Genomic DNA, 46,628 nt, shown 5'->3' with positions numbered 1-46,628 from the left:
ATGAAGAAGAAAATCAAGAACAAATAACTTTAATTGATGAAAATCATGAAGAAGAAAATCAAGAACAAATAACTTTAATTGATGAAAATCATGAAGAAGAAAATCAAGGACAAATAACTTTAATTGATGAAAATCATGAAGAAGAAAATCAAGAACAAATAACTTTAATTGATGAAAATCATGAAGAAGAAAATCAAGAACAAATTAGGCTTGAATCTTTAAAAACTTTAGAAAATTTAGAAGAAACAAATTGTGAATCAAATTACTTAAAAATTTCTAATAATAATGAAGTCTTTAATACTAAACAAGATTCTAATCAAGTAAATCAATATATTGAAACCCCAAAATTACCACTACCTAATATTAAAAATTTAAGAAAATGGATTAATAAAGATAAAAAAGCTAGTTAGTTTTTTACATCATACCTGGCATACCCATTCCACCCATGCCACCCATACCTGGCATACCCATTCCACCCATACCTGGCATACCCATTCCACCCATACCTGGCATACCCATTCCACCCATACCTGGCATACCCCCCATGCCTCCCATTGGATCTCCACCTGGTCCTCCTGGGGCTGCGGCTTCAGGCTCTGGAATGTCAGCAATCGCAACTTCTGTTGTGAGGAGCATAGCTGCAATAGATACTGAATCTTGAAGAGCTAATCTTATTACTTTGGTTGGATCTAATATTCCTGAATCTTTTAAATCCTCATATTTTCCTGAATTAGCATTGAAGCCTTTGTTAAGTCTTTTAATTTCAGCGACAACTACATCACCATTAAAACCAGCATTTTTTGCTATTTGTTTAGTAGGTTCCAAAAGGGCTTCTTTGACTATATTTATCCCTGTTCTTAAATCATCGGAAGATGTTTGACTTAAATTTAAAAGGTCATCTGATATTTCAATTAAAGTTTGTCCACCTCCAGAAACTACACCCTCTTCAATAGCAGCTTTCGTAGCATTAAGAGAATCTTCGATTCTTAACTTTTTGTATTTCATTTCTGTTTCTGTTGCAGCTCCAACTTTGATAAGTGCTACTCCTCCAGCTAGTTTTGCTATCCTTTCGTTGATTTTGTCCTGATCATACTCTGAGTCTGTTATATCAACTTCTCTCTTTAATTTTTCTACTCGCGCTTTAACCAAATCTTTAGTGTCTTCGAAGGCAACAATTGTAGTTTTGTCCTTCGTGATAGTTATTTTTTTTGCTTTGCCTAAATCATTAATCGATACTTTATCAAGTGTCATCGATTTATCTTCACTAATTAACTTAGCTCCAGTAAGAATAGCAATATCTTCAAGGGCGGCTTTTCTTCTCTCGCCAAATAACGGAGCTCTTACGGAAGCTACGTTTAACACTCCACTATTCTTATTCAAAACCAAGGTGGTTAAAGCCTCTCCTTCGATATCTTCAGCAAGAATTAGAAAAGGTGAGCCTGATTTCTGAATTTCTTCAAGTATTGGAACCAGATCAACTAAAGTTGAAATTTTTTGATCAGTTATTAATATTTTAGGATTTTCAAGTTCACAAACTTGTCTTTCTTGGTCTGTTACGAAATATGGAGAACTATAGCCTCTATCAAAAGACATCCCTTCAGTTATATCTAATTCTGTATCTAGTGATTGAGATTCCTCAACAGTTATTACGCCATCCGAAGTGACAATATCCATTGCCTTCGAAATTATAGATCCAATTTCTTCATCACCTCCAGCACTAACTGTTGCAACTTTTTGAATATCAGAACCACTTAATGAAATACTTTTGGAACTTAATTTTTCTAGAACAAAAGCCAGGCCTACCTCCATACCTTTTTTTAACTCCGTAGGACTGGCACCAGAAGCAATATTTTTTAATCCCTCTTGAACCATCTTCTGAGTCAAAATGGTGGCTGTTGTTGTTCCATCTCCTGCACTCTCTTTTGTCTTGGATGCAACTTGCTCTATTAATTTCGCACCCAAATTAGAAATAGGGTTCTCAATCTCAATCTCTTTAGCAACTGTGGACCCATCTCTAACTATATCTGGTGAACCAAATTTTCTATCTATTACTACGTTTTTTGCCTTTGGCCCAATAGTAACCTTTACCGCATTAGCTACGAAATTTACACCTTTTTCTAGCGCTTCTCTTGATTCATTAGAAAAACTTAACTGTTTAGCCATGTTTACTCGATCTTTAGTCTTATTCTAATCTCCCATATAATCATTTTTAAGGGATATTTAATTAAGTGGGGAAAGCCGAATTTCTTTTAATTAGTCATACAAATTAACTCAAATAAGAGTATCTTTAAGTTATGGAAGAAACAAATAATCTTATTTTTACTCTTACCGCAATCCTCGCGATTGCTATGACACTGATATACTTTCCTTTAAGATTTTTCTTGACATTAACTGCTAGAAGTCGAAGACTAAGACTTTTACAAAAAATTAGAAGGTTGAGAGATGAATTAGGCCAGCCTTATGAAAGTACATAAACTAAATACTCATACCCCCGTCTATACTGATTGTTTGCCCTGTAATGTAACTTCCTGCATCACTTGAAACTAAGAATGACACTAAGTTTGCAATTTGAGTACAACTTCCTAATTTCCCTAAAGGAATAACTTTTAGAATCTCTTCAGTATTAAGTTTTTCAGTCATCTCTGTTTCTATAAAGCCTGGAGCTATTGCATTAACGTTTATACCTCTTGAGGCAAATTCTTTAGCGCAAGTTTTGGTAAATCCAATAACCCCAGCTTTGGCTGCAGAATAATTTGCTTGACCAGGATTACCAATTATTCCAACAACAGATGAAATATTTACGATGCTACCACTTCTTTTTTTCATCATAAATTTTGAAGCATATTTTGTACAAAGAAAAACTCCTTTTAAGTTTGTATTTAGTACATCATCCCATTGTTCCGATTTCATTCTCATCAATAGTCCATCTCTAGTAATTCCAGCATTGTTAATGAGGATATCAATGGTGCCATTAATTTTGATTATTTCTTCAAAAGCTGAACTGACAGAATCTTCTTTTGAAACATCAAATTTTAATTTATGAGCTTTACCTCCCGAATTTTTTATTGAATTTACAACTTCTTCAGCTTTTTCATCAGAAGAAGAGTAATTAATAAAAACTTCTGCTCCTAATCGGCTTAGTTCTAAAGCAATTTCTTTACCAATTCCTCTGCTAGCTCCAGTGATTAAAGCAACTTTGCCTGATAATGAATCTGTATTGGACATTATGAAATTTTATAATTTTCAATCGTAGTACTATTTGTGTAAAGATATTGCTTTTATTTATAATTGTCTAGAAAATATTAAGACCTTCTATTGTGCACTTTTTAATACCAGCTGCAGGGAGCGGTAGCAGAATGAAAGCTGGAAAAAATAAATTACTTATTGATTTAGAGGGAGAGTCTTTGATTTATTGGACACTTAAATCTGTATTTTCTGCAAGCTCAACAAATTGGGTTGGAATAATTGGTCAACCGAAAGATAAAAATTTATTATTAAATTCAGCAAAGGATTTTGCCCATAAAGTTCATTGGATTAATGGTGGTGACACCAGACAACAGTCAGTTTTTAATGGTTTAGAAGCGTTACCAAAAGATGCTGAAAAAGTTTTAATACATGATGGTGCTAGATGTCTAATTAATCCTGAATTGATAGACCTTTGTGCAAAGGAATTAGATGAAAATGAAGCTGTAATTTTGGCTACTAAGGTAACTGACACTATAAAGATTGTTGATAATGAAGGTTTTATTAAAGAAACACCAGATAGAAATTATTTATGGGCAGCGCAAACTCCTCAGGGCTTTTTAGTAGATAGATTAAAAAAAGCTCATAAGATGGCAATTGATAAAAACTGGAAAGTCACAGATGATGCCTCTCTATTCGAAATGCTTAATTGGAAAGTGAAGATTATTGAAGGAACTTATTCAAATATAAAAATTACATCCCCTATAGATTTGAAAATAGCAAAACTTTTTGTGAAGAACCCCTAGTTAAAAAGGTTTATCGATACTAAGAATGCCATCATCACCATTTAAGGTGGCTTCGTATCCTAAAGGAATGCAAGCATTTCCCGATATGTGGCCTATTGGGAGGTCAAAAAGAATAGGGAAATCAAACTCTTGGAGTCTTTCAATAATGCAGTTTTTTAGTAAATCTTTCCATTCAAGGTCGCAGGAATCATTAGAAAAACTTCCGAATCCAATACCAGCAATTTCAGAAAGTGTTTTAGTCATTCTGAGGTAAGTCAACATGCGATCAATTTTATATATATCTTCATTAATATCTTCAAAAATTATTATTTTTCCTTTGCAATCAGGAAAGTGATTAGTACCAACTAAAAAAGTAGCAATAGTTAAGTTAGAAACGATAATTTCTCCTTTAGCTTTTCCAGCTCTTAAAGGAATTCCTCTTATGTCCTCAACATATCCCTCAAAAAGTAAATTTCTTAATCTCTCAAGACTCCACTCTGGCTCATTGAAAAGGCCAGTAACCATTGGCCCATGAATAGAACCTATAAATCCTTGAGAATATTTAGATAGTAATAAAGAACATGTATCTGAGAATCCAAGCATTAAGCCATGCTGCCAAGAAGGTTCTTTTTCTAAAAGTCTTGCTGAACCCCAGCCTCCTTTTGCAAAAATGATTAGCTTACTATTTTGTGCTTTTTCCAGTTCTTCAAATCTAGTTAGATCATCACCTGCAAAATAACCAAATTTTTTTGATAGAGAATTATTTTCATTAATTTCCAAGCCCCAGTTTTTTAAGATTTCTATGCCTTTTTGAAAATTTTCGTCTTCATCAATAAAGGAGCCTGGAGCTAAAATATCTATTAGATCCCCTTTTTTTAATCTAAAAACCATATTTAGAATTTATGAGGCAATAATAATTGCTAATAAAAGGACTCCTCCATAAATTGATTGATTTTTGAAGTGATTCCCAATATTTTTTATTGATTGCTTTTCCTCAGGAAATACTTTTAGTATATCTCTCTGCATTAAGATTAACGTTGTAAGCCAAATTGGCCAAAAAATAAAATCCATTTGATTAATAAATCCGCATAATGCGAGAAAACAAGAAGTTAAAAAATAACAAATTTGAATAGTTATTCTTGTTTTGTTCTGGAGGTTAACAGCGGAACTATTTATTCCAATTTTGATATCATATTTTTTATCTGCTAAAGCATAAATAGTGTCAAAGCCAAAAGTCCAAAAAATAGTAGCTAGCCAGCAAAATAATAAAACAATACTATTTAAATTGCCTTCATTTGCGGCCCAGGGAATTAAGACAGCAAAACCCCAGCATATGGATAAGATTAATTGAGGATATTTAAACCATCTTTTGGCAGAAGGATAAATTAAAATAATAGGTAAAGCTAAAAAAGCGAGTGAAATGGAAAGAATTCTTCCAGGCTGAGGTAGTGACAAAGTTAAAAAGAAGCTACATAAAATTAAAAAGAAAAGAATTGAATAAGCTGTTTTAAGACCGATTTTATTTGCAGCTAGCGGTCTATTTTTTGTCCTAATAACTCTTTGATCAATTTTTTTGTCCCAAATATCATTAACCACGCAGCCTAATCCACTTACTAGTAGTCCTCCCAGTATTATTCTTAGCAACATTAAAAATGTTGGATTAGCATCTGGGGTTAAATATAAACTCCATCCAGCAGGAATAAGTAAGATTATTCTTCCAGTCGGCTTATTCCACCTTAATAATTCAAAAAAAGTAATTAATTTAATTTGTCGATTTTTATTTTGCATATGAACTATTGTATATTTCATAACTTTAAATAATCTTACTAGGATTAAATGATTTCTATTATTTAATAATCATTCTTGGGTATATTTATTAATGGATTAAAGATATCTGCATCTTATAAAAAGAAATGATACTGAAACAAGATTTAAGATATTTTCAAGAAAAACAAATTTTATTAGCTTCTATAGATATTGGAACTAACTCTACACATATCTTGGTAGCAGAAATTAATCTAGAATTAAAATCATTTTCAATAAAATTCACTGATAAATCAACCACTCGTCTTGGAGAAAGAGATGAGGAGGGTAATCTTACTGAAGAATCAATCCAAAGAACATTAGTTACTCTTAAGCGATTTAAGGAATATTGTAAAAGTAATGGAGTAAAACAAATAGTAACAGCAGCAACAAGTGCAGTTAGGGAAGCTCCAAACGGTCAAGATTTTATTAGAAGAGTTCTTGATGAAACTGATATTCAAATAGAAATGATAAGTGGTTCTGAGGAAGCCAGATTAATTTACCTTGGTGTTCTTTCTGGCATGGCTTTTGAAGATCAGTCTTTTGTAATCATAGATATTGGAGGAGGATCTACAGAATTAATACTTGCTGATAAAAAAGATGCTATAGCTCTTACCAGTTCGAGAATTGGTGCGGTAAGACTTAAAAATGATTTTTTAAATAAAGAGTCTATAAATTCAGAAAGATCTAGTTTTCTAACAACTTTTATTAAAGGATCTTTAGAACCATCTGTTCGAAAAATAAAGAGTAGATCTAAGGGAGATAAGACTTTATCTATGATTGCAACCAGTGGCACTGCAACCTCATTAGGAAATTTGATTTCAGATGATTTGGGAGAATCTAAACAAAAGTTGCATGGTTATAAATTTAAAAGGGAAAATTTACAAAATGTATTGGAAAAACTAATTAAATTGCCATTTTCGGAAATCAAGAAAATACCTTCATTAAGTGAGAGAAGAGCAGAAATAATTGTTCCAGGAGCATTGATATTAAACACCGCAATGGAGATGTTGAACTTTAATGAATTAACTATAAGTGAGAGGGCGCTCAGAGAGGGTTTAGTTGTTGATTGGATGCTTCGTAAAGGGATAATAAAAAACGAGTTAAATATTCAAAGCAATATTAGAAAAACAACCATAGTTCATCAGGCCAGAAAGTTTGGCGTAGATAGTACAAGAGCTGAGAAAGTTATCGATATTGCCTTTCAAATCTACGATCAGACTAAAAATATCTTTCATAGCGATAATGACCCTAAAGCCAAAGAACTTCTTTGGGCAGCCTCTAATCTTTATAATTGTGGGAAATACGTAAATATTAGTTCCTACCACAAACACTCTTGGTACTTAATAAAAAATTGTGAGTTGTTAGGATATTCTGAAGCAGAAACAAATATTATTGCTTCTATCGCCAGATACCATAGGAAGAATCTACCAAAGAAAAGACATGAGTCTTGGCAAAATTTAATATCCAAAGAGGATAAAACATTAGTGCTTGAAATGTCATTGATTTTGAGATTAGCAGCATCACTAGACCAAAGGCCTGAAAAGGTAATCTCCTCTATTAAGGTAAAATTTCTTAAAAATATTATTACGTTTGAACTTGTACCATTAAATAAAAATCATGAGCTTCTCCTTGAAAAATGGAACTTAGGATTATGCTCTAATGCAATAAAACAACTAAAGAATTTGGATTTAAAAGTTATTTAGTTCTTTTTTATAAGTTCTTGTTTTAGGAGCTGATTCTGAAAAGACTCTGATAATAAATTAAAAATTAAGGTAGAGGCGATTAGTCCAAGGAGGCCTGAAATTAAAATAAATATTCCGAAACCTATTGGATTCAGTTTCTTAGATTGTTTAGATTTATCATTCTTTGTAGGAACTGCCTCAACTATTTCTTCAATTTTTACTTCTCCCCTCTCTGTATTTAGTTCATCCATTATAAATTTTGTATCAAGTTTCAACTTCTGTGAAATCCTGCGAATCATTGCTTTGATAAATACTTTTTCAGGTAGTTTTTCTTCATTGCCTTCCTCTATGGCTTTAAGTTGGTGAGCCCCAATTTTTAAATCAGAAGCCAATTCTTCAATAGATTGATCTCTACTTAACCTTGCTTCTTTAATAAAATTTCCAATTCTCATTAAAGAGGAATTTTCTTTTTTATTATTTTCTTCTGTAAAAGATTTTATTTCTTCCAAAACAATTAAATTTTTTACTAATTATAGTTATTAATATTTTTCTATCAACTTTAATATTATTTATTTCTAAAGAGATGTCTATAAGATGGATTATAGAGATTAGACCTATTTTGAGAATTACTAATTGCTGGGCTAATTATGTAAATAGTTGTTCTAATTAATTTTTTATCAATAGAGAATTTTTCCATATCTTTTAATTCTATTAATGATGTCCAACCATCATCCCAAGATACTCTGAATCCAACAATCACTTTAGTCTCTGGGGGATAAAACTGTAGCAAAGTTTCTTGAGATTTTTTTACATGCCTAGCACTTAGATAAAGACATAGAGAGGAATTGTGTTTAGCAAGATCTTTTAAAGATTCTTTCTCAGGCATGCATGTTCGCCCTCCCGCTCTAGTTAAAATTATTGTTTGGGTTATGTCAGGTACAGTCAGTTCTGCCTCATGATAAGCTGCAGCTATTTGAAAAGCACTAACTCCAGGAATCACTTCGATTTCAATTTTTTCTTTTTTTAAAATTTCGATTTGTTCTTTAATTGCTCCAAAAAGACAAGGGTCTCCATCATGCAACCTTACAACAGTTTTGCCTGCATGAAATTTTTTTATCATAACTAAGGTGATTTGCTCTAACGTTAGTGAACTCGTTTTTATTTTTTCAGTTCCTTCTTTAGAAAAATCTAAAATCTTTTCAGGAATTAGAGAATCAGTCCAAATAATGACATCTGCAGATTTTATCTTTTTTAATGCTTTTAATGTTAATAACTCTGGATCACCTGGACCAACTCCAATAAAGCATATTTTTTTATCCATTCTTTCTATTTTTAATATTATTTGTTCTTAATCTTAAAAAAAATATCCCAATTAATCCAGAAGAAAATAAAAAAATACTTACAAATTGTGCCATTCTTATCCCGCCACTACAGAAAGGTGGAAGTCCACCAATACATAGAGGGTCAGTTCTTAAACCTTCAATCCAGAATCTTCCAAAGCTATAACTTATCAAATAAAGACAGCTAATAAAGCCAGGTCTGACAAAATCTGTTTTGTTTTGTTTATTAAAAATAAAAATGAGGAGTATAAAAATTAAAAGATTCCACAATGACTCATAAAGAAATGTAGGATGAAAAAATTTGTAATTAATAAATTCTAAAGGCCTATTTTGGATAGGAATAAATAATTTCCAAGGCAAATTTGTTGGGACCCCAAATGCCTCATTATTGAAAAAATTCCCCCATCTTCCTATAGATTGTCCAAGAATAATTGAGGGAATTAATATATCTAAAAAGGTTTTTAAATGAATGTTTTTTGACTTGCAGAAATAGATAATAGATAATAATCCTCCAATAAGACCTCCATGTATGGCTATACCTCCCTCCCAAACTGCTAGAAAAGATGGTATTTGAAACGTGTTATTGAATAGCTCTAAATAAGTAAAAAATTTATCCCCACTATATTGTCTCCACTCAAAAATTACGTAATAAGCTCTTGCTCCAATTATTGAAGAAATTGTTAATGATGGTAGTATCTCATTTATATACTCTGGGTTAAGATTCCTTGATGAAGCAAGTTTTTTAGAAATAAATATGCCTATTAAAACTGAAATAGAAATAAGAAAACCATACCACTTAATAGTTAAAAAACCTAAATTTAAAAAATTTTCCCCTGGAGATTGTATAAAAGCTTGAAATGTAAGCATTTAAAAGAAAGTTAAATACCCTCTGCTGCTTGAACTTTTTCTACCTGTTTTTTCTTTAATACTAGAAGTATTTGAGTTAAACCTACACCAATAAAAAATGCAATTAATCCAATAACTCTGTAAGGACTCTGAAGTACAACTTCAGCATCTAGTTGCCCAAAGCCGCCAACGTTCGGATCATTTGTAAGAGGGTCCCCTGCATTAATTTTGTCCTGTGCTTTTACTATAAGTTGAGGACCAACAGGTACAGCCTCAGTAGTGATTTCACCATTCTCTTTTTCTATATTGATTTGATAGCTCCCATCCTCAATAGTGTCTATTGAATTAATAGTACCAGTGGTGGTTGATGTAAATAATACATTATTGCTTTTATCTCCAGTTGGATAAACTTGACCTCTACCCCTATTACCTCCGATATGTAATGAGTATTTCCCATAGTGATATTCTTTGTTTGTGGAAGGATCAGGGGAAAGTACAGGGAAAACTATTTCTTTATTAGTATCGCCAGGTAAAGGACCAACAATGATGATATTGTCTTTCTCTTCACTGTAATTAGTGAAATATACGCCTTCTGTTTCTTCTTTAATTTCTTCACTCCATCTTTCCTGAGGAGCAAGTTTGAAGCCATCAGGCAGCATAACAACAGCACCAACTTGTAAAGGAACTTCAGAACCATCCGCTCCAATCTCTTTTAAGTCATTTTTGTAAGGTATTTTGACAACAGCTTTGAAAACGCTATCAGCACCAACGGATTGTGGTACCTCTGCAATAGTGGGCATTTGAGCTAGATGACAATTCGCACAGACTATCTTTCCTGTAGCTTCTCTTGGGGATTCATAGTTTTGCTGAGCCCAAAATGGATAAGCAAAAGTGGTCTTAGGATAAAATATAATGCTCGAAATGAAGAGGAAAGTACAGATAAATAAAGTTGTTCTTTTCATGATTTGTCTCTTAAGATTATTCATTTTTTTTATGCCCACCAAGGATTTTCATTAGTTCTAAAGTCAGTTTCTGACCACTGTTTGACAAGTACAGCATCATCTTCAATATCAACATGAGCTAGCGCTAAAGATAAAGGAGCGGGACCTCTTACTACTTTCCCGTTGGTATCATACTGACTGCCATGGCAAGGGCATATAAATTTATTAGCACCACTATCCCAAGGGACAACACAACCTAAATGAGTACAAATTGCATTTAAACCAAAATCTCCTATCCCCCCACTTTCATTAACAATTAAATAAGTTGGATCTCCTTTAAGACCTTGTACTAAGCTTCTGTCTCCTGATTGATGGGTCGCCAACCAACCTGTCTTAGTAATTGGATTTCCTAATTCATCTTTAGCAGAAGTTCCACCACCACCACCACCTGCTCTAAGAGGCATGAAATAATTTGCTACGGGGTAAAGGGCTCCTAAAGCTACACCAGTTGCAGTACCAAATGTAAGAAGATTCATAAATTGCCTTCGACCCATTGAAGGAACATCATTGGAACTTAATTGAGTCATTCGCTACTTGGTTCTGTTATTTATTAGTTATTATGGATCAAATTGTACAATTTCTGTTGCAAATAGATAGGACTTTTAATAATTTAAAGTAAAAGTTTTGGAAGTATTTTAATTGTTTCAAATGAAACCATTACTAGTAGATGAAGTTATTCATTATTTGATTCATCGCTGGGGTAAGAAATATGACTTTAGACTCTTTAAAAGAGGAAAATATGTCTATTTCCAGATGATGTGGGGATTCCTTGGACAGGAATCATTTCCTTTAAATGAAGTTGAATATGAAAAATCCATAGCTGATAAAATCGAGATTTTAAATAGATGTGGATATTCAGAGGAAGTAAGAGAATGGCTAAAAAAAGTCAATGCTAGACCAAGGTTGGGAAGAGCTGTCAGCTTGCAATTAATTATCAATGAGAAGATGAAAGAGTTTTTGATTTAAGATTTTCTGATAAGTAAGTTAATCCAGTACCCACAAAAAATAAAAATATAATAGATATGGATAGCAATGACATTGTTAATGGGTCTGTAGAAGGGGTAATCACTGCAGATAAAATTGCTGAGGAAATCACAACTATTCTCCAGTTCGAAATCATTTTCTGTGTAGTAATTATTCCAAGTGAACCAAGAATAAATTGTAATACTGGCAATTGAAAAGCTATTGCAGTGCTAGACATTAGTAAAAGAACAAAATCAAAATATCGTTCTATTGACCACGTTGGTTCAACAATGTCAGCACCGAAAGTAATAAAGAAATTTATGGCTGCGGGAACTAATATCCACCATGAAAAAATTAATCCTAAAAAAAATAGAAGACCTGAGCCAAAAACTGCTGGCAAGATAAGGCTTTTTTCTTGTTTTGTTAATCCTGGGGAAATAAATAATATTATTTGATAAAAAATATAAGGTATAGAAACTATTAATCCGCTATAACCTGCAACTTTAATGGCGACAAACAAAAACTCTCCCGGAGCAAGTTGCAGTAAATGTATATCACCAGCTGGAATTTCTAAAAAAGAAATTAATGGCTTTATTATTAAAAAACTGAAAAATATTGAAATAAGTATTGAGAAAATTGAGTTAAGTATTCTTTGACGAAGCTCCTCTAAGTGATCACTAAAGGTCATCGAATCGGATGATTTATTTTCACTATGAACTGCACCTTTCATTATTGTTTAATAAAATTTTTAAGATAAGGGTTTAAAAATAGTTTCTCCACAGTCCAATTTTATTTTTTGGTGTATTTAATTATTTGCTTAACTTTGGATTAGTTGGATCTGGTAATAAGAAAGGAGGGGCATCATTTAAAGAGGATTCGCCGTAAGTTTCATATTCTCTGTACCCCCCCATTTTCCCATTTGTTTTCATTAGAGCGCTTACGAAGGCAAGTAATAAGAAAACGGTCGGGGCTCCAATAATTAATGCAGCACCAAATAAATATCCAACAATAAATTCTGGAAAACTATGATTTCCTAAAAATTCATGAGTACCCAAAAGAAAATCAAGCATTTAGATTTAAAAATTTTTTTTATTATAAACTAAATTAATGTTTTAAGATTTTTTTTAATGTAATCTTCTCCTCTTGTAGGATTTCCCCACATAATCTCTACATTTTTAAAGGAAACGCATCCAGGTCCTCCTTTTTTTATTTTTTGTAAATCTTTAATCTTTACTAAGTTAATAGGAACTTTAAAGTTTCTTTTTGCCTTACTAAATAAAGCAGCCAAGTCGGCAGCTATTTGAAGATCTTGTTCAGATGCTGCTCGCGATGAGGACTTTAAAACTACGTGACTTCCTGGGGATTCCTGAGCATGAAACCATAGATCGCCTTTCTTTGAGAACTTAAAACTTATTAAATCATTTTGCCTCATATTTCTACCTACCTGAAGCTTCAATCCTGTGGGAGTGTTAACTTGTATTGGGGAGGATCGTTTCTCAGATTTACTTTTCTTATCTTCTCTTTGCCTATTGAGATTAATATTAAACTCGTTACAAAGTTCTTCCAGAATTTCTTCTAGGATTTTGATCTTCATAGAAAGTTCTTCATGAGATAAAGAATTAAGATTTTCTAGAAGCATAGTGAATTCATCTAATCTATCTATATTGGTCTTGTAAATATTTAGTCTTTCTTTTATTAACTCTCTAGATCTTTTTAGCTTTTTTGACTTTTTATATAGTTTTTGTCCTCTAATAATATCTTGTTTTGTAATTTCATTTTTAGTAAATATTTTGTCAGCCTTTTCTTTATAAACCTCGTAGTTTTCTGACTTTGACAGGAGATCATATTGAACATTTAAATTCTTTTTCTCAATATTCATTTGTTTGAAAATTTTTCCATCAATTTTCTTTACTAACAATTCAAGTTTTTTTTGCTTTAAATGAAAATCATAATAATTTTCTAAACCGGTGCATAAATCTATTTTATTTTCACACTTAATTTCTTTATCTAAAAACCAAACGGAATAATAAAATTTATTAAATAGTGAAAAATTAAAGTTATTGTTTTTAAACCTATTTATCCAGATCTTCCAACTTTTAAAGATCTCCTTTAAGTTCGCTTCGCTGATGAAATCAATATTTTTCCCCATTATTTCTGAATCGTTAGTATTACTAAAGATCTCTAATTGTTTCGTTAATATAGGACTTACTCCTTGGTAAGAATTTATTAAACAGTATTTCAAAGACTCTGGTACTGTCGAAATTGATTCTTTCCATGATTGAAAAGACTCGTTTTCTCTAGGTTCTTTTTTGAGATTAATTGGTGGGTCAGAATAAATATATCCTGTTGAAATTGTTCTAAAACTAGATTGGCTTGAGTTAATTTGTTTCCCTACTGCGATTATTTTGTATTTATTATCCAAATAAAAAATATTACTATGTTTTCCCATTAACTCAAAAATTAAATACTTGCTAATTTCATCTCCAGGTTTTTTTGCAAAGCCAAATTTTATTACTCTTTCGAAATCATCTTGATTAATCGAAATTAATGCCATGTATTTTAATCCGTATCTTATTTGTTTAGAGAGTGTGCTTTCTCTCCCAATCTTTTCTGGCTTATTTATCTTTAGTATTCTGGGAGAGTCCCCATTCCATGAAACTTCCAACCAAGTTTGAGAATCAACTCCTCTGAAACATAATTGAATTGTATTAGGTTCAGGTTGTTGGGCAGTTTCAAACTTTGTAGGTAAAATATTCTTTGATAAATAATGCAAGACAGATCTAATCGATGTAATATCCATTATCTGAGGTACACTTTTTTGCATTATTTCTTTTTAATTCACAAGGTTTTTATTTTACTGTAAAAAATTTAATATGAAAAATCAAAAAAAACTCATTATCATTACTGGACCTAGTGGAGTAGGTAAAGGAACTGTCGTCAAAGAAATATTAAGTAAAGATAAAAATATTTGGCTCTCAATATCTGCAACTACAAGAGAACCAAGAAAGGGAGAGAATGAGGGGAAAAATTATTACTTTCTGAATCAAGAAAAGTTTAAAGAAATGATTAAACAAAACCTTTTTCTTGAATGGGCACAATTTGCTGGAAACTATTATGGAACTCCTTTATCTTCAGTTAATGAGAGAATTAAAAAGGGATTTACAGTATTACTTGAGATTGAAGTGGAGGGTGCAAAACAAATAAAAGAAAAGTTCCCGGATTCTCTTTCAATATTTTTACTACCTCCTAATAAAGCTGAGTTAGAGAGAAGGATAAGAAATAGGGGTACAGAAAAAGAAGAGGCAATTAAAAAAAGACTCTTAAGGGCTAATTATGAGATTTCAGCATCAAATCAATTTGATTTTGAATTAACAAATCACAATGTTGATGAAACAGCGAATAGAATAATCAAGCTAATCAAATAAGGACTATTTTGATTCTTATCAGCTCATTGGATGGAATAATAAATCTGGGAAGAACCTATTAAATTCAATAATTATTCCAGCTGTTAGAGTTAGCCAAATTGCTGCAACTACTGGTGCAGATCTAACAAATTTTGTGCTTAAAATTTTGAACATTTGTTTGTAAGAAAGTTTTTAAAGATTTTTAGCGTGGGCCATTAAGTGTAATATTATTATCCTTCTCCCTTAAATCACCATTTTTCCCCTGCTTATTAGCAAGAAGAGGCCATTGCGCACCTTTCATAAGACATTTTCTAGCTAAGTCTAGATCAATAATAATCTCAAGATCTGCTGGATTCTTAGTCTTTTTTGATTCAATTAGATATTCTCTGCCTGACCAACCTATGATTCCAGCAATGTAAATAAACAATACACCAGGAATAAGTAAATCGCCTTCATGCCCTCTATTTAAAAAAGCTCCCCAAGGCTCAAGAGGAGGTCCAATAATTAAATGTGGAAGGCCATCATCTCCACAGGATGCTTTGCCATACCTTTCAAATCTTGCGATATCTTTTTGAGTAGTAGCAGAACTTGCTCTCTCCATGAATTTGGGATTTTCAGAGCATTTTGTGAGGGCTGATGCAGTATATTCTGTGCTTGCTCTGTCGCGGTTTAAAGCTGGCCCATTGGCTGCTAAAACAGTGGGAGTAATTCCTAGAAACAGAAAAACTGCGGTAATGATTGAAAAAAAGAATTTCATAAGTTGCAATCTTTAATTCCTTATAGTGTGTTAAGTAAGAAATTAATATTAAAATAGAACAAGTTGAATCAAATATGCGTAAAGTTTTAGCTATTGAAACAAGTTGTGATGAGACATCTGTCTCTATAGTCTCTAATATTGGCGATACTTTTAAAATTCATTCAAACATTATTGCATCTCAAATTAAAGATCACTCAAAATGGGGAGGAGTTGTTCCAGAACTTGCAGCTAGAAAGCACTTAGAGTTATTACCTTTTGTTTTGGAAAAGGCATTAAAAGAATCAAAATTTAAAATTGAAGAAGTTGATTTTATTGCATCAACGGTAGCTCCTGGATTAGTTGGGTGTTTACGAGTTGGCTCTATAACTGCAAGAGCACTTTGTAGTTTACATTCAAAACCATTCATGGGAGTTCATCATTTGGAGGGACATTTATCTTCAATATTATTTTCAGAAAACTATCCAAAGAAATCTTTTCTTACGTTACTTGTTAGTGGAGGACATACTGAATTGATTAAGGTTGATGAGAGAAGGCGAATGCAAAAACTGGGAAAGAGTTTTGATGATGCCGCTGGAGAGGCTTTTGATAAAGTTGGAAGATTACTAGGTCTTAGTTATCCAGGTGGACCTGCAATTGAAAAGATTGCTAAAAATGGAGACCCTCTGAAATTTAATTTACCAAAATGCAGGATTTCAGATAAAAAGGGTGGATTTCTTAAATATGATTTCTCTTTTAGTGGTCTAAAAACTGCTGTATTAAGATTGGTTGAGAAGATAAATCTTGATGGTAATTCCTTGCCAGTTCATGATATTGCGGCAAGTTTTGAGAGAGTTGTGGCGGAGGTATTAGTAGAGAGAACTATAAAATGTGCAAAAGATCATAGCTTGGATAATGTTGTTGTAGTTGGGGGTGTGGCAGCCAATAATACATTAAGAAAAATGATGATTAGTGAAGCTAGTAAAAAATCTATTAAAGTTCATTTAGCTCCCCTTAATCTTTGTACAGATAATGCGGCGATGATTGGAGCAGCGGCCTTGTTCAGGATTAAATTTAAGGAACATTTGAGTTCTCTTAAATTAGGTGTCTCGGGAAGACTCTCAATTGAACAAGCAAATACCCTTTACGAAGAAAATCCTCCTTTCTAACTCCAATGAACAAACAACCTAAAATCGAAATTAAAGAAACAAAAAACTTAGTTGATAAAAAGGAACTTAATTTATGGAAAAGAGGTTTTACACCTCAAGCTGAAATATGGAATGGAAGGATGGCAACTATCGGTATAGGAATAATTTTTGTTATTGTCGCCCTACTAAGCCAATTTTCTTAATAGAAATCAAATTAATTTTTCTTGAAAGTGGTTTTGAGTGATTTTAAAAAATTAGTGTTGTTCAGCTGATTAAATAAGTTAAAAAGTATTGTATTTCATGGACTTGCGATAAGATTATTGATTTAATCAAAATAATTAATATTTTTATTATTTATAAGTTTATATGACGCCTGAAAGGCTGGGGTTACTTTGGGGAATAACTGTATTCGCAGGTGCTTGTGCACGATTATTTTCGTCTTTTACAGGATTCCCAAGTGTTGTTATTTTATTGCTTTCTGGATTATTCATCGGAAGATCAGGCTTAGGACTTGTTGAGCCTTTAGATCTTGGACAAGGGCTTGAAACTATTGTAGGTCTTTTAGTTTGCTTAGTTTTATTCGAAGGGGGACTAAATTTAAAACTGCCTGAGGGGAATATAAGAAATACTGTTTTGAAAATTTCATTAGTAAGACTTTTTATTTCATTATCAGCTGGAATTTTTATTGCTCATTGGCTGGCAGGACTTTCATGGCAAGTCGCAGGAATATATAGTGCCATAGTTCTCGCTACTGGTCCAACAGTGGTCTCTCCATTAGTTGAACAAATACAATTAGCTTCTCCTCTTTCGGACGTTTTAAAAGCTGAAGGGTTGTTACTTGAACCAATTGGAGCAGTACTAGCATTATTGCTTTTAGAATTATCTTTAGGGGACCTGCGTGGGATTAACGATGTCTTTATTGCATTAATGCAAAGATTAGGTGGCGGAGTCTTAATCGGGTTAAGTGCAGGATGGTTACTATCAGAAATTTTAAAAAAAATAAAAAATGAAGCCTCATTTGGTATAGAGCTTCAAGTCACCCTTGGATTTATTTTTCTTGTGTATGGAATTTGTGAATATTTTTTGCCAGAATCAGGATTGCCTGCTTCTGTCGCGGCAGGTTTTATTGTAGGTAAAAGAGAAGTAATAGATAAGGAGAGATTGGATAATCTAATAGGTGAACTAGCTCAATTAGCAATAACAGTTCTTTTCCCTCTTTTGGCAGCTGATGTTTCTTGGGGTGAATTAAGTCCTTTAGGTTGGGGAGGGGTTGTTTGCGTTTTTATGTTGATGGTGATTGTTCGTCCTATCTCTATCTGGATAGCAACAATGGGAAGAGAATTAGACTTAAAAGAAAAAGTATTTTTAGCTTGGTTAGCACCAAGAGGAATTGTTACCGCTGCGGTAGCCTCTCTTTTTTCTATCAGATTAGAACAGGCTGGTATCCTCGGAGCTGGACGTCTTCAAGGCTTAGTGTTTCTTACTATATTAATGACAGTAGGAATCCAAGGACTTTCTGCTAAACCTTTGGCTAATCGGTTTGAATTGGGTAAAAAAAATAATTTAGATTGATTTAAGACATCTTTCAATCCGCAATATATCACTTTTACTCTCTGAGAAAAGTTCCCAACTTTGTATTAAATCTGGCCCACTGAGGGAACCAAAAAAAGCTACTCTTAATGACTTCATTAAAATCCCTTTTTTAATATTATGAATTTTTGAGATCTCGTTTATTATTTCTTTGGCTTCCTCTTTATCTAGTGTTGCCGTATTTTGCTTAATTAAATAATTTAAAATTAGTTTAAGAGATGTCTTGCTATGGTTGTTTTCGAGAAAATCTTGACCTTCTTTTTGAATTGGAGGTAATAAGAAAAATGGTTTTGATTCATCAATGGCGTCTTTTAAAAGGGTCATGGAGTCTTTAATCAAAATTACTAATTTAATAGCCCATTCTTCAGATGGCGGCTCCCAACCCATATTATCCCAGCATCTCCTTATGATCTCACTTAACTTAACTGATTCCATATTTTTTATGTATTGAGAATTAATCCAGTTGAGTTTCTCCCAACTGAATTTAGCTCCAGCTTTATTTACATCAGATAAGTCAAAGATTTTAGATATCTCATCCAGTGAAAGTATTTCACTCTCTGCAGATTTTGGTGACCAACCTAGAAAGGCCATGTAGTTTGCTAAGGCCTCAGGTAAATATCCCATATCTCTAAATTCGTCGATTGAAGTAACGCAATCTCTCTTAGATAATTTTTTCCCTTCACTATTTAGTATTAGTGGAGTATGTGAAAACGTTGGCAGTTTAAAATCTAAGGCTTTATAAATCAATATTTGTTTCGCAGTGTTAGAAATGTGGTCTTCTCCCCTTACTACATGAGTGATATTCATGAAATTATCATCAACTACAACTGCAAGATTATACAAAGGATCTCCAATTTCATATCCAATAGCCCTTCTTGATAAAACTAAATCACCTCCCAAGTCCTTACCTTGCCATTTGATTTTACCTCTTATCTGATCTTCCCATGAGATTTGTATTTTTTCCTCAATCTTGAACCTTATTACGGAAGTCCTTCCTTGGGATATAAATGTTTCTATTTTTTCTTTTGAAAGATTTCTGTGTCTATTATCGTGCTTTGGAGGTAATCCTTTCTTTTTTTGTTCCTCCCTTAATTCGGAAATTTCATTTTCTGTAGTAAAGCATCTATATGCAGTTCCACACTCTAATAGCTTTTTGATGTATTTTTTGTGAATAGAAATTCTGTCACTTTGCTTTATAGGTTCTTCATCCCATTTAAGTCCAAGCCACTTCAAGCCCTCTAATATGTTTTTTGTGTATTCAGATTTTGATCGAAGAAAATCTGTATCTTCTATTCTGATAAGAAACTTTCCACCTATTTTTTGTGCATACAACCAGTTGAATAATGCTGTTCGAGCTGTCCCAATATGTAATAAACCTGTTGGACTAGGGGCTAATCTTAAACGTTTTTCCAAATTTTTTTTAGAAAAAACGGGACCGACGGGATTCGAACCCGCAACTTCCGCCGTGACAGGGCGGTGCTCTAACCAGTTGAACTACGGTCCCATAGTTTTGTTCTAATTTTACTTAGAACTTCATTCTTAAAATTATCAGATCATAATACTTAAATAATGTTGTTGTAATAAAAAAAATTTATTAATTTGAGGATTTACAGAAATAGTTAACTTTGGGGCAGCCTTAAAACACTATTTATTTTTGAGGTCTAAATCCAGCAGGTTCTATCAACCTAACTTGGTTGCCTCTTGCAGTAAATTCTCTGCCTTGGTCACTTTGTACGACAACTCTTCCACCAGACTTCACTCTGATGACTCTTGCACGAACCCATCCTAAAGCTGCTGATTCTAGGACTTTAACTACGTCCCCGGGTTGAAGATCTAACTCCATCTTATGAAAAAAAATGATTTACATAATGTTGATCAAACGCGTCGTGGAGGACTTGAACCCCCGACATCAGGTTTTGGAGACCTGCGTTCTACCAACTGAACTAACGACGCTTTTAAGTGATTATAGGCGCCTTTGTGACCAATAAGTCGATTAATTTACAACTTTATCGATCAAAGCGTTGTTTTACGCGAGTAGCTTTTCCTACTCTATCTCTTAGATAGAATAATTTAGCTCTTCTTACTTTACCTCTACGTTCAACTTTTAGAGAGGCAACCTGTGGACTATGTAGCATAAATACTCTTTCGACGCCTATACCCTGGAAAATTCTTCTGACTGTAATAGTTTGGTTCATCCCTCCATGTCTTTTTGCTATGACAACACCTTCATAAGGTTGGACTCTTTCTTTATTACCTTCTGTAATTTTTACACCAACTTTAACAGTGTCCCCAACATAAATTTCAGGTAATTCTTTTTTTAATTGTTCATTCTCAAATTCTTCAATAAGATTGGAAATGTTTATAGTTTTTGTAGTTTTAGAAACCAAGTCTTTTTCTTTTTTTTCAACTCCCACATCGATTGATCCGTCAGTTTTAATGTTGGTTTCTAATTCATTTTCTTGTTTCTCTTTGGCCATTTTGAACATTTTTACCTTACAAGTTTTATATCTTAACCTTTTGACTCACCTTTAGTAACCTTTTTGGTAAATGAAATTGTTTTTGAAAACATTTGGAATCCCGTTATAAGCATCCATAAAACCCCAAGCGAATTTAATAAGACATATATTAATTCTCCATTATCTCCAAGCCATGCGCCCTCATGGAGCGACATTAACCAGTGAACTTGGTCTCTAGAGTAGCCTAATAAATCTTTTGAAACCCTATAGAGAAGCCTGTAATTGAAGATAAAAATAATGGAAGAAAAACCCAAGGAGCCAAAGCCTTATGAAATTGCCTAGAATTAAATAAAAAATTCATTCCTGTTTTCCATTGTTATTGATAGATTTAAGATAGCCAAGACTCTAATGGCTATTTTGATGATATTTATCTATTTTTATTATTTATTCCAATGAAACATTTTGCAGATCTTTTATTAAATAAAAATAATTCCAAAACTAATGATCAAGTTCCTTTTATCCAAAGAAGCAGAGGAATTGAAATAAAATCTGCACGTGAAATAAATTTGATGAAAAAATCTAGCAGGATAGTAGCAACAGTTTTGAGGGAAATTAATGACTTAATTGAACCGGGAATGAGCACAAAAGATTTAGATGATTTTGCAGAAAAGAGGATAAAAAGTTTTGGAGCTGTTCCAAGTTTTAAGGGCTACCATGGTTTCCCCTCTAGTATTTGTTCTAGTATTAATAATGAAGTGGTTCACGGTATACCAAATAAAAATAAAATAATCGAAAATGGTGATTTAGTAAAAATTGATACTGGAGCGTATTTAGATGGCTTCCATGGGGATAGTTGTATATCAATTTGTGTAGGAGAAGTTAGTTCTAAGACTCAAAATCTTAGTGATGTAGCTTATAAAGCTTTGTATGCGGGACTCTCGAAAATCAAGGCAGGGAATACACTTCTCGATGTGGCTGGTGAAATTGAAGATATTGTTTTAAAAAATGGCTTTAGTGTTGTTGAAGACTATACAGGTCATGGAGTTGGAAGAAATCTTCACGAAGAACCATCGGTATTTAATTTTCGGACAAAAGAATTGCCCAACGTCGTCCTTCGTGAAGGAATGACATTAGCTGTGGAACCTATTGTTAACGAAGGGACTAAATTTTGTAAAACATTAAATGATAGATGGACCGTAATAACAAAAGATGGAAAATTATCAGCACAATGGGAGCATACAATAGTTGTTTTAAAAGATGGTATTGAAATATTGACAGATAGAGATTTCTAGACGCTAAGATTTGTATTTATAGATAATTTGGCAATACAAAAAATTAAAAAATTCCTTCAGTGGGAAAACTAAGTAAGTTAAAGGGTTTGGACTAACTATTATTAAGTAACTTTTTGAATTAGCTAAATCATAAATCTTTTTAGACACAAATTTGGGACTCATAATTCCAATAGGATTCAGTTCTGATTTAAAAGGCCCTAAGATGATTTTTTTTATAATTAATTTTTCCTTAGTATCTTTGTCCAGAAGATTTTTTTTGAAGGAAACTAGTTGACCAATAAGGGATTTACTAATCTCATATGACGGATTTAGTGCTGGTAATATTTCTGCTTCAGATGTGTTTATCCAAATCTCTTTTTTTGTTAATGAATCATTTGTTCGGGCAATATCTTCAAATAAATTTATAAACTTGAATTTGCTTAATGCATTTATTTCGATTGAATTTTCATAATTAATATTTTCCCTGCTTAGATTATAAATGCCGTGGTTCAAAATTAAAATATCTATCTTCTTTAAATGCTTTTTTAATTTTGATTCTTTCCCACATTCCCATTTAATCCATTCATTAGGAGATTCAAGATTCACTTCAGTATCAGTTTCACTATGAGTAAATCCAATCACTTTATATCCTTTATGACGAAATAATTTCGTTAGTTCTTTCCCTAGCGAGCCGGAAGCTCCAGTAATTCCAATAGTTGTCTCTTTTTTTATTGAATTTATCATTTTGTCTGAATTTGATGAATTACCGAAGAAATAAAATAAATTTACCAAAAAAAATATTTATTTATTTAATTAAAACTCATAAATAAATATTTGTTTAGTTCTAAAAAAAATATTATCTTGAACCTATGGATAAATAATTTTACTTAATTATGAGCAATATATTGTTAATTGGTTCATGTGAGCCATTTAGTGGTAAGTCTGCATTGGTGCTTGGAATAGCAAAAAGGCTTTTACAGGAGAAAAAACAAGTACGTATTGGTAAACCATTGGCAACATGTATCGAACTTACTAATCTACCTTCAATGTCTTATGAAGGGTTAATAGATGATGATGTTAAGTTTATAGGATCTACACTAAATATCGAAGAAGAGAATTTAATTTCTTCAGTAGGATTATTGGATAATATATCAGCTGAAAAAAGAATATCTAATAAAGATTTACTTCCTGGCAAAGGTTTTGATCAAATTGAGGGATTGGTTAATGATGATTTTAAAGGATTGAATATTCTAGAAGCGGCTGGAAGTCTTCATGAAGGGATGATTTATGGTTTAAGTCTCCCGCAACTAGCTGAGAGTTTAAATGCGAAAGTCTTAATTGTGAATTTATGGGAAGATTGCAAAAGCGTAGATGCATTACTTAATGCGAAAAAGCAATTAGGAGAGCATTTGGCTGGAGTGGTATTAAATGCAGTTCAGCCTCAAGAAGTCGAAAAAGTAAAAAATGAAATAATACCCTCCCTTAAAGAATTGAATATTGAAGTATTTGGAGTTATGCCTAAATCACCACTTCTAAGAAGCGTCACCGTTGGTGAGCTTGTAAGAAGATTAGATGCCCAAGTAATTTGTTGTCCTGAAAAAGATCAATTACTTGTTGAAACATTAAGTATTGGTGCAATGGGTGTGAATTCTGCAATGGAATTTTTCAGAAGAAGACGAAATATGGCTGTAGTTACCGGAGCTGACAGAACTGATATTCAACTTGCGGCTTTGGAAGCTTCAACTCAATGTCTTATTTTAACTGGATTGGGGGACCCTCTGTCACAATTGATTCATAGAGCGGAGGAATTAGAGGTCCCAATTTTAAAAGTAGAATTAGATACTCTTGCTTCCGTAGAAATTATTGAGCAAGCTTTTGGTCATGTCAGAATACATGAATCAATTAAAGCTTCTTATGCTGTTCAATTAGTTCAGGAGCATGTAAATCTAAAAAGAATTCTAGAAAGCATAGATTTTCCCTGCAATTTTTCAGATAAATGCTAATTTCAAATATAGGAACTATTTTATTTTGAGTCGCTCTTTAGATTTGCCAGAAACCGAAGGCGTTGATGCCTTAGCTCAAGAATTAGCAAAACTCCAAGATAATGGAAAAAGGAGGATCGCCTTTCTGGGTAGTAGACATGTCCCAGTCGTTGATATTCACTTGATTGAGTTGATAGCAAGGTCTTTAGCTGAAGAGGGACATAATATTCTTACATCTGGATCACAAGGAGTGAATGCTGCGGTTATTCGAGCTGTTTTAGATATCAATCCATCATTATTGACTGTTTTATTACCACAAAGCCTTGACAGGCAAATACCTGAAATCAAGGATCAACTTGAAAGGGTTATGCATTTGGTTGAAAAAAGTGAAAATGATGAATTGCCTTTACCACTTGCAAGCAGCCTTTGTAATCAAGAAATTATTGCTAGGTGTGATCAATTAATATGTTTCGCCTTTCATGATAGTGAAACTTTGCTAAATAGTTGTAGATGTGCTGAAGAAATGGGGAAAGTGGTTAGTTTGTTGTTTTTTGATTAAATTAATCTATTTACCCTTTTAAATCTAATTTATGCTAAAAATGATCTTGCGTTTAAAAATTTACAATGGCAGAAAGTTTTTCATTTGACGTCGTTTCTGATTTTGATAGACAGGAATTAGTTAATACTTTGGATCAAGTAAAAAGGGAAATTTCTCAGCGTTACGATCTTAAAGGAACAATTACGACAGTTGATTTAGATAAAGAAAATATTTTTATAACTACTAATAGTGAACTAACCTTAAATGCTGTAAATGATATAATTAGACAAAAAGCAATAAAAAGAGAATTATCTTTAAAAATTTTTGATTACGGTGAAATTGAAATAGTTAGTGGTAATAAAGTAAAACAGACAATCCTTTTAAAGCAAGGTATTAAACAAGAAATAGCAAAAAAAATCAGTAAAAATATTAGAGATCAAATAAAAAAAATTAATGTCAGTATCAATGGAGAAACTCTCAGAGTCTCTAGTAAGAGCAAAAATGATCTTCAGTTAGCAATTACACTTCTTAGTGACTTGGAAGAGTCTTTTAACATTCCTCTCAAGGCTAATAACTTTAGATAAGATCTTCAATAAGGCTTTTTTAACAATATGACAGATTATCCGGAATCTCTTATTAAAAAATTGTGCATAAAGGTAAAAAATTATCCCCGTTTCTCAAAGGGAGAAATTGAGAAATTTTGTTGGATGGCAGTTCATGAGCATAAGCATGGTGTTTTGCCATCTGAATATGATATTAGAGAAATAGATGAGGACCTTTATTTACAACTTTTGGATAAATTTAGATCTAACATTTAATAAAAACAATATTTATATTCCTTTTTTAATTATTAAAAAATTATTTTAATTAAATACCTTATTAATGCACTAATTAGTTTGATTAAATATGATTAATTAAAAGAAAAAATTTAATGTCAACATCTTTTAAAAATGTCACACCAGCTGGTCCTGGAGGGACTGCAACACTCTTGATTGTATTGTCTTTTACAGGCTTTCTTTTACTTACTCAGGCCCTCTTTGTGGTACCTTCTGGACAAGTTGCAGTGGTTACAACATTAGGTAAGGTAAGTGGCCCCTCTAGAAGAGCTGGTTTAAACTTTAAACTTCCATTTATTCAGTCTGTTTATCCATTTGATATTAAAACTCAAGTTCAACCTGAAAAATTCGAAACTTTAACCAAGGACCTTCAGGTTATTAGAGCTACAGCTACTGTCAAGTATTCTGTGAAGCCTAATGAAGCTGGAAGAATTTTTGCTACTATAGCCAGCAGAAATAGTGATGTTTATCAAAAAATTGTTCAGCCCTCACTACTTAAAGCTCTCAAATCTGTTTTCTCTCAATATGAGCTAGAGACAATAGCTACAGAATTTGCAGTCATTTCTGAAAAAGTAGGCGATACTGTTGCTCAAGAACTAAATTCTTTCGATTATGTAGATGTCAAAAGTTTAGATCTGACTGGATTAGAGATTGCTGAAGAATATAGAGCTGCTATTGAACAAAAACAAATAGCTGGTCAACAATTATTGAGAGCAAAAACTGAAGTAGAAATTGCGGAACAAGAAGCTCTTAGATACGAAACCCTAAATAGAAGTCTTGACGATCAAGTGCTTTTTAAATTATTTCTAGATAAATGGGATGGAAGTACTCAGGTTGTTCCCGGACTGCCAGGATCAGAAGGAGGAAGTCCCCCAGTAATTGTTGGTGGTAAAAGATAATTTTAATTAATTAACTTTTTATATATCTTTTTCTAAAAATAATAATAATAAAGTACTAACTTTTAATTGCATTAAATGATTGATCAAACGCTTCGATAGTTTTATCAATTTCCTCTTCGCTGTGAGCTAGTGAAGTGAATCCAGCCTCAAAAGGGCTTGGGGCTAAGTAAATCCCTCGTTGTAGCATCTCTCTATGCAACTTACCAAAAAGTTCAGCATCATTTGTTTTTGCTTCATCAAAGTTCCTAACTGGTCCATCACACAAGAAAAATCCAAACATAGCGCTCACACTTCCGCCATTAATAGCGATACCATTATTTTCTGCAGACTGAATTATTCCTTCAATTAATCTTGAGGTAAGTCCATCTAGTTTCTCGTAACTACCTTCTTGTTTGAGCAGCTCAAGAGTTTTTATTCCAGCAGTCATTGCAAGTGGGTTCCCACTCAATGTACCTGCCTGGTATACAGGACCAGAAGGAGCAATCATTGACATAATTTCTTTCTTACCTCCATAAGCTCCAACAGGTAAGCCTCCTCCAATAACTTTCCCGAGTGTAGTTAAATCAGGAGTAACTCCAAATTTTTCTTGGGCGCCTCCATAACTAATTCTGAAGCCAGTCATGACTTCATCAAAAACTAATAAGGATCCATTCTCAGTGGTTAATTCTCTCAATCCCTCTAAAAATCCGGGCTCAGGAGTAATAAATCCAGCATTACCAACAATAGGCTCAAGAATAACCCCAGAAATGGCGTCAGGATTCTCAGAAAATAATTTCTTTACCGCTTCAAGATCATTGTATGGTGCTGTAAGTGTGTTTGCGGTTGTTGATCGTGGAACACCTGGTGAATCTGGTAATCCCAAAGTAGCTACACCAGATCCGGCTTTCACCAAAAACATATCTGCATGACCGTGATAGCAACCATCAAATTTAATGACTTTATCTCTCCCAGTGAATGCTCTCATAAGCCTTAAAACAGCCATGCAAGCTTCAGTCCCACTATTAACAAATCTAACCATTTCTGCCGATGGAACAGCATCTATTACCATTTCAGCAAGTTTGTTTTCTAAAACGCATGGAGCTCCAAAGCTTGTACCTTTCTCAATTGCTTCTTGCAATGCGGTTGTAACTTCAGGGTGGGCGTGTCCACAAATAGCCGGCCCCCAGCTCCCTATATAGTCAATGTATCTATTTCCATCTATATCCCAAGCGAAGGGCCCTTTGACTCTATCGAAAACTATTGGCTGTCCGCCGACAGATTTAAAAGCTCTAACAGGAGAACTCACTCCACCAGGCATTAATTTTTGGGCAGCAGAAAAAACTTCTTCTGATTGGGTGTAATTTAATATGTCAGTCACAGTTTAAATAAATAAAGCTTTGAGAAAAATTTAATCATGTCCTAATTTAAAAATAGGTAAAATTTTATTCAGAATGAAATTCTACATTATGATATTTTTATTGCGATAGTTTGGATTGTAAATTCTTATTATTAAGGAATTATAGTGCAAATCTCTATCACTCTTTAATAACTCTTTATTGATAAGCTTTTTCAGGCCTAAAAGAATTCATATTTGATTTATTTATATTTCGAAAAAATTATCCTCATCTTCAAAAAAATCTGCATTTATGTCATTTAAGTCCAAATCAATCATTACTGGAGCATGATCACTTGGGCGTAAATTTGATCTAGGGGAGCTGTCTATCACACAGCTTTTAAGTTTTGATGATAGTTCTTTACTGATGTAGATATGGTCTATTCTCCAACCTTTATTTAATTCATATGCGTTATTACGGTAATCCCACCAACTCCAATTACCAGTATTTTGTTCAAAAACCCTAAAAGAATCTATTAATCTTCCTTTTAGAACATTATTTAGTGCATTTCTCTCTGCCTCAGATGCCATTATGGCTCCTTCATATTTTTGGGGATCATGAATATCTATGTTGGATGGAGCAACATTAAAATCACCCATCAAACAAATTGCTTCTCCACTTTTTACTTGCTCATCCAAAAAAGAAGCTAAACAACTCAACCAATTAATTTTGTATTCGAACTTATCGGATTCTAGATTAGATCCATTTGGCACATAGACATTTATGATTTTAATACCATTAATATCAGCAGAAATTAATCTTTTTTGATCTTGAAAAATTTCAATATTTTGATCATAGTCTTTGCAACCGTAAAACCCTTTTTTTATATTTTCAGCCTTTATTCTTGAAATGATAGCAACACCATTATATGACTTTTGTCCGTATACCTCCACTGAATATCCTAATTTTTCGAAAGGTCCAATAGGGAAACTATCATCAATCACTTTTGTTTCCTGCAAACATAGAATATCTGGATTGACTTGATTAATCCAATCTAATATTTGTGAAAGTCTAGTTCTTATAGAGTTAACATTCCAAGTTGCTATTAACAAATTTCTACTAAATTATGTAAAATTAAACTAGCAAAGATTTTTGGCATTAAAGAATTTTGAAATTTAATAAAATGAAAATTTATTTTCTTAAAAATTTTTCTCAACCAATATCTTTAGTTGTTTTTTTGATGTCCTTAATTTCCTTAAAAAGTGATTTCCTAAATGCTGAAAATTTTTTTGAGGAATCACAGGTAGAAAGCTCAACCAAATCAGAAGAGGATAGTTCAGTTATTCCAACTAATCCATTTGAAATTGTTGAAATGATTAGGAGATATAATAGTTTGAATGATGCGACGAACCCCTCTGATGCAATAGATGATGCTTTAAAGTCTTTTAATAGTTTGGAGGAAAATTAAGAAATACAAGACTATAAACTATTATTTTAAAAAATTTTAATATGTTAAAAAATCCCATCCCAAAAGTTACTAATCAATTGCAGTACAGAGCAATTGGTATTATTTATGGTAAATTTAATCCCCAAGATACTCAGCAATTAAATAGAGGCTTTTTAACTGATAATAAAGGTGAAAAAATTGAAACTGTAGTTTTAGGAAAAGCATTATCTCTTTTGAAAAAGCATATTGACTTAAAGAAAAGTTATTATTGGATTGTATATCCAAAGAATAAAAGTACTCAAAACTTGCATTTACAGGTTGTAGGCATCTGGGATCCTTATCAACTTAATCATTTCCCAAATGATTCTTCAAAAACAAATTTTTCGAAATTACTAGAGGAATTAGAATTAATAGATAATTATTTCTCTGTTAGAGGAGAATTGGTTTTTGTAAACGCTCAAAAGAAAGAGTTTGTTATAAAAATCTATTCTTCTTCAAAGCAAAAGATAAAAAATAAAAATTTTAAATTAGTCATAAAAGGTGAGCTTTCTCTTGAACTCCTTAATAGTTTTATAAGCTTAGATGTGATTAGAGATGGAAATTCTTTAAAATTACTCAAATACGAAGTGATTGAAAAAAATCTTTCTAAAAATAATTAGAATAAAAAGTTGATTTTCATCGCAATTTTTACCATTAAAGAAATCTAAGATTTATGGAAGATATTTTAATTGAATGTTCTCCAGGGATCTCAGGAGATATGTTGTTAGGAGCTTTTTATGACTTAGGTGTGCCTAAAAAAATAATTGAAAAACCACTTATTGATCTTGGATTAAAGGACCTATACAATCTGGAGTTTAAAGAATCTAAAAGTTGTTCAATCCGTGGGATTAAGGCAAAAGTTGAGAATATTGATTCCTGTCCAATTAATAGGGATTGGAGAAGTATAAAAAAACTTATTTTAAATGGACACTTGGAAGATAATTTACAACAAATCATTTATGAAGTATTTGAATCTTTGGCAAGTGCAGAAGGAAAAGTTCATGGCATCAAACCTGATCATGTTCATTTTCATGAAATTGGGGCTATCGATTCATTAGTGGATATTATTGGAGTATGCGCCGCATTAAATTTCTTAAATCCTAAAAGGATTTATTGCAATGAACCAATGTTGGGAAAAGGTTTTGTTCAAACTGAACACGGAAAATTATCTGTTCCCCCTCCTGCTGTAATAGAGCTCATAAGAAAAAAGAATATTAGAGTTTTATCATGCTTTGACTCAATAGAAGGGGAGCTATCTACACCTACGGGAATTGCTTTACTTTCTAATTTAGTTAACTATCTGCAACCCCCTTCAAAATATTCTATTAATTCTTACGGAGTAGGCATTGGTAATCTAAAATTCCCATTCCCTAATTTGGTTAGAGTGTATAAAATTACTTCATTTGAAGATTCTTCTATTATTCAACAAATTAATCCAAAGTTTGAAGAGATATCTGTTCAAGAGGCATGGATTGATGACCAAACACCTGAAGATATATCTAATTTTGTAGAGAAACTAAGAATCGAAGGCGCCTACGACGTTTCTTATCAAGCTATCAATATGAAAAAAAATAGAATTGGATTTTCTATTCAAGCAATCTTGCCAATAGAAAAAAAAGAAAACTTCAGGCGATTATGGTTTGATTATTCCAATACTATTGGAGTTCGTGAAAGGACCCAATCTAGGTGGATATTACTTAGGAGAAGAGGAGAATGTTCAACGACTTTTGGAAATATAAAAGTTAAACAGACTTTAAAACCAGATGGATCGATAAGTATGAAACCAGAAAATGACGAAGTTTTGAGATTAAAACTAAAGCATAAAATATCAACTGACGAAATAAGAAAAATAATAAAAGAGTCAAGTAAAAACTTTAAAGCATTTGAAAACTGGAAATGAGATTTAATATAATTATTCAAGCATATTGGCAATTTCTTAAAAAAATTAATTTTGGTGGTTTAAAGAGTATTTTCTTTATTTCAAGCTTGTTATATTTTTGCATCTATTTTTTTTATAATATCGATCAAATTTCTTTTGATATCAATTTAGAAAAAAATGGAATTAATCTATCTTTATCATTTTTATTTTGTGTTTTAAGTATTTACCTCAATGCTTATGCATGGAAATATATAGTTAAATGGTTCGGGTTAGAATTTAAAAGTAATAATCTAGTTTCTTTTTATGTTTTAACCAATATTCTTAAATATGTTCCAGGAGGGATTTGGCATTTTGTTGAAAGATTTAATTTTATAAAAAAGATAAGTAATTCTCAGATTGCTTTGTATTCGACAATTATAGAACCTTACTTTATGTTGAGTGGAGCTTTTCTGTTGGCATCCCTTGGAGTAATTTTTTCACCATTTTACTTTTTCTTAATTTTACCTTTAGTGTTTTTAAATAGAAAATTAATTTATCTCGTATTAAAGAGATTAGGTTCTCTTAAGGGAAAAGTATTTGAGGTTTTGAGACTTGTAAATTCAAAGGATCAATTTGAAAAGAGAATAAATATAATTTCTTTTTTCCCTATCAAAGCATTATTAATTGAAATTGGTTTTGTTTTATCAAAATTTATTGGGTTTTATATTTGCCTAAATACTTTTTATACAAGTTCTACTCTCAATATCATTTTTTTATTAGTAGTCTTCTCTTTGTCATGGTCTTTAGGTTTGGTTGTCCCAACAGCTCCAGGGGGAGTTGGCATTTTTGAAGCCTGCTTCCTTTTTTTTGTTGGCAGAAATATTCCACAAAATACAATTTTTGTTAGCTTAATTTATTTTAGAGCTATATCTTCCTCAGCAGATTTGTTGATAAGCTTCCCTTTTTTAATTAGAAAACTGTTTAAAAGAATTTAGTTTTTCTTTTCTAAACTTGGTATCAAGTTAATCGATGCAATAAGGCCTAAAGTCATGATAAGAATTGCTGGTAATATTGCCTCTACCATTCTTTCATCTCCAGCATATTGATATATTCTCACAGATAATGTATCGAAATCGAATGGTCTTAAGATAAATGTTAATGGTAATTCTTTTATCGTATCTACAAAAACTAAAAGAGATCCTACAAATATTGGTCCTTTAAGTAGAGGTAGATGAATTCTTTTGAAGATTCCTAGCCAGTTCTCTCCTAGTCCAAGCGCAGCTTCATCAAGACTAGGAGATATTCTCTCAAGACTTGAATCAATAGAACCCTTAGAAATAGTTAAAAATCGGACAATATAACCCCAAACTAGTAAGCAAATAGCAATGAAAGTGAATTTTGAAGAAGAAATGCTGATCAAAGATAAAGCCAATACAGTTCCTGGGATTGCGTAACCTATACCCGCCAGATTTGTAACTAATCCTAACAAAAAGCTTTTATTTGGGCGCCTAGCCAAGGAAATTATTAAGGAGAATAGCATTGTTATTAATGAAGTAAAAAGGGCTAGACTAATAGTCCTTAATGATAGGTTAAGTAATTCTAAAGATAAGCCTTTTTGAATTTGATCGATATTTAGAAGAACCCAAAAACATGGAATTCCAAAAGAGAAAATTGGAGGAAATAAGGCTATGGTTATTGCTAAAAGAGCTCTAATTCTTTTTAATTTCCATCCTTGAGAATCTTGTGAGGCAGGATTTTCACTCCATCTCCTGGATTTTCTTCTTGAGAATTTTTCAAAAATAATTAAAGTAAAAATCATTAACAAGGCTATCAAAGATAATCCAATAGCACTTTTTGGATTACCCTCAATTATCCAATTTTCGGCTATGCCGGTAGAAATACTTGGAATATTTAATAATGCAAATGTACCTAACTCATTCATTACTTCCATACACATTAAACTTATTCCTGTTATTAGTGCTGGTAAAGCCATTGGAAAAGCAATTTTAAAGAAGCTCCTCCATGGCCCAACTCCTAATCCTCTACTAGCATTGATTTGATTAACTCCAAATTTATTAAAACTTTCGTTAGCAAGAATGAATACATATGGATAAGTAGAAATTGAAAGTATTAAAACCCCCCACCATAAACCAGTTACTTGATACCCAAAAATACTTCCTAAGTCCTGCAGAACAGCTGTTATTAAATAGGCTGGAGCAGCTAGTGGAACTAACTGACAAATACGGAGAACTTTTCTGAACTTAAAATCACAATTTGAAAGTAACCATCCATTCAAGGTTCCTAATCCTCCTCCAAATAAACTTGTGAGTGTTAAAACTTTTAAGGTGCCGAGTACCTCTTCTCCTCCTGCAATACCTAATGAAAAATTCCCACCAAAAACATATTGAACTCCTTCAAGAAGAAAATTGGAAATTGGAATGATTATTAAGAGTGCAACAATAAACGATGTGATATAAAAAAGTTTTAATTCCGTTATTGCTTTTTTAAATCCTTTAATAAGTATTTTCAAAAATTAATTAAATCCTACTATGTACTTTAATCTGAATTAAATCTACATGATGAAAGTTGATTCTTAATAGTTTGATGATCTAAGTTTTTCCCTATTAAGACTATCTTGTTAGATTTTTCTTTTGTCCATTTTTCATCATCTAGAGAAAACCTTTTCCCAGAAAGGTGAAAAAGGTGTTTTCTTTCACTTTCCATAAACCATAATATTCCTTTTGCTCTAAATACATTTTGCGATATTTGATTATCTAAGAAATATTGAAACTTCCTTAATGAAAATGGTTCAAATGTCTCATAAGAAACTGATGTAAATCCTTCGATATTATTCAAATCGTGTGAATGAGAAGAGTGATCGTGAGAATGAGAAGAGTGATCGTGTGAATTATCTTCTACATTTTTTTTATCCTTCTCGAATTGAAAAGTATCTGTCTCAAATAGACCTACGCTCATTATTGTTTGTAATCCAACTTCACTATTAATTGATCTCAAGATCCTTGGTTCTTTTTTTATGTTATTTATAAACTCTTCTACTCTCATTAATTGTTCTTCATTGACTAAATCACATTTATTTAGAAGGAGGATATCTCCGTATAAAATTTGAGAATAGGCGACACTTTTTTTATTGATTTCAAAATCAAAGTTTTCTCCATCAATAACAGTGATGATTGAATCTAATCTTACTTTTTCTCTAAGATCACCAGCAGCAAATGTCATTGCTACTGGTAATGGATCTGCTAGCCCAGTTGTCTCAACAATTAAGTAGTCTATTTGTCCAGATCTTTCTAAAACTTTGGATACTGTATTTAACAATTCGCCATTTATAGAGCAACATATACAGCCATTATTTAATTCGATCATATCTTCTGAACCCTCTATTATTAAATCATTATCTATTCCGATCTCTCCAAATTCATTAACTAAAACAGCTGTTTTGAGACCAACTTGATTTTTTAAAATATGATTTAAAAGTGTGGTTTTCCCAGAACCTAAAAATCCACTAATAATCGTAACTGGTAATAACTTTTTGGACATTTGGACGAATTCTTTAATGAAAAAACTTTGAAATTTTATTTATCGAAAATTTTATTAATTTCTGAAGCTACTGTTTGATCCAGATTTGTAATACCTCCCATATCATGTGTATTTAATTTAATTATTACTTTTGAATAAACATTTTCCCAATTAGGGTGATGATTGTGTTTCTCACAAATTAAAGCAATTTTAGTCATAAAAGAGAAGGCTTCAATAAAATTAGCGAAATTAAATTCTCTTTGGATTCGTCCAGACTTAATTTCCCAGCCAGGTATTTTTACAACTAATTCTTTTAATTCTCCATCTTGTAAAAGGTAAGGTTCCATTAAAAAATTAATCTGACTTTATTAAATTATATTTATTTTGCTTTTTCTCACCAATTATATGAATTTTTATAATTCTTTCTTTTTGACCAAATCTATGTTCCCATAAATAAACTGCTTGCCATTTGCCAAGCAAAATTTTACCTTCTTTAAAACTCAAAGATAAACAAGTGTTTGTTAAGGATGTTTTAATATGTGCAGGCATATCGTCAGATCCTTCTTGATAATGTTGATAGTAAATTTCTTCTCTATTTTTTGATAAGTTTAAGTAAGAATCAAATGGAACTATAGATTGCATGTATTTTTTTAAGTCAACTAATACATTTGGATCTGCATTCTCATTAATAGTTAAACTGCAACTGGTATGAAGTGAAGTTAAATTCAAAATTCCGGAATGAAAATTATTTTTTTCAATAAATAAATTTAAATCATGTGTGATATCAATAAAACCCTCTCCATGGGTTAAAAATTCTAATTCTGAAAATATTTGTTCCATATAAGTCATAACTTAATTATTCAATATTCTATTATGGATAAAAAATGTGTGTATTTTGCAGACATTAAAATTTTTATCTTAAAATATACTTAATTAAAATCTAAATTTTTGGCTGAAACTCAATGGGATAAGCTAGGGGCTTATCTTAAAGAAACTCAAATATTAGGATCAATCCAAAATACACTTTATTGGGATCAGAATACTGGGATGCCAAAGAAAGGGGCTTCCTGGCGGTCTGAACAACTTACTTATATTGCCAAAGTATTACATAAAAGGAATTCTTCTGAAGAATTTTCTAATTTAATACAAGCTGCTAAAAATGAATTAGTAGATACGAAAAAAAATTCAGAAAATCAACTTTTTATTAAAGATAAAGAAAGAAATATAAACCTTTTAATGAAGGAATTTAATAGAGAAAGAAATTTAGATCCTAAATTAGTTGAGTCTTTAGCAAAGGCAAAGTCTAAGGGGTATGAAAGCTGGCAAGAAGCTAAGAAAAAATCGGATTTTAAAATTTTTCTTCCTTTTTTTGAAGAATTAGTCAAATTGCGGATTGAAGAGGCAAAACAAATATCTGATCAATATTCTCCATGGGAGACTCTAGCTCAACCCTTTGAGCCTGAATTAACTTTGAATTGGTTGAATAAAATGTTTAAACCATTGAAAGAAACTATCCCAGACTTAATTAGAGGAATAAACCAGTTAAAAAAAAATAATTGGGATTTAAGTCCAGAATCCCAACAGAATTTATGTTCTAAATTACTAGATGAGTTTGGTAGAGATAAAGATCTCGTGGTTGTTGGTAAATCTCCACATCCTTTCTCAATCACACTAGGACCTAATGACTATAGGATTACTACAAGAATTGTTAAAGGTGAACCATTATCAAGCTTTTTAGCAACTGCACATGAGTGGGGACATTCAATTTATGAGCAGGGACTTCCATCTCAAAGCCATCAATGGTTCGCTTGGCCTTTAGGTCAAGCAACCTCTATGGGGATTCATGAAAGTCAATCTTTATTTTGGGAAAATAGAATAGTTAAATCCAAATCTTTTTCAAAAAAATTTTTTAAAAATTTTGTTTCGGCCGGATGTTCTCTAAATAATTATGCTGAACTTTGGAAGTCTATTAATCATTTGCAAGCAGGATTAAATAGGGTTGAGGCAGATGAATTAACCTATGGTTTACATATTTTAATTAGAACCGAACTTGAAATAGATTTGATTGAAGGAGGCTTGCCAGTAAAGGATATTCCATACGAATGGAATAAAAGATATGATCAACTTTTAGGAATAAAACCATCTAATGATTCGGAGGGCTGCCTTCAAGATGTTCACTGGAGTGAAGGAGCGTTTGGATACTTTCCTTCATACCTGTTAGGACATCTTATAAGTGCACAAATATCTACTCAAATGGAGAGAGACATTGGTTTGATTGACAATTTAATTGCGAATGGAGAATATCAAAAAATCATCTTTTGGTTAACAAATAACATACATAAATATGGAAGATCATTTAACTCTATGGAATTGGTAAGGACTGTCACTAATGAAGAACTATCACCTCAATATTTTATTAACCATTTAAGGTCTAAAATAAATGATTTTTGCTGAAACATTACGTTGGAATAATTTCGTTGAGTGTGACGATGTAAGATAAACAAAAATAATTTTTTGATGGCAAATTTTAATCAACCCCCAAGTAGGGTTACACCGAATTTATTGCATATACTAAATGCTTTCTCTGACAGCTCAAATTCAATAGTTAATACTATTGTTGAATTAAATTCTAATACGATAAATAAATATGAATTAATTACAGAAACAGGTCATCTTAAACTCGATAGGGTTGGTTATTCTTCCCTAGCTTATCCTTTTGCTTATGGATGTATACCAAGGACATGGGATGAAGATGGAGATCCACTTGATGTTGAAATTGTTGGTGTAACTGAACCGTTGATACCTGGATCTCTCGTGGAGGCTAGGATTATTGGAGTAATGAAATTTGATGATGGAGGAGAGGTTGATGATAAGGTCATTGCAGTTCTGGCAGATGATAAAAGAATGGATCATATCTCAAGTTTTGAAGATCTTGGAGAGCATTGGCTAAAAGAAACTAAGTATTATTGGGAACATTACAAAGATCTAAAAAAACCTGGAACATGTAAGGTAAATGGTTTTTTTGGTATTGAAGAAGCTGTTAAGGTTATTAAAGATTGTGAAGATAGATATAAAAAAGAAATTGATCCTAAATTAGTAAATTAACTAATTTTAGTTTTCCCTAAATTGTTCAAATATTTCGCTGAGTATTTTATCAGCCCCTTGGAGTTTTAGTTTTTTAGCTAGTTCTTTGCCGACTTGTTCAGGATCATTAATTTTGCCAATATATTGATCTTTAATTAGCCTTTCTCCATCAAGAGAGGCTACCATTCCAGTAAGGTAAAGTTGTTCATTTTGAATATTGCTATTCACACCTATTGGGACTTGGCATCCACCTTCAAGCTCTCTTAAAAAAGCCCTTTCAGCTATACATTTTTGACTAGTGGGTTTATCTTCTAAGACATTTATAATTTCTAAAATTTCTTTATCATCTGATTTGCATTCAATGCCTAGCGCTCCCTGACCAACTGCATGTAGGGAAATTTCATTTGGAATAATCTGGTGGATTCTTGATTCAAAACCTAATCTCTTTAAACCAGCGGCAGCAAGAATTATGCAATCAAATTCTCCTGCATCTAATTTTTCTATTCTCGTAATAACATTTCCCCTGATGTCCTTGAAATTAAGATGTGGGTACTTATTTCTTAACTGCGCAAGTCTTCTTAGAGAGCTTGTCCCCACAATTGAACCTACTGGCAAGGTTTCTAATTTATAACAATCATTTTTTTTACTTATCACTAAAGCATCTGCAGGGTTTTCTCTTTTTGTAATACATCCCAATGTAAGACCTGTAGGTAAACTGGTGGGTAAATCTTTTAGCGAATGTACTGCTATATCTGCATGACCTATAAGCATTTGTGCTTCAAGTTCTTTGGTAAATAAGCCTTTGTCTCCTATTTTTGCTAAGGCTACATCAAGAATTTTGTCACCTTGAGTTGCCATGGCCTCTATGGATACCTCTAAATTGGGAATATTTTTTTCTAGTTGATCTTTAACCCATAAAGTTTGAACCATGGCTAGTTTACTTCGTCTACTAGCTATTCTCAGTTTAAAATTAGTCATTAAAATATTATTTTGAGTTTGGATTAATATTAAGTCGAATTTATTTTAAGCTATTCTTTTGCAACTTTCTAAAGCTGAAAATTATATTTAACTTTTTTTATTTTATATATTCTTTTAAAACCCCATTACGATTTGGATGCCTTAGCTTTCTGAGAGCTTTTGCCTCTATTTGTCTAATCCTTTCTCTAGTAACATCAAATATCTGTCCTATTTCTTCAAGGGTCTTCATTCTTCCATCATCAATTCCATATCTCAACCTAAGAACATCTCTTTCTCTTGGACTTAGAGTCGCTAAGACTCCTTCTAAATCTTCTCTTAGTAAAGTTTTAGAAACATCTTGCTCTGGATTTTCTATATCAGCTTCTATAAAATCTCCAAGTCTTGAGTCTTCCTCTTTACCAATTGGAGTTTCTAAAGAAATAGGCAGCTGAGCACTTTTAGCTATAAATCTTAATTTCTCAATTGTCATTTCCATACTCTCAGCTATTTCTTCTTCACTTGGTTTCCTTCCGAATTCTTGGCTGAGCACTTTTGTGGTTTTTTTAATTCTAGATATTGTCTCGTATAAATGAACTGGCAATCTAATAGTCCTACTTTGGTCTGCGATAGCTCTAGTGATGGCTTGGCGAATCCACCAAGTAGCATAAGTAGAGAATTTATAGCCTTTTTCATGGTCAAATTTCTCTGCTGCTCTAATCAAACCTAAACTTCCTTCTTGTATTAAATCTTGGAATGATAAACCTCTATTCATATATTTTTTAGCAATGGAAACTACTAGTCTTAAATTTGATTGAACCATTTTTTCTTTAGCTCTTCTTCCTAAAAGAAGTCTTCTTCTGAATTTAGGAAGAGGCATATCTATTAATTCTGACCATTCTCTCACAGATGGGAAATGCCCTTTCTCTGACTCATATTGTGTTGCTAGTTCTTCTAATTGAAGTAAATCAGCAATCTTTCTTGCAAGTTCAATTTCTTCATCAGGCCTTAGAAGTCTAATTCTTCCAATTTCTTGGAGGTAAACTCTTATTGAATCTTCAGTATATATACCTTTTGGACCAAGCTTTATATTCCCAAGCACTTTATCATCTTCCTCAGAATCACTGAATTCATTATTATTTTCAACACTACTTTCGTTTAAATGAGAAGATGCCTGCAAATTTTGATTATTTTTATTACTATCTTCTCCAACTATTGTCTCTAAATTAGTATTAATTTTTTTGTTAATCTTTTTTTTGGAACTAGGCTTAGAATTTTTTGATTCTGCGGCTACTGGACACATAATGGACTCCTTTCTACGGTGAATTTAACTAGATAAAATTTTATTTAGGGCTAATTTGTACATTTAGTAGTAAAAATTACCTTAATCTCATAAAGAACTTTTTCTCGAAATGTGATTAAAAAAGTTTTTTAGAATTGTTGAAAAATTTAAATAGTGCTATAGATTACCTAAAGTAAAAAGTCTTGGGATTTCTCAGACAGGCAGATCAGTTTTTGAATTTTCACTCAATGATCAAAGCTTCATGTCTCCCTTAAGAGCAGGATACTTACAATGTGCAAAAAACACTTTGTGGAATGTTCAACAATCCAATACTAAGAAAAAGTTTTGAAGCCGGCAAGTAATCAGTTATTAAATATATCCTATAAATTGGAAATTTTGCTTGATATAGGTAGTAGTAATAATAGCTTTTACTATTTAGATGGAAATAATCTTGGAGTAGAAGTTGGGGATATTGTAATTGTGAAATTAAGAGGGAGATTATTGAATGGGTTGGTGATCTCCAAAGAAAACTTTTCGACAATTAATAAAGATGAAGGCAATTTTACTGCAGGAAGAAGTATAAGATATTCGTTTGTTGAAGGTATTCTGCAGAAAAAAATAATTGATGATTATTGGAGAGAATGGATAGAGGCCCTAGCTTCTTTTTATATGGTTAGTAATTTAAAAATGCTTAAAACGGCATTTCCTCCAGGTTGGATTGGTAAATATAAAAAAATTTCTCAAGGGTTAAGAGCTCAAATATGGATTGAACCCAAAACAGAATTTGATCTAGAAAAAAATGAATTGACTAAAAAAGAATTTTTTTTAATAAATACTTTGCCCGAAAAAGGTAATTGGCAAAGTGAATTAATAAAGTCTGGTTTTAATTATAGTCTCATTAATTCAATGATTAGTAAAAATTATCTAGTTAAATCTAAAAGAAAAAAAACTATTAATACTAAATTAAATTCTTTTTTTAAAGATCATATTGAAACGAAAAAACCAAATCTTACAAATGAGCAAGAAATTGCATTTCAACAATTTCAAAAAATGAAACCTGGAGAATCGTTACTTCTCTGGGGCGAAACAGGTTCAGGTAAAACAGAAGTTTATATGAGAATCTCTGAAGATCAATTACTTAAGAAAAAAAGTTGTTTGATACTTGCCCCAGAAATTGGACTAATTCCTCAACTTATTGATAGATTTAGTCAGCGATTTAATAATGTTGTTTACGAATATCATAGTAACTGTTCTTCTAGTCATAGAACTTTAGTTTGGAAGGAAATTATTAATGCTAATGAACCTCTAATAGTAATAGGAACAAGGTCTGCAGTTTTTCTTCCAATTAAAAATCTAGGGTCAATAATTATAGATGAAGAACATGATGTTTCCTATAAACAAGATAGCCCTATGCCTTGTTATGACGCAAGAGAGATTGCTATTGAAATAGTAAAAAGAAACTCTGCAAAGCTAATCTTTGGGAGTGCAACCCCATCAATGAAGACTTGGAAAAAGTGTATTTATGAAAAGAATTTTAAATTGGTACGAATGATTCAAAGGATATCCAGAAATGAAGTGCCTGAAATAAGAATTATTGATATGCGAGATGAATTTAAGAAAGGCAATATGAAAATTTTATCCAGTGAGTTATTAGAATTACTTCCTCAACTACGTTTAAAGAATGAACAAGCAATAATTTTGATCCCTAGAAGGGGACATAGTGGTTTTTTAAGTTGTAGAAATTGTGGATATTTAATACAATGTCCCAACTGTGATATCCCTTTATCAGTACATCTTGGTTCACAAGGAAAAAAATGGTTAAGTTGTCATTGGTGTAATCATAAATCAAGACTGATCAATCGTTGTCCCGATTGCAATTCAAATGCCTTCAAACCTTTTGGAATAGGTACACAAAGAGTTATAGAGTTTTTAAATGAAGAATTTCCTGACTTAAAAGTACTTCGCTTTGATCGAGATACAACCTCAGGAAAGGATGGTCATAGAGATATTCTTTCAAGATTTTCTAAAGGTGATGCTGATATTCTTGTGGGAACTCAAATGTTAGCCAAAGGGATTGACATCCCCAATATAACTCTTTCAGTAGTTATCGCAGCAGACGGATTGCTTCATCGTCCAGATATTTCGGCAGAAGAAAAATCATTACAATTGTTTTTACAATTAGCAGGCAGGGCAGGCAGGGCTCAAAAAAAAGGAAAAGTTATTTTTCAAACATATAAACCAAACCATCCTGTAATTTCATATCTTCAGAAAAGAGATTACGAAAGATTTTTAATTGAAAATTCGAAATTGAGAAAAGATGCTAATTTATTTCCATTTTGCAAAATTTGCCTTCTTAAACTATCAGGTGAAAATTATGAATTGACTGAATCAATTGCAATAAAATTAGCAAAATATCTACTAAATTTTTGTAAGAGAAAGAACTGGAAATTAATTGGTCCTGCTCCAGGTTTAATTGCTAAAGTTGGGAAAAAATTTAGATGGCAGATATTAATATATGGTCCTGAGGGCTCAAATATACCTTTGCCTGATAGATCAATATTATGGAAACTTATTCCAAAAAACGTTTTTTTAACAATTGATGTTAATCCAGCAGAGTTGTAATTACTTCGATGGAAGTTGAGGCAAATCTGTACCTAATTTAAATCTATAGAATCTTAATAAATAAGCGAATATTATGATTAATAAAATAATAGATATCCCAATTAAAACTTTATTGAAGCTCCAAAAAGAAAATTCGAGACTATTGATTTTACCTTGATTTAAATTCCAAATTATTAGATTTTTTGTGATTTTTAAATTTGAATTATCTTTATCAGTAAGGGTAACTGTATTAGGGTGAATGATTTTGAAAATAAGCTCTAAATCATCAACTCCTTTAATGTTGTTAAGATCTATCTCTACCTTATAAAAGTATTTTTTTAAAAAAATGAAGTTTTTTTGAGTAGTATTAATTTCTATATTTGTTGATCCTCCCGCCAAGTCTCCTGCATTATCTTGGATTATTTTAAGAACTTGCTTTGTATCCTCTAAATCAAGATTTTTATTTTTCATAGAAAAAGTTGATTCTTCTTGTCTAATTTCTGCGTTAGGAAAAATATCTTTCATTTTCCCTTCAAATTTTATTTGCCAAGGGAATTTTTTAATGTATTTACTTTCTATCACTAGATTATTAGTTATTGAATCAAGTTCACTAAGATCAAGAGTATTCTCAACTTTAACGCAGCCACTTAAGAGCGGGATTAATAATAATAGTATTAAAAATATGATCAGTGAGAAGCCCTTCTGAAAGGGCTTTGTTTCACCAGTAGGCGTATCAGTAATATTGATAAATTTCTTTTTCTCTAATACTTCTCTTTTTTTGCTTAGTGAGTTAAGAGATGTTTTATTTAGTGTTGGTTCACTTTCAAACTGAACGTTCCAATTAGCTGGTTTTTTAATATCAGGAGAATCTATAACTTCCATTAAATATTTTGCATTTTCTCTCGTCTTATTATCGTAAGATTTTAGAAGTTGTTTACAAAATCTTTTTGCCTCCTCCTTTTTATTGATACCAACAAGAGCAGTTATTAAAATTGTTCTTAAATTCACTCCTTCTTTGCATGATAAAGGAAATGATTCGATTATGGGTAAAAGAAATTCAATACAATAGTGATACTCACCTTTATCTAAAGCAAGTTCTACTGTTTCTAAAACTTGCGCATAAGTTTTCATAGGTTAAGCAACTATCATTGTGCCTATTCCGGAATTTGTAAAAATCTCAAGAAGCAATGAATGTTCTATTCGTCCATCGATAATGTGAGCCGCTTTTACTCCTTGAGCTAAAGCTCTTATGCAGCATTCCGTCTTTGGGATCATGCCTTCAGTGACAACTTTTTTATCAATAAAATCTCTTGCCTCTTTGAGATTCATTTTTTCAATAAGACTATTTTTGTTATTTTTTTCTTTTAAAACACCTTGAGTATCAGTAAGAAGAATAAGTTTTTCTGCATTTATCGCAGCAGCAATTTCTCCAGCGACAAAATCTGCATTAATATTATGCGAATTACCCTCCATGGTTGATCCAATACTTGAAATAATTGGTATATATCCTTTAGAAATAAGAGGATCTAATACCTCAGGATTGATTTTTGTAACCTCCCCCACTAACCCATGGCTCCCATCACCTAATTCTCTTGATTGAATTAAGTTCCCATCAAGACCTGATATTCCGACGGCTAGGGAGCCAGTTTTATTAATGCCTCTTACAATTTCCTTGTTAACCCTACCCATTAGGACCATCTCGACAATATCCATTGTTTTTTGATCAGTGATTCTTAATCCATTTTCAAATTTAGGAGTTATTTCTAATCTTTTTAACCAATTATTAATCTCGGGCCCTCCCCCATGAATTACTATCGGACAAACTCCCACGCTTGATAAAAGTGCTATATCTCTAAAAAAAGCCTTTTTTAAATCATCCTCTTCCATGACAGAACCACCATACTTGATAACAATTTTTCTACCTGAGAAACTTTGTATATATGGAAGAGCTTCACTTAATATTGATACTCTTTGAGAATCATTCATTATCAAAAATCATTAAAATTTTATTGAATTAAGAAATTAGGTTTTTTCAAATATATCCCTATATTTAATAAAAGAGAATAAAATCAAATTCTTTTTTATTATCGTCGATAATAAATTCTGATTCAAGACCTTTGACAAAAAACCTGTTTAATCTTTCTTGTTTCTGAATCCATTTTTCATAAGGGACGTCATTTAGTTCAAAACGCATTCTTAACCCATTTTTATCTTCTTTAGTAATTTCCTCAACTTCTTTAAGTTGTGGAGGATTTCCTTCACTCCATAAATTTAAAGCTTTCAGAGACGATTCAAGGTGAGCTGTTCCATATCTCCATCTTGTGACATCTTTTACAAGTGCCGTTAATTCTTTTGGCCTATTGAATCTATTATTTTTAAAATTTTCTACGCCAAGCAATTTTACTGGAGGTATCTCAGTAGTCTTTAGAGCTAGACCAATTAGAAAAATAGGTACCCCATAAAAAAAAGTAGGTACACTTAAGTTTACTGAATCTGTAAAATAAGCAGTCAAACCAATAAAAGCTAATATCCCTCCAATTGTTATGATTAAATTTGCAGGCGATAAGTATTTCTTCATTTTGATCAATTAAAATGATAATTAAATGTGCTAATAAGTGTTATGCAAGAAACTAATACTGTGAATCAAGGCGATTTGCTTTTAAAACTTGATCAAGATAGAGCATGGCTCTTAGAAAATCTTGATAAGGGGAAATGGCCAGAAATTAGAAGTGAACTTGCTGCTCTTGAAAGAAAAATCAGCAAATTAATTATAAGTGTTCAAGAAAATAATGTTGATATTTGATTTAAAAAGGTATTTCATCAACTTCTGGGACTAAAGGAGAGCTATCCCAGTTAGAATTTTTGGTGTTTTCTTTCTTATTAAATGATTCGCTATTTTCTTTTTGATCAGTTTTAATTACTTCAATTGGGGTTATTTGATGAATCTTTGAAGCTGTCAGTTCTGGTTGCTTTTCTTTTGTTCCGTCTTTTCTAGTGACAGAATTCATTCTAAGACGTCCCTCAATAACAATATTTTGCCCCTCCTTTAGTTCGTCTATCATCTCTTGAGCAATATTGCCCCATCCTACAATCTTTAGTTCTCTGGTTGGATCTTCAATACGTAATCCTTTAAAATTAACAATCATCTCCGCAATTGGGACTTGGTTCTCTTTTGTATACCTCATTTGGGGAGCGCTATTAATTACCGCTTGAATTAAACAATGATTCATTCCTTTCTAATTAATTAAAGATATATTGATGCAGAATTCAGAAAATTGCTACGAAAATGTTTGGATCCTATCAGGAACTTCGGATGGACCTTGTATTGCAAATAGGCTTCTTGAATATAACTATTCAGTCTTTGCAAGTGTTCTGACTTATAGAGCAGGGCAATCTTATATTAAAAATTCAAAGTTACATATCATTACGGGTAAATTAAATAATAAAGATGAAATAATTGATTTCATAAAAAAAAATAAGATCAAATGCGTTGTTGATGCTACGCATCCTTTTGCTGAGATAATTTCTAAAAATCTTAACGATGCATGTAAAGAAATTAATGCTCCTCTTCTTGTATTTGAGAGGAAATCATTAGTGAATAACGCCAATAACTTTTATTATATTGATGATTTAAAGGACATAAATAAAGCCGACCTTGAAAATAAGAACATTCTTCTTGCAATAGGATCAAGATTTCTTGATGATACTGCTAAATATTATATTAATTGTAAAGCGAATGTATTTACAAGAATACTCCCAACTTGTGAGAGCATAACAAAAGCTTTTAGATCATGTATAAAAAAATCGAATATAGCGATACTTGAACCGAGTAAAACTGAGGGAGACATTTTAGAAAAAAAACTTTGCGATTTTTGGGGGATAGATTATGTTCTATGCAGAGACTCTGGAAGTTATTCTCAGAAAAACTGGGAAAGTATTATTTCTGGAAGTAAAATGAAGTTATTTTTGGTTAAAAGGCCAAAATTAAAAAATGATTATTCTTACTCTTTCTATCGATACGAGAATTTGATAGATCACATAATTAGAGAA

General features: G+C 32.0%; 55 protein-coding genes and 2 tRNA genes (1 of these 57 cut by a window edge). 24 read left to right on the top strand and 33 right to left on the bottom strand.

Annotated elements, in window-relative coordinates; genetic code table 11:
- A partial coding sequence (locus EU92_RS10185) for a hypothetical protein (protein WP_032523549.1) occupies window positions 1-410 on the top strand: 410 nt, incomplete at its 5' end.
- A 4-nt stretch (window positions 411-414) separates the two neighbouring features.
- On the opposite strand, the gene groL is transcribed toward EU92_RS10185, so the two are convergent.
- Window positions 415-2,163 (bottom strand): chaperonin GroEL, encoded by a 1,749-nt coding sequence (groL, locus tag EU92_RS04675; RefSeq protein ID WP_032523442.1) that lies wholly within the window; start codon window positions 2,161-2,163, stop codon window positions 415-417.
- 131 nt (window positions 2,164-2,294) lie between these two features.
- Here groL and EU92_RS04680 point away from each other — a divergent pair, with 131 nt between their 5' ends.
- The gene (locus tag EU92_RS04680) at window positions 2,295-2,474 is read left to right on the top strand and encodes a hypothetical protein (protein ID WP_032513967.1); all 180 of its coding nucleotides are present in this window, start codon (window positions 2,295-2,297) and stop codon (window positions 2,472-2,474) included.
- 1 nt (window position 2,475) lies between these two features.
- Here the strand turns inward: EU92_RS04680 and fabG are convergent, their stop codons facing one another.
- Entirely contained in the window at window positions 2,476-3,225 is a 750-nt protein-coding gene (fabG, locus tag EU92_RS04685; RefSeq protein WP_032513966.1) for a 3-oxoacyl-[acyl-carrier-protein] reductase, read from the bottom strand.
- A 92-nt stretch (window positions 3,226-3,317) separates the two neighbouring features.
- Between fabG and ispD the strand changes: the two genes are divergently transcribed.
- Complete coding sequence (ispD, locus tag EU92_RS04690) at window positions 3,318-3,989, top strand: 2-C-methyl-D-erythritol 4-phosphate cytidylyltransferase (protein ID WP_032513965.1); 672 nt, start codon at window positions 3,318-3,320, stop codon at window positions 3,987-3,989.
- Here ispD and EU92_RS04695 read toward each other — a convergent pair whose 3' ends face one another.
- Entirely contained in the window at window positions 3,990-4,859 is an 870-nt protein-coding gene (locus tag EU92_RS04695) for an LD-carboxypeptidase (RefSeq protein WP_032513964.1), read from the bottom strand.
- Between the two features lie 9 nt (window positions 4,860-4,868).
- Complete coding sequence (locus EU92_RS04700; protein WP_032523548.1) at window positions 4,869-5,777, bottom strand: 4-hydroxybenzoate polyprenyltransferase; 909 nt, start codon at window positions 5,775-5,777, stop codon at window positions 4,869-4,871.
- 104 nt (window positions 5,778-5,881) lie between these two features.
- Between EU92_RS04700 and EU92_RS04705 the strand changes: the two genes are divergently transcribed.
- The gene (locus tag EU92_RS04705) at window positions 5,882-7,477 is read left to right on the top strand and encodes a Ppx/GppA phosphatase family protein (protein ID WP_032513962.1); all 1,596 of its coding nucleotides are present in this window, start codon (window positions 5,882-5,884) and stop codon (window positions 7,475-7,477) included.
- Here EU92_RS04705 and EU92_RS04710 read toward each other — a convergent pair.
- Genes EU92_RS04710 through petC form a run of 5 tightly spaced genes read right to left on the bottom strand, consistent with a single transcriptional unit; the run spans window position 7,474 to window position 11,170 of the window.
- Complete coding sequence (locus EU92_RS04710; protein ID WP_032513961.1) at window positions 7,474-7,965, bottom strand: helix-turn-helix domain-containing protein; 492 nt, start codon at window positions 7,963-7,965, stop codon at window positions 7,474-7,476. The genes EU92_RS04705 and EU92_RS04710 overlap by 4 nt on opposite strands.
- 56 nt (window positions 7,966-8,021) lie before the next feature.
- Window positions 8,022-8,777 (bottom strand): precorrin-4 C(11)-methyltransferase, encoded by a 756-nt coding sequence (cobM, locus tag EU92_RS04715; RefSeq protein WP_032513960.1) that lies wholly within the window; start codon window positions 8,775-8,777, stop codon window positions 8,022-8,024.
- A complete protein-coding gene (lgt, locus tag EU92_RS04720) occupies window positions 8,770-9,663 on the bottom strand; it encodes a prolipoprotein diacylglyceryl transferase (RefSeq protein ID WP_032513959.1) in 894 nt (297 codons plus the stop codon). Before lgt ends, cobM begins: the two co-directional genes overlap by 8 nt.
- A gap of 11 nt (window positions 9,664-9,674) precedes the next feature.
- Window positions 9,675-10,604, bottom strand: a complete 930-nt coding sequence (gene petA, locus EU92_RS04725) for a cytochrome f (protein ID WP_241432562.1) — start codon at window positions 10,602-10,604, stop codon at window positions 9,675-9,677.
- Between the two features lie 29 nt (window positions 10,605-10,633).
- Window positions 10,634-11,170 (bottom strand): cytochrome b6-f complex iron-sulfur subunit, encoded by a 537-nt coding sequence (petC, locus tag EU92_RS04730; RefSeq protein WP_032513957.1) that lies wholly within the window; start codon window positions 11,168-11,170, stop codon window positions 10,634-10,636.
- 121 nt (window positions 11,171-11,291) lie between these two features.
- Here petC and EU92_RS04735 point away from each other — a divergent pair, with 121 nt between their 5' ends.
- Window positions 11,292-11,609 (top strand): DUF3067 family protein, encoded by a 318-nt coding sequence (locus tag EU92_RS04735; protein ID WP_032513956.1) that lies wholly within the window; start codon window positions 11,292-11,294, stop codon window positions 11,607-11,609.
- On the opposite strand, the gene tatC is transcribed toward EU92_RS04735, so the two are convergent.
- The 3 genes from tatC to EU92_RS04750 all read right to left on the bottom strand — a co-directional run bounded on the left by tatC (window position 11,578) and on the right by EU92_RS04750 (window position 14,406).
- Entirely contained in the window at window positions 11,578-12,336 is a 759-nt protein-coding gene (tatC, locus tag EU92_RS04740; RefSeq protein WP_032513955.1) for a twin-arginine translocase subunit TatC, read from the bottom strand. The genes EU92_RS04735 and tatC overlap by 32 nt on opposite strands.
- 79 nt (window positions 12,337-12,415) lie before the next feature.
- A complete protein-coding gene (locus EU92_RS04745; RefSeq protein WP_011819846.1) occupies window positions 12,416-12,676 on the bottom strand; it encodes a hypothetical protein in 261 nt (86 codons plus the stop codon).
- 29 nt (window positions 12,677-12,705) lie between these two features.
- Complete coding sequence (locus tag EU92_RS04750; protein WP_032513980.1) at window positions 12,706-14,406, bottom strand: NFACT RNA binding domain-containing protein; 1,701 nt, start codon at window positions 14,404-14,406, stop codon at window positions 12,706-12,708.
- Between the two features lie 73 nt (window positions 14,407-14,479).
- Between EU92_RS04750 and gmk the strand changes: the two genes are divergently transcribed.
- Window positions 14,480-15,031 carry a guanylate kinase gene (gmk, locus tag EU92_RS04755; RefSeq protein WP_032513954.1) on the top strand — a complete coding sequence of 184 codons (552 nt, stop codon included), beginning with the start codon at window positions 14,480-14,482 and terminating at the stop codon, window positions 15,029-15,031.
- A gap of 18 nt (window positions 15,032-15,049) precedes the next feature.
- Here the strand turns inward: gmk and psaJ are convergent, their stop codons facing one another.
- Both psaJ and EU92_RS04760 read right to left on the bottom strand, forming a co-directional pair.
- On the bottom strand, window positions 15,050-15,184 hold the full coding sequence (gene psaJ, locus EU92_RS0108935; RefSeq protein WP_032513953.1) for a photosystem I reaction center subunit IX: 135 nt from the start codon (window positions 15,182-15,184) through the stop codon (window positions 15,050-15,052).
- Window positions 15,185-15,212: 28 nt separating this feature from the next.
- Window positions 15,213-15,767 carry a photosystem I reaction center subunit III gene (locus EU92_RS04760; RefSeq protein WP_032513979.1) on the bottom strand — a complete coding sequence of 185 codons (555 nt, stop codon included), beginning with the start codon at window positions 15,765-15,767 and terminating at the stop codon, window positions 15,213-15,215.
- A 74-nt stretch (window positions 15,768-15,841) separates the two neighbouring features.
- Here EU92_RS04760 and tsaD point away from each other — a divergent pair, with 74 nt between their 5' ends.
- The 3 genes from tsaD to EU92_RS04775 all read left to right on the top strand — a co-directional run bounded on the left by tsaD (window position 15,842) and on the right by EU92_RS04775 (window position 18,463).
- A complete protein-coding gene (tsaD, locus tag EU92_RS04765) occupies window positions 15,842-16,912 on the top strand; it encodes a tRNA (adenosine(37)-N6)-threonylcarbamoyltransferase complex transferase subunit TsaD (protein WP_032513952.1) in 1,071 nt (356 codons plus the stop codon).
- A gap of 5 nt (window positions 16,913-16,917) precedes the next feature.
- Complete coding sequence (locus EU92_RS04770; RefSeq protein ID WP_032513951.1) at window positions 16,918-17,094, top strand: hypothetical protein; 177 nt, start codon at window positions 16,918-16,920, stop codon at window positions 17,092-17,094.
- A 163-nt stretch (window positions 17,095-17,257) separates the two neighbouring features.
- Window positions 17,258-18,463 carry a cation:proton antiporter gene (locus tag EU92_RS04775; RefSeq protein ID WP_032513950.1) on the top strand — a complete coding sequence of 402 codons (1,206 nt, stop codon included), beginning with the start codon at window positions 17,258-17,260 and terminating at the stop codon, window positions 18,461-18,463.
- Here the strand turns inward: EU92_RS04775 and gltX are convergent.
- From gltX to EU92_RS10375, 6 genes are all read right to left on the bottom strand, one after another.
- On the bottom strand, window positions 18,455-19,894 hold the full coding sequence (gene gltX / locus EU92_RS04780; protein ID WP_032513978.1) for a glutamate--tRNA ligase: 1,440 nt from the start codon (window positions 19,892-19,894) through the stop codon (window positions 18,455-18,457). The genes EU92_RS04775 and gltX overlap by 9 nt on opposite strands.
- A 17-nt stretch (window positions 19,895-19,911) precedes the next feature.
- A tRNA-Asp gene (locus EU92_RS04785) sits at window positions 19,912-19,985 on the bottom strand.
- 144 nt (window positions 19,986-20,129) lie between these two features.
- Window positions 20,130-20,324, bottom strand: a complete 195-nt coding sequence (locus EU92_RS04790) for a hypothetical protein (RefSeq protein ID WP_002807701.1) — start codon at window positions 20,322-20,324, stop codon at window positions 20,130-20,132.
- Window positions 20,325-20,361: 37 nt separating this feature from the next.
- A tRNA-Trp gene (locus EU92_RS04795) sits at window positions 20,362-20,434 on the bottom strand.
- Between the two features lie 53 nt (window positions 20,435-20,487).
- Entirely contained in the window at window positions 20,488-20,967 is a 480-nt protein-coding gene (gene rplS, locus EU92_RS04800) for a 50S ribosomal protein L19 (RefSeq protein WP_241432561.1), read from the bottom strand.
- Between the two features lie 23 nt (window positions 20,968-20,990).
- On the bottom strand, window positions 20,991-21,152 hold the full coding sequence (locus EU92_RS10375) for a hypothetical protein (RefSeq protein WP_413350458.1): 162 nt from the start codon (window positions 21,150-21,152) through the stop codon (window positions 20,991-20,993).
- A 237-nt stretch (window positions 21,153-21,389) separates the two neighbouring features.
- On the opposite strand from EU92_RS10375, the gene map reads away from it, so the two are divergent.
- Window positions 21,390-22,229: a type I methionyl aminopeptidase gene (gene map, locus EU92_RS04805; protein ID WP_032513949.1), complete on the top strand. Its 840-nt coding sequence runs from the start codon at window positions 21,390-21,392 to the stop codon at window positions 22,227-22,229.
- A 3-nt stretch (window positions 22,230-22,232) separates the two neighbouring features.
- On the opposite strand, the gene EU92_RS04810 is transcribed toward map, so the two are convergent.
- Window positions 22,233-22,952: an SDR family oxidoreductase gene (locus EU92_RS04810; protein WP_032513976.1), complete on the bottom strand. Its 720-nt coding sequence runs from the start codon at window positions 22,950-22,952 to the stop codon at window positions 22,233-22,235.
- 149 nt (window positions 22,953-23,101) lie between these two features.
- Between EU92_RS04810 and EU92_RS04815 the strand changes: the two genes are divergently transcribed.
- From EU92_RS04815 to EU92_RS04835, 5 genes are all read left to right on the top strand, one after another.
- Entirely contained in the window at window positions 23,102-24,211 is a 1,110-nt protein-coding gene (locus EU92_RS04815) for a phosphotransacetylase family protein (RefSeq protein ID WP_032513948.1), read from the top strand.
- 25 nt (window positions 24,212-24,236) lie between these two features.
- Window positions 24,237-24,749, top strand: coding sequence for a DNA recombination-mediator protein A (locus EU92_RS04820; protein ID WP_032513947.1), 513 nt, complete (start codon window positions 24,237-24,239; stop codon window positions 24,747-24,749).
- A 65-nt stretch (window positions 24,750-24,814) separates the two neighbouring features.
- Complete coding sequence (locus EU92_RS04825) at window positions 24,815-25,312, top strand: YajQ family cyclic di-GMP-binding protein (RefSeq protein ID WP_032513946.1); 498 nt, start codon at window positions 24,815-24,817, stop codon at window positions 25,310-25,312.
- Window positions 25,313-25,339: 27 nt separating this feature from the next.
- The gene (locus tag EU92_RS04830; protein WP_032513945.1) at window positions 25,340-25,546 is read left to right on the top strand and encodes a hypothetical protein; all 207 of its coding nucleotides are present in this window, start codon (window positions 25,340-25,342) and stop codon (window positions 25,544-25,546) included.
- Window positions 25,547-25,659: 113 nt separating this feature from the next.
- Complete coding sequence (locus EU92_RS04835) at window positions 25,660-26,463, top strand: prohibitin family protein (RefSeq protein WP_032513944.1); 804 nt, start codon at window positions 25,660-25,662, stop codon at window positions 26,461-26,463.
- A 55-nt stretch (window positions 26,464-26,518) separates the two neighbouring features.
- On the opposite strand, the gene hemL is transcribed toward EU92_RS04835, so the two are convergent.
- Together hemL and xth are read right to left on the bottom strand one after the other, a co-directional pair.
- Window positions 26,519-27,820 (bottom strand): glutamate-1-semialdehyde 2,1-aminomutase, encoded by a 1,302-nt coding sequence (gene hemL, locus EU92_RS04840; protein ID WP_032513943.1) that lies wholly within the window; start codon window positions 27,818-27,820, stop codon window positions 26,519-26,521.
- Window positions 27,821-28,042: 222 nt separating this feature from the next.
- Window positions 28,043-28,888, bottom strand: coding sequence for an exodeoxyribonuclease III (gene xth, locus EU92_RS04845; protein ID WP_032523547.1), 846 nt, complete (start codon window positions 28,886-28,888; stop codon window positions 28,043-28,045).
- Between the two features lie 71 nt (window positions 28,889-28,959).
- Between xth and EU92_RS04850 the strand changes: the two genes are divergently transcribed.
- Genes EU92_RS04850 through EU92_RS04865 form a run of 4 tightly spaced genes read left to right on the top strand, consistent with a single transcriptional unit; the run spans window position 28,960 to window position 32,115 of the window.
- Window positions 28,960-29,244: a hypothetical protein gene (locus EU92_RS04850; RefSeq protein ID WP_032513941.1), complete on the top strand. Its 285-nt coding sequence runs from the start codon at window positions 28,960-28,962 to the stop codon at window positions 29,242-29,244.
- Window positions 29,245-29,285: 41 nt separating this feature from the next.
- The gene (locus tag EU92_RS04855; protein ID WP_032513940.1) at window positions 29,286-29,882 is read left to right on the top strand and encodes a hypothetical protein; all 597 of its coding nucleotides are present in this window, start codon (window positions 29,286-29,288) and stop codon (window positions 29,880-29,882) included.
- Window positions 29,883-29,935: 53 nt separating this feature from the next.
- On the top strand, window positions 29,936-31,162 hold the full coding sequence (larC, locus tag EU92_RS04860; protein WP_032513939.1) for a nickel pincer cofactor biosynthesis protein LarC: 1,227 nt from the start codon (window positions 29,936-29,938) through the stop codon (window positions 31,160-31,162).
- Window positions 31,159-32,115, top strand: coding sequence for a hypothetical protein (locus tag EU92_RS04865; RefSeq protein ID WP_032513938.1), 957 nt, complete (start codon window positions 31,159-31,161; stop codon window positions 32,113-32,115). The genes larC and EU92_RS04865 overlap by 4 nt, the downstream gene beginning before the upstream one ends.
- On the opposite strand, the gene EU92_RS04870 is transcribed toward EU92_RS04865, so the two are convergent.
- The 4 genes from EU92_RS04870 to EU92_RS04885 are packed head-to-tail and all read right to left on the bottom strand — an operon-like array spanning window position 32,112 to window position 35,497.
- Window positions 32,112-33,650 (bottom strand): ABC transporter permease, encoded by a 1,539-nt coding sequence (locus EU92_RS04870; protein WP_032513937.1) that lies wholly within the window; start codon window positions 33,648-33,650, stop codon window positions 32,112-32,114. The genes EU92_RS04865 and EU92_RS04870 overlap by 4 nt on opposite strands.
- A 26-nt stretch (window positions 33,651-33,676) precedes the next feature.
- On the bottom strand, window positions 33,677-34,678 hold the full coding sequence (locus tag EU92_RS04875; RefSeq protein WP_032513936.1) for a CobW family GTP-binding protein: 1,002 nt from the start codon (window positions 34,676-34,678) through the stop codon (window positions 33,677-33,679).
- A gap of 35 nt (window positions 34,679-34,713) precedes the next feature.
- Window positions 34,714-35,004, bottom strand: a complete 291-nt coding sequence (locus EU92_RS04880) for a 4a-hydroxytetrahydrobiopterin dehydratase (protein ID WP_032513935.1) — start codon at window positions 35,002-35,004, stop codon at window positions 34,714-34,716.
- A 7-nt stretch (window positions 35,005-35,011) separates the two neighbouring features.
- The gene (locus EU92_RS04885; protein WP_032513934.1) at window positions 35,012-35,497 is read right to left on the bottom strand and encodes a secondary thiamine-phosphate synthase enzyme YjbQ; all 486 of its coding nucleotides are present in this window, start codon (window positions 35,495-35,497) and stop codon (window positions 35,012-35,014) included.
- 108 nt (window positions 35,498-35,605) lie between these two features.
- On the opposite strand from EU92_RS04885, the gene EU92_RS04890 reads away from it, so the two are divergent.
- Window positions 35,606-37,111 (top strand): carboxypeptidase M32, encoded by a 1,506-nt coding sequence (locus tag EU92_RS04890; RefSeq protein WP_032513933.1) that lies wholly within the window; start codon window positions 35,606-35,608, stop codon window positions 37,109-37,111.
- A gap of 63 nt (window positions 37,112-37,174) precedes the next feature.
- Window positions 37,175-37,762 carry an inorganic diphosphatase gene (locus tag EU92_RS04895; RefSeq protein ID WP_032513931.1) on the top strand — a complete coding sequence of 196 codons (588 nt, stop codon included), beginning with the start codon at window positions 37,175-37,177 and terminating at the stop codon, window positions 37,760-37,762.
- A gap of 6 nt (window positions 37,763-37,768) precedes the next feature.
- Here EU92_RS04895 and hemC read toward each other — a convergent pair whose 3' ends face one another.
- Both hemC and rpoD read right to left on the bottom strand, forming a co-directional pair.
- Window positions 37,769-38,719, bottom strand: a complete 951-nt coding sequence (hemC, locus tag EU92_RS04900) for a hydroxymethylbilane synthase (RefSeq protein WP_032513930.1) — start codon at window positions 38,717-38,719, stop codon at window positions 37,769-37,771.
- A 97-nt stretch (window positions 38,720-38,816) separates the two neighbouring features.
- Window positions 38,817-39,998: an RNA polymerase sigma factor RpoD gene (gene rpoD, locus EU92_RS04905; protein WP_032513929.1), complete on the bottom strand. Its 1,182-nt coding sequence runs from the start codon at window positions 39,996-39,998 to the stop codon at window positions 38,817-38,819.
- A gap of 324 nt (window positions 39,999-40,322) precedes the next feature.
- Here rpoD and priA point away from each other — a divergent pair, with 324 nt between their 5' ends.
- Complete coding sequence (priA, locus tag EU92_RS04910) at window positions 40,323-42,599, top strand: replication restart helicase PriA (protein WP_032513928.1); 2,277 nt, start codon at window positions 40,323-40,325, stop codon at window positions 42,597-42,599.
- Here the strand turns inward: priA and EU92_RS04915 are convergent, their stop codons facing one another.
- From EU92_RS04915 to EU92_RS04925, 3 genes are all read right to left on the bottom strand, one after another.
- Complete coding sequence (locus tag EU92_RS04915) at window positions 42,600-43,709, bottom strand: DUF3153 domain-containing protein (RefSeq protein WP_032513927.1); 1,110 nt, start codon at window positions 43,707-43,709, stop codon at window positions 42,600-42,602.
- Between the two features lie 3 nt (window positions 43,710-43,712).
- Window positions 43,713-44,564 carry an acetylglutamate kinase gene (argB, locus tag EU92_RS04920; RefSeq protein ID WP_032513926.1) on the bottom strand — a complete coding sequence of 284 codons (852 nt, stop codon included), beginning with the start codon at window positions 44,562-44,564 and terminating at the stop codon, window positions 43,713-43,715.
- A 64-nt stretch (window positions 44,565-44,628) separates the two neighbouring features.
- Window positions 44,629-45,156 carry a DUF2854 domain-containing protein gene (locus EU92_RS04925; RefSeq protein ID WP_032513925.1) on the bottom strand — a complete coding sequence of 176 codons (528 nt, stop codon included), beginning with the start codon at window positions 45,154-45,156 and terminating at the stop codon, window positions 44,629-44,631.
- A gap of 42 nt (window positions 45,157-45,198) precedes the next feature.
- Here EU92_RS04925 and EU92_RS04930 point away from each other — a divergent pair, with 42 nt between their 5' ends.
- Window positions 45,199-45,381: a hypothetical protein gene (locus tag EU92_RS04930; protein ID WP_032513975.1), complete on the top strand. Its 183-nt coding sequence runs from the start codon at window positions 45,199-45,201 to the stop codon at window positions 45,379-45,381.
- A 1-nt stretch (window position 45,382) separates the two neighbouring features.
- Here EU92_RS04930 and EU92_RS04935 read toward each other — a convergent pair whose 3' ends face one another.
- Window positions 45,383-45,808, bottom strand: a complete 426-nt coding sequence (locus EU92_RS04935) for a single-stranded DNA-binding protein (RefSeq protein WP_032513924.1) — start codon at window positions 45,806-45,808, stop codon at window positions 45,383-45,385.
- Window positions 45,809-45,836: 28 nt separating this feature from the next.
- Here EU92_RS04935 and EU92_RS04940 point away from each other — a divergent pair, with 28 nt between their 5' ends.
- Window positions 45,837-46,628 carry the 5' portion of a precorrin-6A/cobalt-precorrin-6A reductase gene (locus EU92_RS04940; protein WP_032513923.1) on the top strand. 6 nt of this gene lie beyond the right edge of the window, so only the first 792 of its 798 coding nucleotides appear in the window; it begins with the start codon at window positions 45,837-45,839; its stop codon lies off the right edge, out of view.

Origin of the sequence: Prochlorococcus marinus str. MIT 9107, from assembly GCF_000759855.1 — a bacterium.
Classification (GTDB): Bacteria; Cyanobacteriota; Cyanobacteriia; order PCC-6307; family Cyanobiaceae; genus Prochlorococcus_A; species Prochlorococcus_A marinus_N.
Note: the sequence above shows the minus strand (reverse complement) of the source record. Positions and strands in the feature narration are given on the sequence as shown.

Bases quoted from the DNA above. Each gene is read 5' to 3' on its own strand.
- EU92_RS04760 (WP_032513979.1), bottom strand. From the start codon at position 15,767: ATGAAATTCTTTTTTTCAATCATTACCGCAGTTTTTCTGTTTCTAGGA.
- EU92_RS04880 (WP_032513935.1), bottom strand. From the start codon at position 35,004: ATGGAACCTTACCTTTTACAAGATGGAGAATTAAAAGAATTAGTTGTA.
- larC (WP_032513939.1), top strand. From the start codon at position 29,936: ATGGAAGATATTTTAATTGAATGTTCTCCAGGGATCTCAGGAGATATG.
- gmk (WP_032513954.1), top strand. From the start codon at position 14,480: ATGAAAAATCAAAAAAAACTCATTATCATTACTGGACCTAGTGGAGTA.
- groL (WP_032523442.1), bottom strand. From the start codon at position 2,163: ATGGCTAAACAGTTAAGTTTTTCTAATGAATCAAGAGAAGCGCTAGAA.
- EU92_RS04875 (WP_032513936.1), bottom strand. From the start codon at position 34,678: ATGTCCAAAAAGTTATTACCAGTTACGATTATTAGTGGATTTTTAGGT.
- argB (WP_032513926.1), bottom strand. From the start codon at position 44,564: ATGAATGATTCTCAAAGAGTATCAATATTAAGTGAAGCTCTTCCATAT.
- EU92_RS04770 (WP_032513951.1), top strand. From the start codon at position 16,918: ATGAACAAACAACCTAAAATCGAAATTAAAGAAACAAAAAACTTAGTT.
- psaJ (WP_032513953.1), bottom strand. From the start codon at position 15,184: ATGTTCAAAATTTTAAGCACAAAATTTGTTAGATCTGCACCAGTAGTT.
- rplS (WP_241432561.1), bottom strand. From the start codon at position 20,967: ATGTTCAAAATGGCCAAAGAGAAACAAGAAAATGAATTAGAAACCAAC.
- tsaD (WP_032513952.1), top strand. From the start codon at position 15,842: ATGCGTAAAGTTTTAGCTATTGAAACAAGTTGTGATGAGACATCTGTC.
- cobM (WP_032513960.1), bottom strand. From the start codon at position 8,777: ATGGATAAAAAAATATGCTTTATTGGAGTTGGTCCAGGTGATCCAGAG.
- EU92_RS04935 (WP_032513924.1), bottom strand. From the start codon at position 45,808: ATGAATCATTGTTTAATTCAAGCGGTAATTAATAGCGCTCCCCAAATG.
- map (WP_032513949.1), top strand. From the start codon at position 21,390: ATGAAACATTTTGCAGATCTTTTATTAAATAAAAATAATTCCAAAACT.
- EU92_RS04850 (WP_032513941.1), top strand. From the start codon at position 28,960: ATGAAAATTTATTTTCTTAAAAATTTTTCTCAACCAATATCTTTAGTT.
- EU92_RS04790 (WP_002807701.1), bottom strand. From the start codon at position 20,324: ATGGAGTTAGATCTTCAACCCGGGGACGTAGTTAAAGTCCTAGAATCA.
- EU92_RS04865 (WP_032513938.1), top strand. From the start codon at position 31,159: ATGAGATTTAATATAATTATTCAAGCATATTGGCAATTTCTTAAAAAA.
- petA (WP_241432562.1), bottom strand. From the start codon at position 10,604: ATGAAAAGAACAACTTTATTTATCTGTACTTTCCTCTTCATTTCGAGC.
- EU92_RS04680 (WP_032513967.1), top strand. From the start codon at position 2,295: ATGGAAGAAACAAATAATCTTATTTTTACTCTTACCGCAATCCTCGCG.
- petC (WP_032513957.1), bottom strand. From the start codon at position 11,170: ATGACTCAATTAAGTTCCAATGATGTTCCTTCAATGGGTCGAAGGCAA.
- EU92_RS04825 (WP_032513946.1), top strand. From the start codon at position 24,815: ATGGCAGAAAGTTTTTCATTTGACGTCGTTTCTGATTTTGATAGACAG.
- EU92_RS04705 (WP_032513962.1), top strand. From the start codon at position 5,882: ATGATACTGAAACAAGATTTAAGATATTTTCAAGAAAAACAAATTTTA.
- EU92_RS04775 (WP_032513950.1), top strand. From the start codon at position 17,258: ATGACGCCTGAAAGGCTGGGGTTACTTTGGGGAATAACTGTATTCGCA.
- tatC (WP_032513955.1), bottom strand. From the start codon at position 12,336: ATGAAAGGTGCAGTTCATAGTGAAAATAAATCATCCGATTCGATGACC.
- EU92_RS04700 (WP_032523548.1), bottom strand. From the start codon at position 5,777: ATGAAATATACAATAGTTCATATGCAAAATAAAAATCGACAAATTAAA.
- rpoD (WP_032513929.1), bottom strand. From the start codon at position 39,998: ATGTGTCCAGTAGCCGCAGAATCAAAAAATTCTAAGCCTAGTTCCAAA.
- EU92_RS04695 (WP_032513964.1), bottom strand. From the start codon at position 4,859: ATGGTTTTTAGATTAAAAAAAGGGGATCTAATAGATATTTTAGCTCCA.
- EU92_RS04750 (WP_032513980.1), bottom strand. From the start codon at position 14,406: ATGGATATTACATCGATTAGATCTGTCTTGCATTATTTATCAAAGAAT.
- hemC (WP_032513930.1), bottom strand. From the start codon at position 38,719: ATGACTAATTTTAAACTGAGAATAGCTAGTAGACGAAGTAAACTAGCC.
- EU92_RS04745 (WP_011819846.1), bottom strand. From the start codon at position 12,676: ATGCTTGATTTTCTTTTGGGTACTCATGAATTTTTAGGAAATCATAGT.
- EU92_RS04855 (WP_032513940.1), top strand. From the start codon at position 29,286: ATGTTAAAAAATCCCATCCCAAAAGTTACTAATCAATTGCAGTACAGA.
- EU92_RS04930 (WP_032513975.1), top strand. From the start codon at position 45,199: ATGCAAGAAACTAATACTGTGAATCAAGGCGATTTGCTTTTAAAACTT.
- EU92_RS04830 (WP_032513945.1), top strand. From the start codon at position 25,340: ATGACAGATTATCCGGAATCTCTTATTAAAAAATTGTGCATAAAGGTA.
- EU92_RS10375 (WP_413350458.1), bottom strand. From the start codon at position 21,152: ATGTCGCTCCATGAGGGCGCATGGCTTGGAGATAATGGAGAATTAATA.
- EU92_RS04885 (WP_032513934.1), bottom strand. From the start codon at position 35,497: ATGGAACAAATATTTTCAGAATTAGAATTTTTAACCCATGGAGAGGGT.
- EU92_RS04895 (WP_032513931.1), top strand. From the start codon at position 37,175: ATGGCAAATTTTAATCAACCCCCAAGTAGGGTTACACCGAATTTATTG.
- EU92_RS04815 (WP_032513948.1), top strand. From the start codon at position 23,102: ATGAGCAATATATTGTTAATTGGTTCATGTGAGCCATTTAGTGGTAAG.
- EU92_RS04810 (WP_032513976.1), bottom strand. From the start codon at position 22,952: ATGATAAATTCAATAAAAAAAGAGACAACTATTGGAATTACTGGAGCT.
- EU92_RS04925 (WP_032513925.1), bottom strand. From the start codon at position 45,156: ATGAAGAAATACTTATCGCCTGCAAATTTAATCATAACAATTGGAGGG.
- EU92_RS04835 (WP_032513944.1), top strand. From the start codon at position 25,660: ATGTCAACATCTTTTAAAAATGTCACACCAGCTGGTCCTGGAGGGACT.
- lgt (WP_032513959.1), bottom strand. From the start codon at position 9,663: ATGCTTACATTTCAAGCTTTTATACAATCTCCAGGGGAAAATTTTTTA.
- fabG (WP_032513966.1), bottom strand. From the start codon at position 3,225: ATGTCCAATACAGATTCATTATCAGGCAAAGTTGCTTTAATCACTGGA.
- EU92_RS04915 (WP_032513927.1), bottom strand. From the start codon at position 43,709: ATGAAAACTTATGCGCAAGTTTTAGAAACAGTAGAACTTGCTTTAGAT.
- EU92_RS04735 (WP_032513956.1), top strand. From the start codon at position 11,292: ATGAAACCATTACTAGTAGATGAAGTTATTCATTATTTGATTCATCGC.